58 protein-coding genes, 1 rRNA gene, 1 pseudogene and 1 riboswitch (1 of these 61 running past the window's edge) are annotated in these 57671 nt (G+C 47.6%); of the genes and pseudogenes, 3 read left to right on the forward strand and 57 right to left on the reverse strand.

The window, feature by feature from the left end; translation table 11 throughout:
• The 49 genes and pseudogenes from AC58UX_RS31215 to AC58UX_RS31455 all read right to left on the reverse strand — a co-directional run.
• Positions 1 to 584: ribosomal RNA gene (locus AC58UX_RS31215) — 16S ribosomal RNA — on the reverse strand; the annotation flags it as partial.
• A gap of 330 nt (positions 585 to 914) precedes the next feature.
• Entirely contained in the window at positions 915 to 2411 is a 1497-nt protein-coding gene (gene lysS, locus AC58UX_RS31220) for a lysine--tRNA ligase (protein ID WP_497259973.1), read from the reverse strand.
• An 89-nt stretch (positions 2412 to 2500) separates the two neighbouring features.
• Positions 2501 to 2977 carry a transcription elongation factor GreA gene (gene greA, locus AC58UX_RS31225; RefSeq protein WP_310502557.1) on the reverse strand — a complete coding sequence of 159 codons (477 nt, stop codon included), beginning with the start codon at positions 2975 to 2977 and terminating at the stop codon, positions 2501 to 2503.
• A 222-nt stretch (positions 2978 to 3199) separates the two neighbouring features.
• Complete coding sequence (dusB, locus tag AC58UX_RS31230) at positions 3200 to 4216, reverse strand: tRNA dihydrouridine synthase DusB (RefSeq protein WP_497259974.1); 1017 nt, start codon at positions 4214 to 4216, stop codon at positions 3200 to 3202.
• A 17-nt stretch (positions 4217 to 4233) separates the two neighbouring features.
• Positions 4234 to 4446, reverse strand: a complete 213-nt coding sequence (locus AC58UX_RS31235; protein ID WP_497259975.1) for a helix-turn-helix domain-containing protein — start codon at positions 4444 to 4446, stop codon at positions 4234 to 4236.
• Positions 4428 to 4943: a 2-amino-4-hydroxy-6-hydroxymethyldihydropteridine diphosphokinase gene (folK, locus tag AC58UX_RS31240; protein WP_497259976.1), complete on the reverse strand. Its 516-nt coding sequence runs from the start codon at positions 4941 to 4943 to the stop codon at positions 4428 to 4430. The genes AC58UX_RS31235 and folK overlap by 19 nt, the downstream gene beginning before the upstream one ends.
• The gene (folB, locus tag AC58UX_RS31245) at positions 4940 to 5308 is read right to left on the reverse strand and encodes a dihydroneopterin aldolase (RefSeq protein ID WP_497259977.1); all 369 of its coding nucleotides are present in this window, start codon (positions 5306 to 5308) and stop codon (positions 4940 to 4942) included. The genes folK and folB overlap by 4 nt, the downstream gene beginning before the upstream one ends.
• A gap of 40 nt (positions 5309 to 5348) precedes the next feature.
• Positions 5349 to 6173: a dihydropteroate synthase gene (gene folP, locus AC58UX_RS31250; protein WP_497259978.1), complete on the reverse strand. Its 825-nt coding sequence runs from the start codon at positions 6171 to 6173 to the stop codon at positions 5349 to 5351.
• Between the two features lie 27 nt (positions 6174 to 6200).
• Positions 6201 to 7058 carry an aminodeoxychorismate lyase gene (gene pabC, locus AC58UX_RS31255; RefSeq protein WP_497259979.1) on the reverse strand — a complete coding sequence of 286 codons (858 nt, stop codon included), beginning with the start codon at positions 7056 to 7058 and terminating at the stop codon, positions 6201 to 6203.
• Between the two features lie 3 nt (positions 7059 to 7061).
• Positions 7062 to 7643, reverse strand: coding sequence for an aminodeoxychorismate/anthranilate synthase component II (pabA, locus tag AC58UX_RS31260; RefSeq protein WP_497259980.1), 582 nt, complete (start codon positions 7641 to 7643; stop codon positions 7062 to 7064).
• A 32-nt stretch (positions 7644 to 7675) separates the two neighbouring features.
• The gene (locus AC58UX_RS31265) at positions 7676 to 9205 is read right to left on the reverse strand and encodes an anthranilate synthase component I family protein (protein WP_497259981.1); all 1530 of its coding nucleotides are present in this window, start codon (positions 9203 to 9205) and stop codon (positions 7676 to 7678) included.
• A 130-nt stretch (positions 9206 to 9335) separates the two neighbouring features.
• Positions 9336 to 10277: a cysteine synthase A gene (cysK, locus tag AC58UX_RS31270; protein ID WP_497259982.1), complete on the reverse strand. Its 942-nt coding sequence runs from the start codon at positions 10275 to 10277 to the stop codon at positions 9336 to 9338.
• 113 nt (positions 10278 to 10390) lie between these two features.
• Positions 10391 to 11341 carry a peptidyl-prolyl cis-trans isomerase gene (locus AC58UX_RS31275; RefSeq protein WP_497259983.1) on the reverse strand — a complete coding sequence of 317 codons (951 nt, stop codon included), beginning with the start codon at positions 11339 to 11341 and terminating at the stop codon, positions 10391 to 10393.
• Between the two features lie 73 nt (positions 11342 to 11414).
• Entirely contained in the window at positions 11415 to 12281 is an 867-nt protein-coding gene (hslO, locus tag AC58UX_RS31280) for an Hsp33 family molecular chaperone HslO (RefSeq protein ID WP_497259984.1), read from the reverse strand.
• 23 nt (positions 12282 to 12304) lie between these two features.
• Positions 12305 to 13069 carry a type III pantothenate kinase gene (locus AC58UX_RS31285; protein ID WP_497259985.1) on the reverse strand — a complete coding sequence of 255 codons (765 nt, stop codon included), beginning with the start codon at positions 13067 to 13069 and terminating at the stop codon, positions 12305 to 12307.
• On the reverse strand, positions 13066 to 13935 hold the full coding sequence (gene nadC / locus AC58UX_RS31290; RefSeq protein WP_497259986.1) for a carboxylating nicotinate-nucleotide diphosphorylase: 870 nt from the start codon (positions 13933 to 13935) through the stop codon (positions 13066 to 13068). The genes AC58UX_RS31285 and nadC overlap by 4 nt, the downstream gene beginning before the upstream one ends.
• 1 nt (position 13936) lies before the next feature.
• Positions 13937 to 15547: an L-aspartate oxidase gene (gene nadB, locus AC58UX_RS31295; protein ID WP_497259987.1), complete on the reverse strand. Its 1611-nt coding sequence runs from the start codon at positions 15545 to 15547 to the stop codon at positions 13937 to 13939.
• Between the two features lie 151 nt (positions 15548 to 15698).
• On the reverse strand, positions 15699 to 16637 hold the full coding sequence (gene nadA / locus AC58UX_RS31300) for a quinolinate synthase NadA (RefSeq protein WP_314800734.1): 939 nt from the start codon (positions 16635 to 16637) through the stop codon (positions 15699 to 15701).
• A 200-nt stretch (positions 16638 to 16837) separates the two neighbouring features.
• The gene (gene ftsH / locus AC58UX_RS31305) at positions 16838 to 18799 is read right to left on the reverse strand and encodes an ATP-dependent zinc metalloprotease FtsH (protein ID WP_497259988.1); all 1962 of its coding nucleotides are present in this window, start codon (positions 18797 to 18799) and stop codon (positions 16838 to 16840) included.
• 97 nt (positions 18800 to 18896) lie between these two features.
• Complete coding sequence (gene hpt / locus AC58UX_RS31310; RefSeq protein WP_497259989.1) at positions 18897 to 19436, reverse strand: hypoxanthine phosphoribosyltransferase; 540 nt, start codon at positions 19434 to 19436, stop codon at positions 18897 to 18899.
• A gap of 61 nt (positions 19437 to 19497) precedes the next feature.
• Complete coding sequence (gene tilS, locus AC58UX_RS31315) at positions 19498 to 20925, reverse strand: tRNA lysidine(34) synthetase TilS (RefSeq protein WP_497259990.1); 1428 nt, start codon at positions 20923 to 20925, stop codon at positions 19498 to 19500.
• A gap of 33 nt (positions 20926 to 20958) precedes the next feature.
• Positions 20959 to 21864 (reverse strand): protein kinase domain-containing protein, encoded by a 906-nt coding sequence (locus tag AC58UX_RS31320; RefSeq protein ID WP_497259991.1) that lies wholly within the window; start codon positions 21862 to 21864, stop codon positions 20959 to 20961.
• Entirely contained in the window at positions 21848 to 22570 is a 723-nt protein-coding gene (locus AC58UX_RS31325; RefSeq protein WP_497260022.1) for a vWA domain-containing protein, read from the reverse strand. Before AC58UX_RS31325 ends, AC58UX_RS31320 begins: the two co-directional genes overlap by 17 nt.
• 168 nt (positions 22571 to 22738) lie before the next feature.
• The gene (spoIIE, locus tag AC58UX_RS31330) at positions 22739 to 25204 is read right to left on the reverse strand and encodes a stage II sporulation protein E (RefSeq protein WP_497260023.1); all 2466 of its coding nucleotides are present in this window, start codon (positions 25202 to 25204) and stop codon (positions 22739 to 22741) included.
• Positions 25205 to 25560: 356 nt separating this feature from the next.
• Positions 25561 to 26157, reverse strand: a complete 597-nt coding sequence (locus AC58UX_RS31335; RefSeq protein ID WP_497259992.1) for a S1 domain-containing RNA-binding protein — start codon at positions 26155 to 26157, stop codon at positions 25561 to 25563.
• A 109-nt stretch (positions 26158 to 26266) separates the two neighbouring features.
• The gene (locus AC58UX_RS31340; protein ID WP_497259993.1) at positions 26267 to 26590 is read right to left on the reverse strand and encodes an FtsB family cell division protein; all 324 of its coding nucleotides are present in this window, start codon (positions 26588 to 26590) and stop codon (positions 26267 to 26269) included.
• Positions 26591 to 26605: 15 nt separating this feature from the next.
• Positions 26606 to 27181, reverse strand: coding sequence for a spore cortex biosynthesis protein YabQ (yabQ, locus tag AC58UX_RS31345; RefSeq protein WP_497259994.1), 576 nt, complete (start codon positions 27179 to 27181; stop codon positions 26606 to 26608).
• A complete protein-coding gene (yabP, locus tag AC58UX_RS31350; RefSeq protein WP_028557380.1) occupies positions 27178 to 27465 on the reverse strand; it encodes a sporulation protein YabP in 288 nt (95 codons plus the stop codon). The genes yabQ and yabP overlap by 4 nt, the downstream gene beginning before the upstream one ends.
• Before the next feature lie 133 nt (positions 27466 to 27598).
• Positions 27599 to 27862, reverse strand: coding sequence for an RNA-binding S4 domain-containing protein (locus tag AC58UX_RS31355; RefSeq protein WP_028557379.1), 264 nt, complete (start codon positions 27860 to 27862; stop codon positions 27599 to 27601).
• Positions 27862 to 28134, reverse strand: a complete 273-nt coding sequence (locus AC58UX_RS31360) for an HU family DNA-binding protein (protein ID WP_028557378.1) — start codon at positions 28132 to 28134, stop codon at positions 27862 to 27864. The genes AC58UX_RS31355 and AC58UX_RS31360 overlap by 1 nt, the downstream gene beginning before the upstream one ends.
• Positions 28135 to 28271: 137 nt before the next feature.
• Positions 28272 to 29780 carry a bifunctional methyltransferase/pyrophosphohydrolase YabN gene (gene yabN, locus AC58UX_RS31365; RefSeq protein ID WP_497259995.1) on the reverse strand — a complete coding sequence of 503 codons (1509 nt, stop codon included), beginning with the start codon at positions 29778 to 29780 and terminating at the stop codon, positions 28272 to 28274.
• 90 nt (positions 29781 to 29870) lie between these two features.
• Positions 29871 to 31607, reverse strand: coding sequence for a putative polysaccharide biosynthesis protein (locus AC58UX_RS31370; RefSeq protein ID WP_497259996.1), 1737 nt, complete (start codon positions 31605 to 31607; stop codon positions 29871 to 29873).
• Positions 31608 to 31732: 125 nt separating this feature from the next.
• Positions 31733 to 32275 carry a stage V sporulation protein T gene (spoVT, locus tag AC58UX_RS31375; RefSeq protein ID WP_497259997.1) on the reverse strand — a complete coding sequence of 181 codons (543 nt, stop codon included), beginning with the start codon at positions 32273 to 32275 and terminating at the stop codon, positions 31733 to 31735.
• Between the two features lie 244 nt (positions 32276 to 32519).
• The gene (locus tag AC58UX_RS31380) at positions 32520 to 33611 is read right to left on the reverse strand and encodes a peptidylprolyl isomerase (RefSeq protein WP_497259998.1); all 1092 of its coding nucleotides are present in this window, start codon (positions 33609 to 33611) and stop codon (positions 32520 to 32522) included.
• Entirely contained in the window at positions 33598 to 37119 is a 3522-nt protein-coding gene (gene mfd / locus AC58UX_RS31385; RefSeq protein WP_497259999.1) for a transcription-repair coupling factor, read from the reverse strand. The genes AC58UX_RS31380 and mfd overlap by 14 nt, the downstream gene beginning before the upstream one ends.
• Before the next feature lie 77 nt (positions 37120 to 37196).
• A complete protein-coding gene (gene fin, locus AC58UX_RS31390; protein WP_497260000.1) occupies positions 37197 to 37424 on the reverse strand; it encodes an anti-sigma-F factor Fin in 228 nt (75 codons plus the stop codon).
• A 133-nt stretch (positions 37425 to 37557) separates the two neighbouring features.
• Positions 37558 to 38118 carry an aminoacyl-tRNA hydrolase gene (gene pth / locus AC58UX_RS31395; RefSeq protein WP_497260001.1) on the reverse strand — a complete coding sequence of 187 codons (561 nt, stop codon included), beginning with the start codon at positions 38116 to 38118 and terminating at the stop codon, positions 37558 to 37560.
• Between the two features lie 81 nt (positions 38119 to 38199).
• Positions 38200 to 38538: a hypothetical protein gene (locus AC58UX_RS31400; RefSeq protein ID WP_497260002.1), complete on the reverse strand. Its 339-nt coding sequence runs from the start codon at positions 38536 to 38538 to the stop codon at positions 38200 to 38202.
• Positions 38539 to 38621: 83 nt separating this feature from the next.
• Positions 38622 to 40019, reverse strand: a complete 1398-nt coding sequence (gene glmU, locus AC58UX_RS31405; protein ID WP_497260003.1) for a bifunctional UDP-N-acetylglucosamine diphosphorylase/glucosamine-1-phosphate N-acetyltransferase GlmU — start codon at positions 40017 to 40019, stop codon at positions 38622 to 38624.
• Between the two features lie 138 nt (positions 40020 to 40157).
• Entirely contained in the window at positions 40158 to 40442 is a 285-nt protein-coding gene (gene spoVG / locus AC58UX_RS31410) for a septation regulator SpoVG (protein WP_028557369.1), read from the reverse strand.
• A 118-nt stretch (positions 40443 to 40560) separates the two neighbouring features.
• Positions 40561 to 40944: a RidA family protein gene (locus tag AC58UX_RS31415; protein WP_497260004.1), complete on the reverse strand. Its 384-nt coding sequence runs from the start codon at positions 40942 to 40944 to the stop codon at positions 40561 to 40563.
• A 17-nt stretch (positions 40945 to 40961) separates the two neighbouring features.
• A complete protein-coding gene (purR, locus tag AC58UX_RS31420; RefSeq protein ID WP_171629527.1) occupies positions 40962 to 41786 on the reverse strand; it encodes a pur operon repressor in 825 nt (274 codons plus the stop codon).
• Between the two features lie 197 nt (positions 41787 to 41983).
• On the reverse strand, positions 41984 to 42838 hold the full coding sequence (gene ispE, locus AC58UX_RS31425; protein ID WP_497260005.1) for a 4-(cytidine 5'-diphospho)-2-C-methyl-D-erythritol kinase: 855 nt from the start codon (positions 42836 to 42838) through the stop codon (positions 41984 to 41986).
• A gap of 217 nt (positions 42839 to 43055) precedes the next feature.
• Positions 43056 to 43223 (reverse strand): annotated as a pseudogene (locus AC58UX_RS31430) (small, acid-soluble spore protein, alpha/beta type); the annotation flags it as partial.
• Between the two features lie 186 nt (positions 43224 to 43409).
• Positions 43410 to 43685, reverse strand: coding sequence for a biofilm formation stimulator Veg (veg, locus tag AC58UX_RS31435; protein WP_028557365.1), 276 nt, complete (start codon positions 43683 to 43685; stop codon positions 43410 to 43412).
• Positions 43686 to 44005: 320 nt separating this feature from the next.
• Positions 44006 to 44887, reverse strand: coding sequence for a sporulation peptidase YabG (gene yabG / locus AC58UX_RS31440; protein ID WP_497260006.1), 882 nt, complete (start codon positions 44885 to 44887; stop codon positions 44006 to 44008).
• A 55-nt stretch (positions 44888 to 44942) separates the two neighbouring features.
• The gene (gene rsmA, locus AC58UX_RS31445) at positions 44943 to 45851 is read right to left on the reverse strand and encodes a 16S rRNA (adenine(1518)-N(6)/adenine(1519)-N(6))-dimethyltransferase RsmA (protein ID WP_497260007.1); all 909 of its coding nucleotides are present in this window, start codon (positions 45849 to 45851) and stop codon (positions 44943 to 44945) included.
• A 59-nt stretch (positions 45852 to 45910) separates the two neighbouring features.
• Complete coding sequence (rnmV, locus tag AC58UX_RS31450) at positions 45911 to 46444, reverse strand: ribonuclease M5 (RefSeq protein ID WP_497260008.1); 534 nt, start codon at positions 46442 to 46444, stop codon at positions 45911 to 45913.
• 157 nt (positions 46445 to 46601) lie between these two features.
• Positions 46602 to 47741, reverse strand: coding sequence for a resuscitation-promoting factor (locus AC58UX_RS31455; RefSeq protein WP_497260009.1), 1140 nt, complete (start codon positions 47739 to 47741; stop codon positions 46602 to 46604).
• 282 nt (positions 47742 to 48023) lie between these two features.
• Positions 48024 to 48217: riboswitch (cyclic di-AMP (ydaO/yuaA leader) on the reverse strand.
• A 283-nt stretch (positions 48218 to 48500) separates the two neighbouring features.
• On the opposite strand from AC58UX_RS31455, the gene AC58UX_RS31460 reads away from it, so the two are divergent.
• Together AC58UX_RS31460 and AC58UX_RS31465 are read left to right on the forward strand one after the other, a co-directional pair.
• Positions 48501 to 49244: an ABC transporter ATP-binding protein gene (locus AC58UX_RS31460; protein ID WP_497260010.1), complete on the forward strand. Its 744-nt coding sequence runs from the start codon at positions 48501 to 48503 to the stop codon at positions 49242 to 49244.
• Positions 49241 to 50491 (forward strand): ABC transporter permease, encoded by a 1251-nt coding sequence (locus AC58UX_RS31465; protein WP_497260011.1) that lies wholly within the window; start codon positions 49241 to 49243, stop codon positions 50489 to 50491. Before AC58UX_RS31460 ends, AC58UX_RS31465 begins: the two co-directional genes overlap by 4 nt.
• Here AC58UX_RS31465 and AC58UX_RS31470 read toward each other — a convergent pair.
• Positions 50474 to 51241: a TatD family hydrolase gene (locus tag AC58UX_RS31470; RefSeq protein WP_497260012.1), complete on the reverse strand. Its 768-nt coding sequence runs from the start codon at positions 51239 to 51241 to the stop codon at positions 50474 to 50476. The two genes, AC58UX_RS31465 and AC58UX_RS31470, sit on opposite strands and share 18 nt — an antisense overlap.
• Positions 51242 to 51298: 57 nt before the next feature.
• Entirely contained in the window at positions 51299 to 52576 is a 1278-nt protein-coding gene (locus AC58UX_RS31475; protein WP_497260013.1) for an HD domain-containing protein, read from the reverse strand.
• A gap of 367 nt (positions 52577 to 52943) precedes the next feature.
• Here AC58UX_RS31475 and AC58UX_RS31480 point away from each other — a divergent pair, with 367 nt between their 5' ends.
• Positions 52944 to 53198, forward strand: coding sequence for an AbrB/MazE/SpoVT family DNA-binding domain-containing protein (locus tag AC58UX_RS31480; RefSeq protein WP_028557356.1), 255 nt, complete (start codon positions 52944 to 52946; stop codon positions 53196 to 53198).
• Positions 53199 to 53516: 318 nt separating this feature from the next.
• Here AC58UX_RS31480 and rsmI read toward each other — a convergent pair whose 3' ends face one another.
• The 6 genes from rsmI to AC58UX_RS31510 all read right to left on the reverse strand — a co-directional run.
• Positions 53517 to 54404, reverse strand: a complete 888-nt coding sequence (gene rsmI / locus AC58UX_RS31485; protein ID WP_497260014.1) for a 16S rRNA (cytidine(1402)-2'-O)-methyltransferase — start codon at positions 54402 to 54404, stop codon at positions 53517 to 53519.
• Positions 54405 to 54448: 44 nt separating this feature from the next.
• The gene (locus tag AC58UX_RS31490) at positions 54449 to 55210 is read right to left on the reverse strand and encodes a tRNA1(Val) (adenine(37)-N6)-methyltransferase (protein WP_497260015.1); all 762 of its coding nucleotides are present in this window, start codon (positions 55208 to 55210) and stop codon (positions 54449 to 54451) included.
• Between the two features lie 72 nt (positions 55211 to 55282).
• Positions 55283 to 55627 (reverse strand): DNA replication initiation control protein YabA, encoded by a 345-nt coding sequence (gene yabA / locus AC58UX_RS31495; RefSeq protein ID WP_497260024.1) that lies wholly within the window; start codon positions 55625 to 55627, stop codon positions 55283 to 55285.
• A gap of 60 nt (positions 55628 to 55687) precedes the next feature.
• A complete protein-coding gene (locus AC58UX_RS31500; protein ID WP_497260016.1) occupies positions 55688 to 56491 on the reverse strand; it encodes a PSP1 domain-containing protein in 804 nt (267 codons plus the stop codon).
• 1 nt (position 56492) lies between these two features.
• Positions 56493 to 57470 (reverse strand): DNA polymerase III subunit delta', encoded by a 978-nt coding sequence (gene holB, locus AC58UX_RS31505; RefSeq protein WP_497260025.1) that lies wholly within the window; start codon positions 57468 to 57470, stop codon positions 56493 to 56495.
• A gap of 17 nt (positions 57471 to 57487) precedes the next feature.
• On the reverse strand, positions 57488 to 57671 hold the end of the coding sequence (locus AC58UX_RS31510; RefSeq protein ID WP_497260017.1) for a YaaR family protein. 263 nt of this gene lie beyond the right edge of the window; only the last 184 of its 447 coding nucleotides appear in the window; its start codon lies off the right edge, out of view; the stop codon is at positions 57488 to 57490.

Here is a 57671-nt window from a genome sequence, read left to right on the forward strand (position 1 = left end):
CTGCGCGCGCTTTACGCCCAATAATTCCGGACAACGCTTGCCCCCTACGTATTACCGCGGCTGCTGGCACGTAGTTAGCCGGGGCTTTCTTCTCCTATACCGTCACACAAAAGGCAGTTACTCCTCTTGCTGTTCGTCTAGGGCAACAGAGCTTTACGATCCGAAAACCTTCATCACTCACGCGGCGTTGCTCCGTCAGACTTGCGTCCATTGCGGAAGATTCCCTACTGCTGCCTCCCGTAGGAGTCTGGGCCGTGTCTCAGTCCCAGTGTGGCCGTTCACCCTCTCAGGTCGGCTACGCATCGTCGCCTTGGTGAGCCGTTACCTCACCAACTAGCTAATGCGCCGCAGGCCCATCTTTAAGCCACAGATTGCTCCGTGTTTCATAATTCTCTCATGCGAGAAAATCAGTTATCCGGTCTTAGCTATCGTTTCCGATAGTTATCCCAGTCTTAAAGGCAGGTTGCCTACGTGTTACTCACCCGTCCGCCGCTAGCTTATCCCGAAGAATAAACCCGCTCGACTTGCATGTATTAGGCACGCCGCCAGCGTTCGTCCTGAGCCAGGATCAAACTCTCCATAATAGAAAAGCTGACTTGCTCATTTTGATGCTAGCGAGATTAATAATCTCATTTATAGTCGATTGCTCGACTTACTTACTCACTCGTTGTTCAGTTTTCAAAGATCAATCACTCTTGTCCTACCCGCTCTCTTTCGAAAGCCGGAAGACCAATATACCACACTGAGTTTTTATTTGCAACCCTTAATTTCAGGTTGTTTTTTATTGTGTTTCTTGTGTTTCTCGTGTTGTCCTCAGCGGCAACTTTTATAAGATACCACAGACGATACTCACTTTGCAAGTCCTAATTTCAAAAAAAATTAGAGGCACCGAATGGCGCCTCTAAACAGGGAAATTACTCACCTTGGCGTTCACGCATCAACGGGAATAATAAGACATCACGGATCGATGGCGCATTCGTCAATAGCATTACCAAACGGTCTATTCCTATACCTAAACCACCTGTTGGCGGCATACCATACTCCAGGGCACGAATGAAATCCTCATCCATTTCATGCGCCTCATCGTTGCCCAGATCTTTTTCACGCAGCTGAGCCTCAAAGCGCTCTCTTTGGTCAATTGGATCATTAAGCTCTGTAAAGGCATTAGCGTGCTCACGCGCAACAATAAAGAGCTCGAAGCGATCCGTAAAGCGCGGATCCTCTGGGTTCTTTTTAGCAAGCGGAGAAATCTCTAACGGGTGTCCATAGATGAAGGTAGGCTGAATCAACGTCTCTTCAACAAACGTCTCGAAGAACTGGTTCACAATGTGCCCAAATGTCATGTGCGGCTCAACGGAAACCTTGTGCTCTTTAGCCAAGCCGTGCGCTTGCTCATTCGTCATATGAACGCTAAAGTCTACACCTGTGACTTCTTTAATAGCATCCACCATGGACACACGTCTCCAACCCACAGCTAAATCAACCTCATGGTCGCCATAAGGGATCGTCGTCTGTCCAAGCACTTCTTGCGCGATATGAGCAACAAGCTCTTCAGTCAGCTTCATGATATCTTTGTAGTCGGCATACGCCTCGTACAACTCAATCATCGTGAACTCCGGATTGTGACGCGTAGAGATGCCCTCATTGCGGTATACGCGGCCGATTTCGTACACTTTCTCTAGTCCGCCAACAATAAGGCGTTTCAAGTGAAGCTCGATCGCAATACGCATATGAAGCTGCATATCCAGCGCGTTGTGATGCGTGTTAAAAGGACGTGCAGAAGCCCCACCTGCGATAGAATGCAGTGTTGGTGTCTCCACTTCCAAATATCCTAGGGAATCCAAGTAACGGCGCATCGATTGAATGATTTTGGAACGAAGAATAAACGTCTTCTGGACATCTTGATTCATAATCAAATCGACATAACGTTGACGATAGCGCAGTTCAACATCGCTAAGGCCATGGAATTTATCCGGCAGCGGAAGCAAGGACTTCGTCAATACCTCAAGTGATTTCACTTTAATAGAGGTTTCGCCGGTTTTCGTTTTGAAAACGACGCCTTCTATCCCTACCATATCGCCTAAATCGAGAATATCAAAAGCTTTGTAAATGTTCGCATCAAGCGCATCTTCACGCACGTAGATTTGAATTTTACCAGTGATGTCTTGCAAGTGCGCGAAGCTAGCCTTACCCATGCTTCTCTTTTGCATAATACGCCCAGCTATACGAACTACTGCGTTCGCTTCTTCTAGGTCTTCTTTGCTCGTCTCTTGATAAGCAGTAAGGATATCCCCTGCTGAATGCGTTCTTACAAATTTGCCGCCGAATGGATCGACTCCGAGACCGCGAAGCTCGTCCAATTTGTTGCGCCTGATAACGAGCAGTTCATTTAATTCTAGTTCCTGGCTCATGCTTTCATCTCCTACGAAATTAGTTTTTAGGGCTGTGAACGGAAAAAAGCTTCCTGAGGGAAGCTTTCCAAAAGGCTTGCGGCTGCACGCTACTTTTTAATATCAACAATTTGATACTGAATGACGCCAGCAGGAACGACAACGTCGACGTTGGTGCCCTTTTGCTTGCCAAGAATAGCTTTACCCACAGGGCTTTCATTGGAAATCTTATTCTGCAATGGATCAGACTCAGCTGAACCAACAATGTTGTACTCTACCAAGTCACCATATTCCAAGTCTTTCAGCGTAACAATCGAACCAACACTAACTGTGTTAATATCGACATCATCGTTATTAATAATCCGCGCATTGCGCAGCATTTTTTCTAAAGTAATGATTCTTCCTTCAATAAAGGCTTGCTCGTTCTTCGCATCTTCGTACTCGGAATTCTCACTAATATCGCCATAACCGATGGCAACCTTAATTCTTTCCGCGACTTCCCGGCGTTTCACGGATTTCAGATGCTCAAGCTCATCCTCTAATTTCCGTAGCCCTACTGGTGTAAGAATGACCTCTTTTTCAGCCATTGCCAACTGATCTCCCGTCATGTGAAAGATTTTCATATCGTTGAATCGATGCTTCCTGCTAGGAGTTGGGTCTTTATAGAGCTGATTCAAGTAGTATGAATTCACGTTTCATAAATAAGTGGATTACTCATTAGTCTTTCAATATATGCAGGAACACATTAATATTGACTGATTATATTGCAACGGTTTCAAAATGTCAATGTCAACCATTGCTGCATGTTTTTAATGCAGCACGGCTGATTCTTCCGCTGCACCAGACGCAGAAGTCGTCGCAAGATGCTCGACATAGTCGTGTAAGGTACGAACCATTTCATCCCGCTTCAAAGTTTCCATAATGACATCCTTCACCCGAGCTGCTCCCGTCAAACCTTTGAGATACCACGCCATGTGTTTACGCATTTCTTTAATCGCTACATGCTCACCTTTGAGTGCGATCAGACGATCCATGTGTAAAATCGCGATGCGAATTTTTTCTTCCGCCGAAGGCTCAGGCGGCAGCTCGCCATTCTCTAGATATTGCACAGTACGATACAGCATCCAAGGGTTGCCTAACGCTCCGCGTCCAATCATGACACCATCTACGCCCGTCTCATCCAGCATGCGCTTCGCATCCTCAGGCGTTACAACATCGCCGTTACCGATAACCGGAATCGAAAGAGCTTGTTTAACCTCGCGAATGATGTTCCAATCCGCTTTCCCCGTGTAAAGCTGCTCACGCGTACGTCCATGTACGCTGACCGCGCTACCGCCGCCTCTTTCGACAGCTTTCGCATTTTCGACAGCATAAATGTGTTCGGAATCCCAGCCAATCCGCATTTTTACTGTTACAGGTTTACTAACGGCTGCAACAACTGTAGCGATCATCGCTTCGATCTTATCCGGTTGGAGCAACCAACGCGCACCAGCATCACACTTTACGATTTTGGGTACAGGACACCCCATGTTGATATCAATAATGTCTGCATTGGTTTGTTGGTCAACAATTCTAGCCGCCTGAACCAACGTCTCGGTGTCGCCTCCAAAAATCTGGAGACTCAGCGGTTTCTCGCGATCATCCACATACAACATCTCCATGGAACGCGAGTTGCCATGAACAATTGCTTTATCACTTACCATCTCTGCGCAGACTAAGCCAGTACCAAATTCTTTGGCAATCAAGCGAAACGCTGGATTACATACGCCCGCCATTGGGGCTAACACTACTTTATTGGGAGCTTCGACATTTCCTATTTTCAGCACCGAAGATTCCACTCCTCTCATTTCACAACTACTGCAACTAATTCATCCGGTTCTATGTTAAGAACTTGCGAAATATTTTGAATCATTTTACTATCTGGCTTGCGTGTTCCTCGTTCAATCGCCCCTAAGATGGCAATCGATACGCCTAATAAATCCGCCAATTCATTCTGGGTATAGCCTTTTAGTTTACGAAAAGCGCGAATGCGCTGTGCTATTGAGCTTTTTTCCATAGGATGACGCCTTCCTTTCCTTCCAGTTTCTCCAAGTGTGCAGAGATAGATTCGAATTGAGCGTCCTGCCGCGCGTAGAGAACCTCAGAGAGGGGGACTAATACAAAAGCCCGCTCATGCATCCGCGGATGCGGAATGATCAAGTCGGGGGTCGTTAGCTGATGGTCACCATATAGGAGCAGATCCAAATCAATCGTTCGAGGTCCCCAACGCAAGTCACGCGTCCGACCCAGACGGTTCTCGATGGCAAGCAAAGTAACTAATAACGCTTCAGGCGATAAATCAGTATGAATTTGAACAACCATATTTAGAAAAGCAGATTGATCCACATAGCCTACAGGCTCGGTCTCGTAGATGGAGGATTGCCCCGTCACGGAGATGCCCGATTCCTCATTCAGCGCTGCAATTGCACCCTGCAAATAATGTTCGCGATTATCAATATTGGAGCCTAATGCGACGTAAGCAATGCTCGTGGGTTCTCGTTCTTCGGCTGTCATTCCAATGCCCGCTTTCGATTGATCTCTATAGTAACACCGTCAAAAATAACGGCAAAGGGCGGATGCGGCTTAATAACGCGAACCGTCACTTCATTGATACTAGTATAAGTATGCAAGAGCTCGGATGCAATATTTTCTGCTAGCGCCTCGATTAATTTGTACGTACGCCCTTCAACGATCTCTTTAATTAGGAAAAAGGCTTCGCCATAATGAACGGTTTCTGTTAAGTCATCGCTCTTTCCGGCTTTATCTAAAGGGAGCATCAGCTCTACATCGATGTAGAAGCGTTGGCCCAACGTATTTTCTTCAGGGAATACACCGTGATTACCGAAAAATTGCATACGCGATAGCGTAATTTTATCCATTATAGAACCTCCAGAGGTAAAACATGATAAACCTTATATGTTAAAGGCTGCTGCGAATGATCGCATCGGTCATAACGGCCAACCGTTTAATCGCTTGGACGTCATGGACCCTAACGATTCCGCATCCTTGTGCGATGCCAAGCGCGACGGTTGCTGCCGTTCCTTCAAGGCGCTCCTCAGGAGGGAGTCCTAATGTGAGTCCGATGACACTTTTTCGCGATGTGCCCAAGAGGACCGGATATCCAAGTGCTAAAATTGAGCGCAGATTGTTCATCAAGTAGAGATTTTGTTGATAAGACTTAGCGAAGCCAATGCCAGGATCGAGAATGATGCGTTCTGGCTTAACGCCTGCTTGGATCGCATCGTTCGTGTATTTTTGTAAATCTGTGCTGACATCAAAAAGAAAATCGACATATTCTGAGCTTGTCCGATTATGAGTGATAATAAACGGACAATCGAATTCCGCTGCCACCCCTGCCATTTTAGCATCAGCTTGACCGCCCCATACATCATTAATGATATGTGCTCCCGCTTCTAAAGCTTGCTTAGCTACTTCCGCTTTGTAGGTATCAATTGAAATGGGGACATTGATTTCTCTGCGAATCGCTTCGATAACCGGGATAACACGCTGCAATTCCTCATCAGTTGTGACAGTTGCTGCCCCCGGTCGCGTGGACTCACCGCCAATATCGATGATGTCTGCTCCTTCCGCTACCATTTGATGAGCTTTGCGAAGGGCAGTCTCGACTTGGTTATAGCTGCCGCCATCCGAAAAGGAATCTGGCGTTACGTTTAATATGCCCATAATGATCGTTCGATCACCGATGGGCAGTTCGTGTCCTCTATAGGATAACACGTTCATCATGGATTCACTTCCTGACTTAAAAATAGTCTAGACATAGCGCTGCATTAACTGGCTGGTTATAGGACCTCGAGATCCGCTGCCCACCGTGTAAGCTTGTCCACTCGGAGTGTACAAGGTGGTGACAGGAACGATCTCTTGAATGGAATTCACAAGAAAGACTTCATCTGCGTCTACGAGATCTTCCCAGCGGTATAGGCTATCCTGAGCCTGCAGCTGCAGTTGATGTGCGAGATCAATAACATACGCTCTCGTGATGCCTGGCAAGATTCCGGTATCGAGCGACGGTGTGTAGAGGGTGTCCTTTTTGACGAAAAAGAGATTGCTGACAATCCCTTCTGCCACATAACCATCTTCCGTTAACATAAGGCCCTCCGCCCCGGTTGCCCATGCATATTGTCCAAGCTCTCTTTTAGCTAAAATGTTGTTCATATAATGAAAGGACTTAAAGCGATATAAGCCCTCAGGTGTATTGCGTGGCAGCTTCAGCAGCTGCAGGGCTTTGCCTTGAAGGTAGGTCCGCTCATCCCTAGGAGGTAACTGCTTGATGTAGATGATTTCTGTTGGCTGCGCATAGTTATCTGACGGTAACCCGAGTGCTTCCACGCCTGCGGAAAGGGAATAGCGGATATACGCATCGTTGAGATTATTAGCTTGGAGTAAAAGTTCGATTTGGGACGCCAGTTTGTCCAGATTTGGCTCATAGACGATGCCCAGCTCACGACAGCCTTCCGTTAAACGTGCAATATGCTGTGCAAGCAGGAAAGGCTTCCGGTCATACGTCCGGAATGTTTCAAACAAACCGATGCCGTAAAGAAAACCGTGATCATATACAGAGACCACGGCTTGTGTTTCTTCAGTTAAAGCTCCATTAATGGAGATGATCATGTGTTATGCTCCTGTTTTCGCTGTGCGGCGAAGGAAGTTGCGCAGCATTTGATGCCCATGCTGGGTGATGATCGATTCTGGATGGAATTGTACCCCTTCGATCGGATACTCTTTATGACGCAAGGCCATGATTTCGCCTTCAGCGGTTTCGGCGCTGATTTCGAGGCAATCCGGCAAGGTTTCTTTTTTAACAATTAAAGAATGATAACGGGTCGCGATGAAAGGTGACGGAAGTCCTTCGAATAAGGTTTTCCCATCGTGGAACATTTCCGAGGTTTTGCCGTGCATCAAGCGCTCTGCGCGAATCACATCGCCGCCGAAGGCTTGTCCAATGGATTGGTGTCCAAGGCAAACGCCGAAAATCGGGATAATCCCTTTAAAATGGTCGATCAGTGATAAGCTAATACCCGCTTCATTCGGTGTGCAAGGCCCTGGAGATATTAAGATATGGTCTGGCGCTAGCGCCTCGACGCCTGCCAAGTCAATCTCGTCATTCCGACGAACGATGACTTCCTCTCCGATCTCTCCCAAATACTGCACAAGGTTGTACGTAAACGAATCATAATTATCAATCACTAAAATCATTCTAAGCTCCCCTTTCGTCAGCCCACTCGGGCTTAAGCTCGGCTCATGCTCCGCTCGCTATACTCAATTGCTTTCCACATCGCTTTGGCTTTGTTCAAGGATTCGATGTACTCACGCTCTGGAATGGAATCAATAACGATCCCCGCTCCGGCTTGAATGTGACCCATCCCCTCCACGGCTACTAACGTGCGTATAATAATATTAAATTCCATATTGCCATTATAGTCAATCCATCCCATCGATCCTGTGTATGGACCGCGACGTACGGGCTCTAATTCTTCGATGATTTCCATGCAGCGAATCTTCGGCGCACCTGTAATGGTACCGCCAGGGAAGGTCGCCGCAATGACATCGTAGGCGTCTTTGTCCGGGGCAAGTTCTCCAACAACTTCGGAGACGATGTGCATCACATGAGAATAGTACTCGATGACCATAAAGTCCTTCACATGGACGGAGCCATATCGCGAGATGCGGCCCAGGTCGTTGCGCTCGAGGTCGACCAGCATGACGTGCTCGGCGCGCTCTTTGTCATTGTCGATGAGCTCGCCGGCTAGGCGCAGATCATCCTGCTCGTCCTTGCCGCGCGGGCGCGTGCCGGCGATCGGACGCGTCCGCAGGATGCCGTCCTCGAGCTGCACAAGCAGCTCCGGCGAGCCGGAGACGAGCGCGAAGCCATCGAAGCGCAGCAAGCCCATGTAGGGCGAGGGATTGACGACGCGCAGCGCCTCGTAGATCTCCTCCGGCGTCGTGCGCAGCTGCCGGCTCTGTCTGACCGACAAGTTGACTTGGAACACGTCACCTTGGGCGATGTAGGCTTGGATGCGCTCCACCGCAGCCATGAACGCAGCTTTGTCGAAGGCAGGCTTGATGCCTGCGATGCTTTCGACGTCGATCTGCAGCTGCTCGCGCGCCATCGCGGGTTGATCGGCACCGCTCAGCGGTGTGCCGGACCAGTTGCCGGCGCGAATCGCGTGCCAGCGAACGAGCATGGCTTCGGCGCGAGCGTGCGCCCCAGCGTAGAGCTCGCCGAGGTCTGCGCCTGGCGTGAATGGCGTGTGCACCGCGATGAAGAGGCTCTTCTCGGTGTGATCCAAGGTCCACACCTGATCATACAGCGCGAAGCTGTAATCAGGGATCGGCAGATCATCCTGCGATTGCTCTGGCAGCTCTTCGATAGTGCGAATCACATCATAGCTCCAATAGCCTACGCAGCCGCCGACAAATTTGGGTGCTCCTTGGACTTTCGGACTATGGTAAGCGGACATCCATTGCTTGACGACGTCTAGCGGCTTGCCTTGAGCGCGAGACATTGCCCCGTTGGCATGACTTTTGATTTCTGCTTCCAAGCCTGTTCCGTGAATCGTCGAAAAGGGATGCAAACCAAAGTGCGTATATCTCCCGCCCTTCCCGCTCTCAAGCACGAAGGAATCGGGCGAAGCTTCTTTCCACGCGTCCTCCCACGAGGCAATCCGATCATCCGCGAGTCCTAATTTAATCACATACGGCAGCATTGTGTAAGTTGACGACCACGTTTGCCATTGTTCCACTGTTGTTAAAATCATACTTGCGCTCCTAACTGAACATTGAAAAATCCGTTATTTCGTTGTCCATTAGTATACTCCAACGCTATACAGAAAAAAAGCCCCAGCTGTAATAGCTGAAGGCTTGATCTCTTGTGCATGGAATTCGATCTTATTGCTCTTCGAATTGGTACAACGGCGTGGAAAGGTAACGCTCACCGTTACTTGGAACGACTGCAACAACACGTTTGCCTGCGCCTAGCTCTTTAGCAACCTTCAATGCTGCGAAAATCGCTGCACCGGAAGAAATACCGCCAAGGATACCTTCTTCTTTAGCTACACGGCGTGAAGTTTCGAACGCATCTTCGTTCTCAACCGTAATAATTTCATCGAAAATATTCGTGTTCAAAATATCCGGAACAAAGCCTGCACCGATACCTTGAATTTTATGAGGACCTGGCTTACCACCAGAAAGAACTGGCGATGCTGCAGGTTCAATTGCGTAAATTTTGATATTCGGGAAGTTTTCCTTAAGAACGCCGCCCGCACCAGTGATTGTACCACCTGTACCGATACCGGAAATGAAAGCATCCAATTTACCATCATGAGCATTGATCGCTTCCACGATCTCTGGTCCTGTTGTTTCACGGTGAACTTTCACGTTCGCAAGGTTTTTAAATTGTTGTGGAATGAAGTAAGAAGGATTCTCTGCTTGAAGCTCTTCCGCACGCTTGATTGCACCCTTCATACCTTCTGCCCCTGGTGTCAGAACCAGCTGTGCACCATAAGCGCGAAGCAGGTTACGTCTTTCCAAAGACATAGTTTCAGGCATAACAAGAATCGCTTTGTATCCTTTTGCAGCTGCGACTAGCGCAATCCCGATTCCTGTGTTACCGCTCGTCGGTTCTACAATCGTGTCGCCAGGCTTCAATTTGCCTTCTTGCTCAGCTACTTCGATCATGGAGATGGCAATACGATCTTTAACACTAGCACCTGGATTCTGGTACTCTAACTTCACGTAAACCTCTGCACTGCCTTCTGGAACAACACGATTCAAACGAACTAGCGGAGTATCGCCAATCAAATCCGTAATGCTCTGTACTAATCTTGCCATAATGTTTCCCCTCCAGATTGAATATCAAATGATTTCCGAGTTGATTAGTGGGTATTAATAAGTCTAATCTTATCAATGCGCTTACAGGTTGTCAACCAAATTTTCACATTCCCCTAACGTAGTGTCGGATCGACTACACTAACCTTCCATTTGTCGCGCAGCTCTGCAACAACGTCTTTCAATGGAGGGGCTTGCTGCAGCGCAAGCTCTCTGCGCACATTCTCTTTGACGAACACCTGATCTGGGTTCTTTTTATCCCGGCGACTCTTAAGTAAGACAACTGCAAACCCTTGTGATACCGCTATGGGCTTACTCACTTCGCCAACCTTCAACAATTTTGCAGTTTCCAAGATAGGCGCCTCTACAAAAGGATCGTCATCTTCGATCCAACCCAAATCACCGCCGGTGTCACGGGTTGCATCATCAATCGATCGATCTCTGGCTAGAGTAGCAAAGCTCTCCCCTTTGGCCAGTTCCGCAATAACTTTCGTAGCTTGCTCCTTCGTGGTTACAATAATCTGCTGAATGTTGTATTCCGTTTCTTGTTTAAACTCATCCGCATGTGTCTTTATGTAGGTATCAACCTGAGCATCTGTGATATGGATCGAGGACGTCGCTAGCTTCTCTAGCAACAGCTTGCTCGTTACATCCTCTTTAATTTCCTGCTCGGACAGGCCAAGTTGACTTTGCATGGAGTCATAAAATTGTTGTTCGCTTTCGTACCCTTGCTGCATCCTTTTCAACTCACGGTTGATTTCCGCACTCTCTACCTTTGTTCCCGACTCATTTCCCTCTAGGCGAATTACTTCACGATCCAGCATCAGACTCAGCTGCTCTGCGCCATAATGACGCGCAAGCGCTGATTCAAGCTCATCCATCGTAATTTCCCGATTCCCAATTTTGGCGATAACTCGTGTTGACTTATTCTCACCCTGCTGTTCTGGTTCCGGTGATTGTCTTGGTTCTGATTGGTTGATGGCATGACTGATCAGCAAGGATGCGAGCACGAGAATACATATCGCCATCGCGATGATGACTCCCCACAATCGCTTTACATTGCGCATCCTATTTCCCTCTTTTACTTCCATATTGCTGCTTGCACCTGTGATGACTAGCTATACCAAGCAGATCCCCAGCTTATAGATCAATCATCCGTTGTAAGTCTTCGCCTTCATAGCGATATGCTTCATTGCAGAAATGACAGACGACTTCGGCAACTCCCTCTTCATCCAGGATTTCTTGCAGTTCTTGTTTGCCCAACGAAATCAGTGTCGATTCCACTTTCTCGTGACTGCATTTGCAGCGGAACATGACGTCCATCTCATCGAGCTTACGGAAGGATGGCAGCACCGTTTGTAAAATTTCTTCTAGTTGCAATCCATTGCCTAACATATTCGTAAAGGATGGGATTTGTCCTAACATCGCTTCGATCTCATCAATCTCACTATTCGTTAAACCTGGGAGCAATTGAATCACAAAACCGCCTGCAGCTAAAATTGTATGATCCTTATTTACTAATACACCAAGCGCGACAGCAGAAGGTGTTTGTTCTGACTTCGCAAAATAATAAGTGAAATCCTCAGCCAATTCGCCTGAGATCAAAGGAACGCTACCTTTATAAGGCTCTTTCAACCCTAGATCTTTCGTTATGTATAAAAAACCGTCCGTCCCCACCGCAGCGGCAACATCTAATTTGCCATTCTCCTTAAGCGGCGGATCTACCAAAGGATTATCTACGTAACCACGCACTTCACCCTTCGCATTTGCATCAACGACGATTTGCCCGATTGGGCCATCCCCTTTGACTTGCACGATTAGATGTTCTTCTCCCTTGAGCATGGCAGCTAGAAGAAGTGCCGCGGCTGCGGTTCTCCCTAAAGCGGCTGTCGCTGTCGGCGTTGTTTGATGGCGCTGACTAAGCTCATCTGTTATGAGCGTCGTCTGAACAGCGAACGCACGCACACGCCCATCTAGCGCTGTTCCTCGAATTAAATAATCACTCATGTCTTATTCCTTCCTTATACAACCTAGGCATTTTTCTCATAGATCATTTGTAAGCCTTGTAAAGTAAGCAATGGGTTCACCACTTGAATCGTTCGAGACTCACTGGAAATGAGTTCTGCTAATCCGCCTGTTGCAATGACCGTTGGATTCCCTTTAAACTCTTCAATTACTCGCCCGACAATCCCATCAACCTGACCCACATAGCCATAAATAATTCCCGCTTGCATCGCAGCAACGGTATTGCGACCGACAACACTTTTCGGCTTAACTAGCTCAATACGCGGCAGCTTCGCCGCCTTTTGGTACAAGGCCTCAGTGGAGATTCCAATGCCTGGCGCAATGGCGCATCCCACCAGTTGACCCGATGCATCGATGTAATCGTAAGTTGTAGCTGTACCGAAATCTACAATGATACAAGGAGCCCCATATAGCTCCAGCGCCGCCACCGCATTCACGATGCGATCCGCGCCAACTTCCTTCGGATTGTCCACACGGATATTCAGCCCCGTTTTGATCCCTGGTCCTACGATAAATGGCGCTCTCTTCAAGTAGTGTAAGCAAAGGTTTTCCATAGCATTCATCAGCGGAGGCACGACAGATGAAATGATGACACCTTCTACTTGTGAAAAGGTAATGCCCGAGTGCTGGAATAGGCTGTGCAGCTGCATGCCGTACTCATCAACGGTAGCAGAGCGGTTCGTACTCACACGCCAATGGTGCAAGAGTGTACGTTCTTTGTAGAGGCCCAGCACAATGTTCGTATTCCCTACGTCAATAACGAGAATCATAGCGCTGTCTCCTTCCGCTCATTCAAATCTAATGAAATATCCAGCGCAGCTACCGAATACGTCAATCTGCCCACGGAAATTACGTCTACACCCGTCTCAGCCATAGCCTTTATCGTTTGCGGGGTTACTGAACCAGAACCCTCTACTACAATATGCGGCGCTTTGCTTTTAATTATCGAAACTGCTTCTTTCATTTTGGCCGGCACCATATTGTCCAGCATGATGATATCCGCACCTGCTTGGAGCGCTTCATGAAGCTGGTCAAAGTTCTCGACCTCCACCTCGATCTTCATCGTGTGAGGGATGTTCTGACGAGCCGCTTGAACAGCTTGCGTGATGCCGCCTGAGCCTTTGATATGGTTATCTTTGATCATTACCGCATCATAGAGGCCAAAACGATGATTGTAGCCGCCACCAACGCGTACAGCATACTTTTCAAGCAAACGGTGCCCAGGCGTAGTTTTCCGCGTATCAACAAGTCTAGTCGGCAAGCCTTCTAACGCCACCACAAATTCATGCGTTTTCGTGGCGATTCCCGACATGCGTTGCATTAGATTCAGACTCAAACGCTCACCTAAGAGGATGCTCCGTGTGTTGCCCTCCACTTCAGCTAGTATGGTCCCTTTAGTAACAGACGATCCTTCAGCCACTTTTGTTTCAAAACGAAGAGAAGCATCGATCACAGCAAAAACCTCTTGCGCGATACGAAGCCCACAAACGATTCCATCTTCTTTGACGTGGATAATCCCTTTGGATACTTGTTCCAAAGGGATTGTTGTCAGCGTCGTAACATCGCCAGTACCGATATCTTCTTCAAGCCATTGGCGAATTTGCTTTCTTACTAATTCTATATTAATGTCCAACATGCTAAATCCACTCCTCAATCCTATCTTCCCCGCGCTGGAAAACAATATGCTTCTTCCATACCAAGTCATCCCGTTCTGGGAAATCTTCTCGATAGTGCCCGCCGCGGCTTTCCTCACGGGTTAATGCTGCTGTCGTTGTCAGAAGAGCAACGTTCAGTAAGTTGGCAAACTCATATTCCTCGCGTTTCGTCATCAAAGAATCAAATATCGACAATTGTCTCGCTAACTCCTCATGCCCCTTTTGCAACCCTTTGGCATTGCGCTTAAGACCTGCATAGCGAAGCATGACCTTCTGAAGTTTGAGCTTCTTCTCAACAACGGCTTGATTCGGAATTTCCGTCCGCGGCGCTTCAGATGCCATTCGGATCTGAATATCTCCCTCGAGGTCAGGTAATTCTTGAATTCGCTCAATAATTCTGCGACCGAATACGATCGCTTCCGATAAAGAGTTACTCGCTAAGCGGTTAGCGCCATGTACCCCTGTAGAAGACACTTCACCGCAAGCAAACAAGCGGCGAATTTGTGTTTCCCCATGCAAGTCCGTCTTCACACCGCCCATCATATAATGCGCTGCTGGTGCAACTGGAATCCAATCCGTGCTCATATCAAGGCCATAATTTAAACAGAATTCATATATCGTCGGAAAACGATGTTTAATAAACTCTTCCGATTCGTGTGTGATGTCGATATAAACGAAGGTTGATCTGCAATTCTCCATCTCATCTACGATGGCTCGTGCAACCACATCTCTCGGCGCCAGCTCCAGCTGCGGATGGTACCGATCCATGAAGCGCTCTCCTTTGATGTTACGCAAATAAGCACCCTCGCCTCTCACCGCTTCGGAAATTAAAAACCGCGGTGCGCCTGGGTAACATAGCGCTGTCGGGTGGAATTGTATGAATTCCACATCCTGAATTTGCGCGCCAGCGCGATGAGCTATCGCAATCCCGTCTCCCGTGGCGATATCGGGATTCGTTGTGTAGCGGAACAGCTGTCCCGCGCCACCGGAGCAAAGGATCGTGGCGTTGCCGCGCACAAACACGCGCTGTCCGCCCGGCTTCTGAACGAGCGCGCCGTAGCATTCGCCGTCTTGTGTAATCAGGTCGATCACGAAGTGATCGTCCCATATTTCAATATTCGGATCTTGCTTCGTACGCTCCGACAATGCTCTAACAATTTCTGCGCCTGTCGCGTCGCCATTGGAATGCAAAATACGACGTTGACTATGTGCCCCTTCTTTGGTTAAAGCAAACTCCCCATTCTCTAGATCGAACTGGGTTCCCATACGGATCAAATCCTGCACGCCATCAGGTCCTTCATGCACCAAGACATCAACTGCATCTGATGAACAGAGTCCCGCTCCTGCGATGATCGTATCCTGACGGTGATACTCTGGCGAATCTTCATCCGAAATAACGGCCGCAATCCCACCTTGCGCATAGCGTGTATTGCTATCGAGGAGAGACTTCTTCGTAATCATAAGGACTTTTTTAGTCTCGCTGGCACGCAGCGCTGTGAATAGACCAGCAATACCTGCACCTATAACAATTACATCTGTATGTATATGAGGAATGGACTCTAAATCAACATCTACGAGATATCTAGGAATCATGACGTTTCACCTGTTTTCCACCATTAATACTCGTAAAGCAACGATAGCTCGTCCGTGATAAGCTCATTCATAGCCCATCTTCGGATAGATACTAGCCTTGCTTTACGAGGGAACCTATTCACCTATTCGCCAGACAAGAGAGTAGCGCATGCTACTTAACTTGTAACATGCGCTCTAAGGACAATCTTGCTTTATCTGCTACGTCTTCAGGTACATAAATCTCTGGCTGCATCGTTTCCAGACATTTCACGATTTTCTTCAAATTATTCACTTTCATATTCGGGCATACTAGATATTTGGTAGCAAAATGAAATTTCTTATTAGGGCTATCTAGGCGCAGCTGATAACCAGTTCCATCCTCAGTGCCAACAATGAACTCTTGGCAGTCGGACTCTTTGCAATATTTAATAATCGCCGTCGTGCTGCCTACAAAGTCTCCTAGCTTTACTACTTCTGGGCGACATTCAGGGTGAACAACGAACTGTGCGTTCGGATATTGGGCTTTCATTTCTTCCACATCTTTAACGGTTAGCATATCATGCGTATTGCAATAACCTTCCCAGATGATCACTTTTTTGCTTGTGAATTTTGATACATAGTCACCTAAATTTTTATCAGGTACCCAAATGATCTCATCGGAATCGACGGAATTGATGACATTAATCGCATTCGCAGAGGTACAGCAGATATCTGTTTCTGATTTCACATCGGCCGACGTATTGATGTAAGCAACAACCTTGGCCTTCGGATGCTGACGTTTAAGGGCACGCAGACCTTCAACATTCACCATATCCGCCATTGGGCAGCCAGCGCGTTCGTCTGGAATGATCACCGTTTTATTCGGTGCAAGAATCTTCGCACTTTCTCCCATGAAATGAACACCACAGAATACGATCACATCGGCATCGGTTTGCGCGGCCTTCTGAGCAAGCAAGAAGGAATCCCCTCGAAAATCCGCTACCTCTTGAACTTCGTCACGCTGATAATAATGAGCAAGAATAATAGCATTTCGTTCTTTCTTCAATTGTAACAGCCGTTCTTTAAGCTCACGGTTCTGTTCCGCTTTGCGTTCTAGTGCTAAGGCTTCCATGGTGCTTCCTCCCCTATCTGGGACGTAAGATGATCTCATCGTCTATCTAAAAGTAGTATGATCTAAAAACAATAAAATTAGAGATTTACAACTAATTTACACATTCTCACATCGCCTGTCAATGCGCAAATACGTTAAAAAAACTCGGAATTCCGCGCACACTTGACGTGTACAACGGATTTCCGAGTTCGCATTGCTACTTACTCTTCTGTTGGATCGGATTTCGTATCTTTAATCTCTTTGTCCTTGTCAAACTCCAGCTTGTTGCTTTCGCTAGCTTGGCTTTGACCTTGGATCGTGACTTTCACGTCTTCCTCATCGGAGCTAGTGTTCAGCTTGCCCTTTTCCAAAAGCTCGATGATTTCATCTTTATCCAACGTTTCTTTTTCAAGCAACGTTTTGGCAACGAGGTGCATCTGATCCGCGTGCTCCGTAAGAATCGTGCGTGCACGTTCGTAGCAAGAACGAATCAAGCTTTGCATCTCTTGATCGATCTCGTAAGCAATCGCATCACTATAATTTTGCTCGTGTCCGATATCGCGGCCCAAGAAAACTTGACCTTGGGAGCTGCCGAATTGCATCGGTCCAAGCTTATCGCTCATACCGTATTCCATGATCATGCGACGAACGATTCCCGTCGCTTTCTGGAAGTCACTGTACGCGCCAGTGCCAATTTCGCCGATGAACAATTCTTCGGCAACACGGCCACCTAGAAGTCCAGTTACTTTGTCCAGAAGCTCATTCTTCGTTTGCATCATGCGATCTTCGCCCTCTTTAGGGAGCATCATCACATATCCGCCAGCGCGTCCGCGCGGTACGATCGTAACCTTATGAACCATGTCCGCATTCTCTGCATGATAACCGATAATCGCGTGTCCAGCTTCGTGGTACGCTACGATACGCTTCTCAGTTTCAGAGATGATACGGCTTTTCTTCTGTGTACCTACAATAATACGGTCAAATGCTTCTTCGATCTCAGCCATCGAAATATCTCTACGATTACGACGTGCTGCGATCAAAGCTGCTTCATTCAATAAGTTTTCCAGATCAGCACCTGTAAAACCAGTTGTGTAACGTGAAAGTGAATCTAACTTCACATCTTTCGCAAGCGGCTTGTTACGTGCATGAACCTTCAATACAGCTTCACGGCCTTTGATATCCGGACGATCTACCGTAATTTGACGGTCGAAACGGCCAGGACGCAACAAGGCAGGGTCAAGAATATCAGGGCGGTTCGTTGCAGCTACGATGATAATACCTTCGTTTGCGCCAAATCCGTCCATCTCAACAAGCAATTGGTTGAGCGTTTGCTCGCGCTCGTCATGTCCGCCGCCTAAACCAGCGCCACGTTGACGACCAACCGCATCGATTTCATCGATAAATATAATACAAGGGGAGTTCTTCTTCGCATTCTCGAACAAGTCACGAACACGGGATGCGCCGACACCGACGAACATCTCAACGAAATCAGAACCGGAAATACTAAAGAAAGGAACGCCAGCTTCACCAGCAACTGCACGAGCAAGCAACGTTTTACCTGTTCCTGGAGGACCGTTCAAAAGAACACCCTTAGGAATTCTAGCACCAACAGCCGCGAACTTGCGAGGATCCTTCAGGAACTCAACAACCTCGATCAACTCTTGCTTCTCTTCATCTGCACCTGCCACGTCTTCGAAAGTGACACGCTTTTTCTCCTCGTTATACAGGCGCGCACGGCTCTTGCCGAAGTTCATCACTTTACCGCCGCCGCCTTGTGCTTGGTTCAATAAGAAGAAGAACAAAATGAAGATAATGACGAATGGAATAATGGACGTAAGAAAGCTAATCCAAACGCTGTCGCGTTCCATCGGCCCGTACTCTTCCGTTGGTACGCCGTTCGCTTCAATCATTTGTACTACTAACGGCTCGTAAGGAGCATGTGTTTCAAAGCTCTTCTTATCTGCGCCATTAGGCGGGTTAATATACTTACCTTTAATGGAGTAGGTATACCCATCGAACTTTAATACTACAGACTCTACATTTTTGTTTACAACTGCTTGTCGGAATTTATCGTAAGTGATTAACTCCTTCTGTTCATTCTGCGTACTGATGAAATGAACGATCCCCACGGTAACCAAAAATATAAGCAAATAAAAGCCGGTATTCCGGATAATTCGATTCATAACGAGCCTCCTCTCAAACGGCACACAATTATTATTTTACCACATTCCGGTAAAGCGCTACAACATTACTGCTCTACTGCACCTGCGGAACGTGACATTAGCTCGAATAGATCTCTGGTTTCAATATGCCGATAAATGGAAGGTTACGATACTTCTCTGCATAATCCAGACCATATCCGACCACGAACTCATCAGGCAGCACATAACCTGCATAATCAGGTTCAAGCTCTACCGTTCTTCGTGCCGGTTTATTAAACAGCGCAACAACCGAGATCGTCTTAGCATTGCGACGTTCTAGCACATCTATCAGATAACTAAGCGTTAGACCGCTATCGATAATATCTTCCACGATGATGATATGACGCCCTTCCACCGGTACATCAAGATCTTTGATAATCTTAACAACACCTGAGGATTTCGTAGATTGACCGTAGCTGGATACCGCCATAAAATCAATTTCCAAAGGTACTCTAATTTGCTTTACAAGGTCCGCCATGAAAATAAAAGCGCCCTTCAACACGCAAATCACCAATGGATTCTTGCCTTCGTAATCAGCGGAAAGCTGTTCCCCTAATTCTTTAATCTTGCCTTGAATTTGTTCTTCACTGTAAAGTACTTCTTGAATGTCGCTGTACAAGGATGAACCCCCTAGATTATATTATGAATCCTTATAAATTTACATTCTAGAAGAACGAAATTTACGTATGTTCCTGCAGCACTAGCTTCATATGAAGCACACTTTCTGTGTCTGGTCCGACCATAGCGTGTTTGGACCTACGAAATCCAGCAATCCAGAGAATGCGTCCGGAAGCATCGACCAGTAGTGGGATGGCCTCACGCCGTGTTGGCGGAATTTTGGCATCAATGAACATATCCTTTACTTTTTTGGACCCGTTTAAACCAAGTGGTTCCATTCGGTCACCCGATCTGCGGCTTCTAATAAAAAGAGGCATCTCGACCTGGTCTGAATCCAAAAAAACGTCGCCCACCGTATTTGAAGAAGTAACAGCTTTCTCATACGAGCTTAAGGATATCCATGAGTAGATCAATTTGGCGTTCATATCCGGCAGGTTCAGTTCACCAGCTGCTATCCCGATCTCATAAGCGTATGGCTTCGGATCTGGTGCAAAGGTCTGAAATTGAATAGATCCATATTCTCTCACAATATAAACCTGTTCATCCACCTGAAGGACTTGATTCGACATCTGATCTTTTACAATTAACTCACGCACACGCTCAATTCGCGTAAATACCAGCCGTTCCCTTTCCAAACAAAGACAGTTTAATATTAATTTAATCAAACGCCTTTGTAAAGCAACGTGAAGCTCGGCGAAATCACTCCGATTTAAGCGGCAGAAGCCAGGCTGCAATGACACGATTCGGCGAAAAGCCTTCTCCGTTTCGGCAGTCAAATAATCATCCTCAGCATGCATCACATCCGTCAATCGATTGAGTGTCTCTGGAAGTTGTTCATTATACTGTTTCAGCATCGGCATAAGATCCAGCCTTATCCGATTGCGGAAATACTTCCGCAGCTCATTGCTGCTGTCATTACAATAGGCAATTTCATGCTGAGCGCAATAATTCACAATATCTGATTTGTATATACGTAAAAAAGGACGAATCAGTTCCACTTTTTTTTCTCGTCTGCGTTCCGGCATGCCAACTAGTCCTGACGGGCCTGTTCCACGAAGGATTCTCATCATTAACGTTTCCGCTTGATCATCAGCATGATGGGCCAATGCGATGCGGTGCGCACGATATTTATCAGCGACCTGATGGAGAAATTCATACCTTTTCTCACGCGCCGCAGCTTGCCCGTTTAACGAAGCTTCCTCAATATAGGCAGGAACATCGATAACGCCAATTTCGCACGGCAGCTCAAGCCCCGCCGCAAGCTCTGCCACGAAATCAGCTTCCGCATCCGATTCCATCCCCCGGAACTGATGATTCACATGGGCGACTACAAGCGTCCATCTATAGGTATCTGCAAGACGAAACAGGACATGCAACAGCGCCACGGAATCAGGTCCCCCTGAAACTGCGACGATGATCACATCTCCTGCATCTGCAAGCTTCTCTTCCATCACTCTCTGTTCTACTCTGGCAACAAGATCTGTTTCCATCTCACATTCCTTTCTGCCATTCCTAACCGAATCCTACCAATACACATAAATCGTTGCTCCAAAAATAAAAATCGAACCGGCAAAGCATATTTTAAGCCATGGCATTTTCAAAGTTGACGGTGCGGCCTTCTTACCTGCAACGAGCTTTTTCCAAAACGTAATCGCTTCCTCTGAAGAGTTGAACTCGCCGCGCAACGCTTTATGGAGAAAAGGAGCCAACTGAGCAGCAACCGGATTTTCACGCATAATCGCCGTTAATTGGTCTAACTCACGGTTCTGCGGCAGTGTTTTGATAAAGACTGCGAAGCGCTTGCGGTGATCTAGCGTTTTTAATAGTAAAATGGCAAATGAAAATAGATCGTAGCTTTCCTCCGCAACCCGCTCCCCCATGTTCCAAAACCCGCGATCGTAGACTTCCGTTAGTTGTTTAATCGCTCGCCCCTTTGACGTGACGCCCCCGAAATCAATGAGGTCCACATCGCCATAGTTAGATACGATCATATTTTCAGCTTTCAGATCTCCGAACACATACCCGCTCTTATGAATCTCTGTAAGCTTCCGCAGCAGGTTCGTTCCTACCACATAAATCCAATCCTGACCACGTTTATGTATAAACTCGGAAAGGGTCACGCCCTCAATATATCGCATGACATAAAAGGATATACCCTTCCCTTGAACGATCATATCATCCGCATCAATCAAAAAATTCTTAAATGAATTCTCTTTCAGCGAAATCGCAAGCAAGGAATTGATCTCGGACTGATGGTCCACCGTCTCGTATCCTGCTTTAAGCGCAAATCTAGCATTTCCTCTTCGCACAAGAGCTACAATACCATTAGAGCCTGCACCTAATAAGCGTTCGACCACGTATACATGGCCATTCCACTTCCCTTTAATCTCTGCCCCTGGGCGAAAGGCCTCGTCATACCACGTAGTCACTCAGCATCCCTTCCTCAGTCGTCTTTGATGAGAAAGGTTTTTCTGTCACATACTGCAACGTTTGCAGCAGCGCCGGACCGGTTGGCGTCGTACCCTTCATGTTTATTTTATAGAACATCTTGTCGACATTTGCAAGCTGATTCGTCCAGCCATGATCCATTTCTAGCTCCTGATCATTTGATTTGGTAGATGGAAAATGGAAAACAGCCAGCTCGCTAACCCCGCTGCGGGCTCTTAGACTAAGCAAAAGATCATGAATCGCTTCACGTACCGCGGCAAGCTTCGGCTTCATACTGGCACTTGCATCTATTAAAAGGGCAACCCGTAGAGACGTCGTTTCACTCATCGTATCAATGACTTGTACGACTTCGGCACGCTTCTCTGGCGGCAATTGCTCAATTTGTGTAATCCCCAAAATACTCTGAAGCTCCTTGCCTACCGCATGCTGCAGGGTTGCGTTGACGGTTTTTCGGGTCATCATTTGCACCGTATGGGAAAGCTGCTCCGAATTCACGATCCGACTCATCCCGCCGCCTGCCGCTGCAATCTCGCGAATCTCCTCAGAACCTAGCACGCCTAGCTCCCCGTGATCAATCACACCAATGACATTCACAGCTACTCCCTCTGCATTCGCTTGAGCCGCTGCGATAACGGGACTTACGCCAACATTGGAGCAACCATCTGTAATTAATAAAATTTGTTTCATCATACACTTCTGCCTCCCTGGCCGATCAGATTCGCTCTCTAGTAGTTTCACATCCTAGTTTTTCCACTTCTAAGAGCATCTAATCATAGGGTGGGCAGAATTGTATCATAGCTCAAAAAGCTCAAAAAGCCGCGCCAGCAAATGAGCTGGCACGGCTTCCATTCATCGTTAACTAACCGTCTTCGGACGCTCCATTCGCGTAATGCCCGGCCAACGGAATGTCGCCCATTCGGGCTGACGCTTCTCAACACGGGCTACAACGACCGTCATATCATCCTGGATCTCCCCGTGATGATGGCGGAAAATACGCTCCAATAAGCAATCCGCAAAATCCTGCGGTAACGTGGTATCGATCTCTTGGATCATCCGCTTCATCCACATCTCCTTGTTCACAGCATGACCCGGGGCGTCATAGATGCCATCGGTCATCATCACCAGGATATCGCCGGATTGCAGCGGTATCGATACCAGGTCGACATCAATTTCATTCAAAATACCTACCGGCAAATTATTCGCCGAGATTGGGAACACCTCCGTGCCGCGCTTGATAAAGCTTGGCGTCGAGCCAATCTTCATAAACGTCGTATTGGCATTGTACATGTCGATCAAGGCCATATCCACCGTCGCGTACATCTCATCCGATGAGCGCAGCATTAACACCGAGTTCAGCGATTTGATCGCTAACTTCTCGTCCATCCCCGACTGCAGCAGCTGCTGCAGGATGTTCAGCGCCGTCTCGCTCTCCGCGCGCGCTCGCTCGCCATTGCCCATGCCGTCGCTCAGCGCAACGGCATACTTCCCATTGCCCAGCTCCACCGTGGAGTAGCTGTCGCCCGAGAAGAGGTCGCCGCCCTTGGCTGCGCCGGCGACCCCGGTTTCCACCTCGTATTCCTTGGCGGAGCCGAATACGACCGTGCTGTAGCCCTCGCCGCGCGTGTGCATCTCCTCACGCATCACGGCGACGTTCTCGCCGATGATTTCACTCAGGAGCGGCGCGATGATTTTTCGACATTCATCAAATCCTTTCGTATATTGATGGATAATTTCGATTTCAATATTTCCTTCGTCTAAGGAAATGACGTCAATGGTATGAATAGATAAGCCCAGCTCCTCCAGGGCATTACGGATTTGCTCTTCTTGAAGGAATAGCTCTTGTCCTTCCCGTTTAATCTCCTTCGCTAAGTCTTCCATGACCTGCGAAACGCCTGACAGTTGGTCGGCAACGAGATGCCGGCTATCGATGATCTGCTTTTTCCAGTGCATATCATTCTTGTAGAGGCTATATTGCTGCTTCATCACATCCAGTACTTGTTCGGTTCGGATACACGCTTTCTTCCACTCCGGCGGGATCTGTTTCTTCGTCATACTCTCCTTTGATTCAATTTGGGTCATCATATCCGTCATATACGTGTAGGTTTGATAGAACTTCTGATCCCAGCACTGGCTCTTCTTCCAACAGGACTCACACGTTTTCTGGCTTACGGCATTCATGAAATGCCCGACATCCTCTTCTTTTCGGCTCACCTCATCTTCTGTAGTTAATTGTTTAAAGCTGCGCGCCAATTGGCGAAACACCTCCGAAAACTGCTCTACGCGTCCCGCCGTTACATCACGGACACGCTTCGCATAATCCTGCTGTGACTTGAGATTCTCTTGTGTACCAGGTACATATTTAGCCAACATGAGAATGACACTTCGCGGTGTCAGAAGGAACAAGGCAACTGCCGCAAGAGATTCCCATGCCGAGTTAATCACATCTACACTAGAGCCCATATAAAATGAAAGTATCGATGAGCCCAGCAGCATCCCGAAGGCAACCATAAGGCGATTGCCCTCCTTCAGAAGTCCTGCCAGCATACCCGAAAAGGCAAGCAAACTCATCTGATAGATCGCATTGCTATTTGCGAGACTTAAAATGAGCCCTGTTACCACTCCGACTGATGCCCCGAACGGCGCTCCGCCTACCAAGGCAAATAAGAGAATTAAATACCGAGAAAGTACATGCTCTATCGTGACTGGGCCTACGATCCAACCGACGGTGCCGGTCATGACCGAAGCCAACAAGATGATTAAGCAAATAATCTCCTCATGTTTCAAATGATAGTTCTTACGGGTAAGTGTAAAGACAGGGATCGCTTGTACAAAAATGAGCGTCAGCACCAGGCTCAGCAAAGCCTCAACGGTAAGCATCATGAGTGAGTACCACGTTAGGTTAGAGACTACCAGCTCCGCAAAGAGCTGCACCAGAAAGGTAGAGCTGAAAACAAGCAGCGGCGCTAACGAGATGTCCGAGCGTTCATATTTCTCCAGCGCCTTCTGAATTAATATAAAGATAACGATTTCTGTCACTAAGTATCCGGTGTTTCCATTCACCGCCAATAAGCTTCCTGTAAAAGCGGCGATACCTACCCAATGCAAGATATCCTTTCTTGTAAAATAGATGACAGCGATAAATGCTAACGCAAATGGTGACAGCTGTTCTAGAATCATTGCGCGACCCAGCAAGAAGCCCATAACGATCAGCAGCAACGACCACTTCTTAGCAACAAAAGCTTGAACCCACCGATTCTCCACAGCTGCACTGTGAACGCCTACTTTTGCCTTCTGCCAAATTCCCGACCATCCGCTACCCATCACCGCGCCTAAGCTTCGTCTTTGCATATTCTCGAACACCATCCATTTCTTCCCTTATTTGTTACTCTAGTATAGAGACAATCTAGCAGAAAGTTTGTCAGAATGAGTTGATAGATTCAAAGAAATTTCCGACACGTCCCGAATTCCTTGTCAACAGGTCCCAGCCCTTGCCTACTCTAGGATCACTATATTGAAAACGTTTCCAAAAGTCTGAATACCTCGAACTTTCGCCCTGCGTATGGGGGAGATACCCGTAACTCCATGTCGATTGTTTTGCGTAAGTTTTGCGTGACTTGTCACTTGTAAATGAAAAAACCACATCCGCCTAAGCGAATGTGGTTCATTATTTGCATCTATTAGTCTCTTCTTCCGCCTCGGCCACCGCGTTTGGACTCGGTGTTCTTCTTCAAGGACGAAATCCGCTCTTCACTATCTTTAAGGAAACGAGATACTTTATCTTCGAACGAGAACGGTCTAGCACCGCCTTGCTGCTTGTTAAAGCCGCCGCGACCACCGCCGCCGCCACGATTGAAGCCACCGCCGCCACCTGGACGACCGCCACCACCACCTGGACCACCGCTCGGAGGACCACTGCGATCACCGCCACCGCTCGGACGACCACCTTGGTAACCGCCAGTAGGACGATCTCCACTAGGGCGACCTTGATAGCTGCTGCCACCTGTACGTTCAGGACGAGCTGGTCTTTCCTCAACTGGCTTGTCAATCGTTTGCTTGATCGACAGTCCGATCTTGCCATCCTTGTCCACGTTAATTACTTTGACCGTTACCTTGTCTTCTAGCTTCAAGTGGTCATTAACGTCCTTCACATAATTGTCCGCGATCTCCGAAATGTGAACAAGACCGGTAACTCCTTCAGCAAGCTCGACGAATGCTCCAAAGTGAGTAATCCCCGTCACTCTTCCCTCTAACTTGGTGCCAACTTCAATTGCCATAAAGTAAAATGTTCCTCCCTAAAATTGTTGAAAACACTGGCTACGCCGATTATAACCGATGCAGAAACCACGGTCAACACGGCATTCGCCACTTCTTCTTAACGTTTTTTTATTGCGACTTCGAGACACTTAGTGGCGTCTCTCCCGTTTTACTGTAATGAAAGTCCCGGCGAATGATTTGATCCAAATATTCGTCGTTATGAAGCCGTGCGATTTCCTTCGTCGTTTGGGCATTGACTCTCTGTGCCTCGACGAGTTGTTGCTCCATATTCGCTACGACAGTTTTCTTCTCGTGCAGCTTGGCGAACTGCCCCCAGATGTTAACAGCAGCCCAGCTCAGAAAACATAAGACAATGATAAAAAGAATACGCAGTCTTCGCTTCGAGCCTTCCCGACTGTTGCGCTTGGTTGAAACGGTTGCTTGAGCATGCATGAATAGGAATTCCTCCTACTTCGAGAATATCCTGCGATAAAGCGCAATGATACGTCCCTGTAGCTTCTTAAACCAGTCAGGGATTACCAAGTACTTATGCACAGGCTTAGTCATCCGGAGGAATAATCTCCACACAGGATATAGCAATTGTAGCACAATTCTGTAAAGGAATATAGCTACAGCAAGCAAAAAGCTTAAAATTATCACCGTTAGACGATATAAGCCAATAATCGGTTTAATGATGACAATTTCGACAGTCCTCGTAAGGAAGCGGTAAATCCACACAATAATTCGAATGATAACGAGCGTAAGGCGAACGACAATCGAGCTTAGGAGAGCGAAATAGAAGCAAATCCCGATCCCCATGCCGAGAAAAACAAAAACCCGAACTTGTCCTTCGTTACTGTAAATGAGCATCTTGAATACCAGGATTGTCGCCACAATCCAATAGATACTATCCACAATCGGAATGGCCCATCGCGGCAACCGCAGCTTGCCCGAAAGTACATGGAATACATCGAACAGAGCCCCTATGCAAACGCCACTCAGGAACATCATGAAAACCGTATAAAATTGAACATGAAGCGTCACTTAAACAGCTTACCAAGGAACCCTTTGGATTTCTCCTGGGTATTCCCGTCCACATAGGCTAATTCATGAATAATACCTTCAATGGCGACTAATCCTTGCTCCAAGCTCAAGTTCTTGATGTGCAAATTCTGCCCCTTAATCATCAAGTAGCCCATTTCCGTTTCTAGGAGGAATTCTTCGCTATCAAAACTTTCAACGTTCAAAACTCCCGATATTTCCAAGAGCTTGCGATTTAACATTTTTATTTCTTGCCTTTTATTGTTGTTTTTCACGGGTTCGATCATGGCCTGTACCCCTCCTTCACCTATCATTACGATATGGGAGGATGTCCATTTTTAGAACAGGAGTCCCTAAAATAAAGAATAGCCCAAGATCCCCTCTGCAGGGACCCTAGGCTATTCGTGGTGGCCAAAGTAATTATTCGGATTGGAATGCTTCTTCCTTCAGCAGCGTGTACATCTGCGCAGCGTCTTCCTTACGAGTTGACTCGGACAATAGCTCCACACGAATCGTTACTTTTTTCTGACCGAACTGAATGGACAGCTCATCTCCAACTTTCACATGCGTACTCGCTTTAGCGTCTCTACCGTTAATCCACACGCGCCCTTGATCGGACACATCCTTCGCAACCGTACGACGTTTGATCAGACGAGATACTTTGAGAAATTTATCGATTCGCATTATTTTACAGCGTCTTTAAGTTTGTTGCCCGCTTTGAAAGCAGGAACGTTGGATTCTGCGATTTCGATAGGGTTACCCGTTTGTGGGTTACGACCCGTACGGCCAGAACGTTTACGAGTTTCGAAAGTACCGAAACCGATCAATTGTACTTTATCTCCGGATGAAAGCGCATCTGTCACTTCACCTAGGAATCCGTTAAGGACAACTTCTACGTCTTTCTTAGTAAGTCCGCTTTTTTCAGCGATGTTGTTGATCAAGTCTGTTTTGTTCATGTGTTTTCTTTACCTCCCAAAATGTTTGAAGATCACGTCTTCTATGTACCAATTGTGGTTACATTTCATGATTTTACCTTGCAACAAGTCTAGTATTCTGCTTTTTTCGGCAAAATCCTTCTAGCTTTGAGCAAGTTTTAGAACTTTTTTGCTTCCTGCCAGTATTTTTCCATCTCTGATAACCCAGTTTGTTCAAAAGATACCCCCTTTAAACGTAGCTGCTCTTCCATATATGAAAATCTTTTCGTAAATTTCCGATTCGTTTGGGCTAGGGCATCTTCCGGATCTATTTTAAGAAATCTAGCAACATTTACGATAGAAAAGAGGACATCTCCCAGCTCGTCGCGACGCTCCTGAGCCCCGTCTTCCGCCCCTAATGCAATCGCTTCGCGCAGTTCAGCAAGCTCCTCATCCACTTTGGCCAGCACATCCTCCAGCTCTGTCCAGTCGAATCCAACCGTCGCTGCTTTCTTCTGCAGCTTCATCGCCTTCATTAAGCCAGGAAGCTCACGCGGAATGCCATCCAGAACAGATTGCTTCGTGGCATCAATGCCTTTCTTCCGCTTCTCCTCGGCCTTAATCGCATTCCAATTGACCAACGCCTCATCGGCATCCTCGGCCTCCGACTCACCAAACACGTGCGGATGACGGCGAATCAGCTTTTCATTCAACGTCGCGATCACATCATACACCGTGAAAGTCCCGATTTCTTCTTCCATTTGCGCATGCAGCATCACTTGTAAAAGCAGATCGCCAAGCTCCTCGCACATGTGCTCCGGATCATCCTCATCGATCGTTTCCAGCACTTCGTAGGCTTCTTCGATGAGATTTTTGCGTAGACTCTCATGTGTCTGTTCGCGGTCCCACGGGCAGCCTTCTGGGCTGCGTAAAGTTTGAACAATTTCATGCAGCTTGCCAAATGTCCGATAGTAGGGCTCCTCCTGCTCACTGCGAGGCACCCATACGAGCGATAGATTACCGTAGCCTTTGACATGATCCAGCTCATGCAGTGGCACTTTAATGATTTGTTCCTGGCCAGCTACCCCTAAAGAATGACCAACGACTACAGGGTATTCGTCCGGGTAAGCCTCCATGAGGCTTATTTTCAAATCTGAAGCCGTGTAGGTATCGTACACCTGCCCAATGACTGTATGCAGCTGCGGATTCAGCGCATAACGGCTAATGCTCGTCGCATCGAGCAATTGGAAGCCATCAATCGGATCAAAGCCAAAGCGCAGGAACGCCTGATCTAAGAAGCTCTCGCCGCCTGTGATTTGAAGTTCAATGCCCTCGGAAGGGCAGTTTTGTTTCAAAAGCTGAACCGTATACTCCGCCACCATCGGATGGCCGGGTACCGCGTACAGCACTTCAGCCTCATGGGTTTTCGCTGCAGTGATTAATTCTTCCGCGATGGACTCGTAGACGCCCTCGAACGATTCATTCGACATGTAGTTCGCGTCAAACGTCTCGTAAGGAATTTCGTTAGCATCCAGCAACTGCACCATCGGATGGTCCTTCGTCCGCAGGAATAGCTTCGCCTGCGACTTTGCTGCTAGTTGGAGTTTTTTCCATACGCCTAACGTTAATTGATCTTCGTCTCCGGTCCCGAGTCCAAGAACGGTAATGCGTGGGTTGTTTGTTGACATGGGATGACACCTCCTAATGGATGGTTATTTAAAATTGCCGAGTGGGGGCAATTTGTGAGCAGTGCGTGGTGGCGGCGAGTGAAACAGCCGCTACTTGGGTGGGACTGGGCCGCCAGAAGCCTTGCGCGGCCGCAGCTTCGCCAGGACCGGCGCCAGCTTCCGGTCCAGCTCCGGCATCAGCCGCAGCTCCTCGCGGCTGATGCTGCCGCTGCGCAGCAGCGCAAGCGCGTAGACGGCCGCGCCGACGGCTACGCCAATGATAGCGATGGCGCTAGCGCTCCATCGCTCAGGCACGTGCCATGCCGCCGTAGCAAGCATGGCCAGCGCTTGCAGCGCTGCGAGGCCGCCGCCCATCAGTCCCACGCCCAGCGCGGGACTGACGGCGTACGGCCGCAGCGCGAAGCGCACACTGGTGCTGCGGCGCAGCTGCACCAGATTCAGCCCCGCCGCAGCGGCGTAGGCGATCACCGCGCTGAGCGCGGCGCCGTCGATGCCCCAGCGGGGCATCAACACGACGTTGCCGAGTGCTTTCAGCACGATGGCAACGAGCAAGGCCTTGGCCGGCGTGCGGATCGCGCCGGCACCCTGGAGAACGCTGGCGCTGACAGCGTTCAACGTACTAAATAAGGCCGTGAAGGCCAACACGGCCATGGTCCAGCTCGCCTCGGTGCTCGTATAGAGCATCAGATTAATCGGCATCGCTAAGAAGGCGAGGCCGAACGAAGCCCCGAGCCCGATCAGCCACGCGAGCCGGACAGACATTTCAGCTCGAAAGCGGATCAAATCTATCTGCCCTCGCAGCTTAGCCTCCGCTATAGCTGGCACCAAGACGGCTGACATCGAAGACGCCACCATGACAACCAGCTGCACGAGGGGAAGCCCGCGGTTGTAAAGACCGAACTGGCGCATAGCCTCCAGCTCGCTGCCAAACGAAGCCTCTAGCAAGCGAGGCATCGTGAACGTATCCACAAGCGTGAGCAACGGCACAACAATAGCCCCCAGACACACAGGGATGGCATACAACGTAATCCGTTTTGCCCACTGCCAAGATGAGATTACTCGCCTAGTCTCTAGGCCAGCAGCTATCGCCCTCTTTGCTTCCTGCTCAAATCCTGGTTCTGGTTCTGATCCTTGCCCCGTCCCAGCCTCAAGCTTCTCTCCTCGTTGCTCTCTACGCCAAAACACAGCCATTACCACTAGACCCGCTCCTGCGCCTGTCACAGAGCCAAATGTGGCACCCGCTGCGATCCATGCCTCATCGTAAGCAAGCGCGACCATATACAACAGCAAAGCGACCATCGTAATCACACGAATGAGCTGCTCAATGACTTGCGACACCGCGGTCGGCACCATGTTTTGATACCCTTGAAAATATCCGCGCAGGACAGCTAGAACTGGCGATAAGAGCAGCGCAAAAGATACACTGCGGATCGCTGTCACGGTTTGCTTAATGCCAATCCAACCAGCAATCGTCTCCGCTCCCAGATACAACAGAAGAAACAAGAGAAATCCTGCACTCATGAGCAGGGCCGATGAGACAACCACAATCCGTTTCGCGCCAGGATGATCCCCTTCCATGACGCGTTCGGCTACAAATTTAGACACAGCAACTGGAAAGCCAGCTGTGGATGCAAATAAGATCAAAATATAGAGCGGATAGACCGCATTATAAATACCAAAAGCCACATCCCCGGCGACATTTTGCAAAGGAATCTTTTGCAGCGTCCCTAATAACTTGGAGAGCACAGCGGCAGCTCCAAGCAGGGCAGCGCCTTTTAACAGCTTATTCCCCTGTTTACCGTCTTTCTCATGGAGCCCCTTGTACATTCCGATTGACTCCTCTACATGAACATGATTGTATTATAGCGAAATCTGCCAGTTCAGACAAAAAAAGCTTCGCTCACAGATGGGCCACCATCTTCGTAAGGAAGCTTTCGCTTTAAACTATGTGTTCATTGTTCCATCTGCTTCGCTAGGAATCCAGCGGCAGTCTCAACCATTTTAACTTCCATATTGCCCATCTTCACATTCTCGTCCTTCGAAATCAGGATAACCGAACCAATGGGGTCGCCGCCTGCCACAATCGGTGCAGCTACAAAGGAAGTGAACGTTTCATTGGTATCTTTAATGATCTCAAACTGCCCTGAGTTGCTCTCAATAACAGCCTTACGGTTTTCCATACAAGACTCAATGATCGCCCCTACGGATTTCTCTAGATAATCTTTTTTAGATCCGCCAGCCATGGCAATAATATGATCTCGATCCGAAATCAAGGCAACGTGATTGGTGCTTTCAAACAGGGACTCCGCATATTCTTTCGCAAAATCGCCAAGCTCACCAATCGGTGAATATTTCTTCAGAATGACTTCTCCATCACGATCCACGAAAATTTCCAAAGGGTCACCTTCACGAATGCGTAGGGTGCGCCGTATTTCCTTGGGGATTACAACTCTCCCTAAATCATCTATCCGACGGACAATTCCAGTTGCTTTCATACCTCTAGATGCCTCACTTTCCGCTTTCGAATTAGATACGACACGAGCATGAAACCTTGTATGCTAGATCGGGATTTGGTGGGAACTTGAAATCTATCCATAGTATTCTTCACTTCCCATTCTTCTATGCAGACGCCTCGACTAAGCAATTTACTTTATTTAGCTCTGCATCCTGCTGCGCTTATCTTGTCCAAAAATGAGAAATAAAAACAGGATGCCCATATTCGGACATCCTGGTAAGTTCTTACTTTGCAGCTGGGCTTGCCGCAGGACTAGCTGCTGGACTAGCCGCTGGCGCTGGGCTTGTTTCTACTTTTGGAAGGTTATTCGTTTCGATCAATTTCGGATATTCTTTCTCTGCAAACTCAGACAAGGATTGCTCTGCAAGCTGAGATTTGATTTGCGTTTTAAGCGTATCATCCAATTGCTTCGTGCTTCTGGACTCTACTTTCATCACGTGGTAACCGAAAGTTGATTCTACTGGATCACTGATTTTATTCAACGGAAGCGTGCTAGCTGCATCCTTGAACTCAGTTACCCATTGGTTGATGTCGGCATCTTTGTATGTGCCGCCAGCATCTTTGGAACCTGGATCATCGGAATACTCTTTCGCAAGCGCTGCGAAATCGCCGCCAGCATCCAGCTTCGCTTTCACTTCTTTCGCTCTTTTCAGCGCTTCTTCCTTCGTACGAAGATCTGCTTGTGTTGCGGAATCTTTCAAGGAGATCAGAATGTGGCTAACGGTTGCAACATCAAACGCATGTGCTGCTGCTTGTTCTTTATACGCATCTTGAACCGCTTGGTCTGTAACTTTACTTTCCATGCTGCCCATCGTGTAGAAGCTTAATTTCATCAGGGATTCGATATCTTTCAACTCGATACCGTTATCTTTCAACTGCTTGTCCATTCCGCCTTCTTGCTTGCCGAAATAGTCTGTAATAGCTTTCATTTGCTCTGTTACTTGCTTGTCAGCATCCGCTTTCACTTTATCATCAGCTTTAGCGGCAAGAACGCGGAAAGTAACCATTTGCTTCAACATATCTTGTTGAAAAGCAGGGTCTGCTAGGTATTGAGCCAATTGCGGGGAGAACATTTTATTCACGTTGATGAAAGAATCGAACTCACCGCGTGTAATTTTCCCGCCTTCTTTGTACGTAGCAATAATATCGCTTGGATTACCTGTAGCAGCCGCTGAAGCGGAAGGCGAAGCTGTTGCAGCGCCTTCCTTTTTGCCTCCGCACGCGGTAAGAACAGAAAATGCAAGTACGACTGTCACCAATCCTATAATCCATTTTCTCGAAGAAAGTCTTTGTTTACTAGTGTTATTTGGCAACATCCTGTAATTCCCCTTTCGTTTTCAGAACTTCCTTATATTGTACCAAGAATTTCTCCAACAATTCGATGGAAGCTTCCGGCTTCAACCCTTTAAAGCGGATAACAATAAGTAGCTGCGGATCTGCGTTCAATTTGATACGACCATCAAAGCCTTTGGACAAGGCGAGGAGCTTCTGGCCATCCAGCCTGCTATTCTGGTCAATATGCACCTTGAGTAGGTAATCCTCCCCTTTTTGGCTAATCGTTTCAATCCGGTACTCGGAACCGTATGCTTTCAAACGAGCCACTGTCAGTAGGTTGAACACGGCCTGCGGCAGATCGCCGAAACGATCCACGAGCTCATCATGCAGATCCGCGGCTTCTTCCAACGTTCGAATGGCGGCCACTTTTTTATAAATTTCGATTTTCTGCATGCTGTCATAGATATAATCAGAAGGCAGATACGCATCCAATTGGATGTCGATCGTTGTATGCCACTCCGGCTCGGGAAGAGCCGCATCCCCATCTATTTCGAGCTTCAGCTTCGCTATTTCTTCGGCAAGCATTTGTGAATACAAATCAAAACCGACAGAAGCAATAAAGCCGTGCTGCTCAGCACCCAATAAGTTCCCTGCGCCACGTATGGATAAGTCCCTCATCGCAATTTTAAAGCCTGAACCAAGTTCTGTAAACTCTTTAATCGCCTGAAGCCTTTTCTCTGCTACTTCCGTAAGCACTTTATCACGCTGATACGTGAAATAAGCATAAGCGACACGGTTCGACCGGCCTACACGTCCACGCAGCTGATAGAGCTGGGAAAGCCCCATTTTATCCGCATCATGAACAATAAGTGTATTCACATTCGGGATATCTACGCCGGTTTCAATAATGCTCGTGCTGACGAGAACATCGTACTCGCCATCCAAGAAATCAAGAATCGTCTTCTCGAGCTCCTGCTCGCCCATTTGACCATGCGCTACAGTTACCCGTGCATCCGGAATCATCATGGAGATTTGATCAGCGATTTGGGTAATGCCTTGTACGCGATTGTAGAGATAGTACACTTGCCCTTCGCGTGCTAATTCACGCTCGATCGCCTCTCTAACGAGCGACGGCCCATATTCCACCACGTATGTCTGAACTGGAAAACGGTTCTCTGGCGGTGTTTCGATAACAGATAAATCACGAACGCCGAGCATGGACATATGCAGCGTTCTTGGAATTGGTGTCGCCGTTAGTGTCAGCACGTCCACGTTCGTCTTCAGACGCTTGAGTTTCTCTTTGTGGGACACGCCAAAACGCTGCTCCTCATCGACGATGAGCAATCCCAGATCCTTAAACTGAATGTCTTGCGACAAGAGGCGATGGGTCCCAATCACGACATCTACGACGCCCTTCTTGACCCCTTTCATAACCTCGGTTTGTTCTTTCTTGGAGCGGAAACGACTCAATACCTTCACATTGAAAGGGTAACCGGAGAAACGCTCACGGAATGTCTCATAGTGCTGCTGCGCCAAAATCGTCGTTGGCACAAGAACAGCAACCTGCTTCCCGTCAATCGCGGCCTTGAAGGCTGCTCGCACAGCAACCTCGGTTTTTCCATAGCCAACGTCTCCACATAGTAACCGATCCATAGGACGCGCTTTTTCCATATCAGTTTTGATTTCTTCAATGGCGCGAAGCTGATCCCGCGTTTCATCGTAAGGGAACATCGCTTCGAACTCGTTCTGGTAGGAACTATCCTTGCTGAACCCGTAGCCAGTCGCAGCTTGGCGCTCAGCGTATAGCTTAATCAGCTCATCGGCAATATCCTTGACGGATGCGCGAGCTTTGCTCTTCACACGTGCCCAGTCTGCGCCGCCGAGTTTATATACCTTCGGTTCTTTCTCTTCAGAACCGACATACTTTTGAATCAAATCAATCTGATCGATCGGAACAGACAGCTTATCGCCGCCGGCATACATAATGTGCAAATAATCCTTATGAATCCCGCTAACTTCTAAGGTGCCGATGCCAACATATTTCCCGATCCCGTGGTTCACGTGAACAACGTAGTCGCCGATCTTCAGCTCTTGATAGCTCTTGATCCGTTCCGCGTTCTCCAGCTTCTTCTCTACCTTGCGTGCCTTCCGCTGCTTCTGGGTGAAAATCTCACCCTCCGTAATGACAACGAGATGGATGGACGGCATTTCAAAGCCCGTTTGCAGATTGCCATCGACAATCTCAGGAACTTCAATCTGGTAGTCGCCTAGTACGCGACGCACACGCTCTGCACGGTCATCGCCATTGGCCAGAAGAATAACCTTGCTGCCATTTTTCTTCCAGCGCTCCATTTCCGCTTTGAGAAGATTCATCTGCCCATGGAAGTTTTGCATCACACGGCATACGAAGTTCACGATGTTTTGTGGCTGAATCCCCGCTACCTGACGAAGGAATAGCGACACATACAACGTCGGGAACGGTCTGCGGTGCAGCAGAGTTTCGTAAGATTTGGACAGCACAAAAGCCGGCAAGCTCTTCCCCTCAGTTAATGCATGCATCATCCACTCGGCTTCATCTCGTTCAAGCTGCTTCGCTGTTTCCAAAAGGCGGGCAGGCTCGTCGATAATGAGAATCGAATCTTTGGGCATGTAGTCCATGAGCGTCTGTCTTTCCGTATATAGGAGAGAAATATATTTATAAATGCCTGGGAATGTCTGACCCTCGCGCATCAGCTCGATATCGCGGCCAATTCCCTCTAACAGCTTATCTTTAGCTGAACGCTCCGTCATCTTCGCCAGCTGCGCTTGCAGCAGCTCGTACGCGTGCTGTGCCGCTGATTGTAACCGCTTTCTATCCGCTTGAATCTCGCGGCATGGAGGGATCGTCACCGTTGTTAATTTATCAATTGACCGTTGGTCACTTACATCGAAAGTCCGAATAGAGTCGACTTCAATATCAAATAGCTCAATCCGAATGGCATTCTCCGACGTTAATGGAAATAAATCGAGAATTCCGCCTCGCACACTCATTTCGCCTTTGGTTTCTACGCGTTCAACTCGCTCATAGCCTAGTCCCGATAAGCTGGCTAGCAGTTCGTCTAACTGAACCGTATCCCCGACATTAATCGTTACACGCGATTCCTCGAACACTTGTTTGAGTGGCAGCAAACGTCGCACGCCAGCAAATGGTGCAATAACGACGCCGCGGTATCCGCCGGCAAGCTTAGTGAGAACGTCAATACGCTGCGCTAGCATCTCTGGACTGGAAGCCGCTTCTTCTGTCGTTAGAAGCTCTTGAGATGGATAGAGCAGCACTTCATCAGGGGATAGACACTCCAAGAGGTCTTCCGCTATCTTTTGCGCAGCGAACATATTGTGCGTAACAACGAACATCGGTCGCTCAAGCTCGCGCGCGAGTGAGGCCAGCATCACTTGCCTGGAGGAGCCCGTTAAACCGGCAATGAGCTGCTCTTTCATGTCGGACTTAAGGCCTGTCACGATCGTTTGAAAGTCGGTATCCGCAGAAAAAGCTTGAATTAAAGCTTGCAAACAAGTACACTCCTCTCACAAAAAGAAGCCTCGGCACACTTGCCTCGGCTATTAACTCTTCATCTTCATCATCATGATTATTGCAACGGACTGGCTAGCAGGGATAATTCCGGATTGGCTTCTAGTGCCTCGTGACAATAGTCGCAAACGACCCTAACCGTAACATCTCCGTTCGTATTATACGATATTATATCTCTACGCTCATCAGGGGTCAAGAAATGGAAGCCCAACTGCTGCTCACTAATCGCATGCTGATTAATTTCCCCGACAAAGGTATGACAATGCCTGCAAATATACTTGATCATATGTATGCCTCCTTCGACAATTCGATTACATCCTAGTATGACCATTCTTCGGAGAAATTAGCCGAATCTGCCATGTCATTTCGGATAGGTTGCGTACATATCATCATTTATACTACAAAATAGCGCAAAGTGTTCATTTATTAAACTTCGCCATCGTTCGCTCGAAGGACTCCCCTAAGCTATACTCCATCGCATCGCAGGTTAAGTCCAGCACATCGGTAATCGACTTCATCTCTTCTTTGGAAAAGTTGGACAGCACATAATCCGCAATATTATAACCAGGCGCCGGACGATTCACACCAATTCGGATGCGATTGAAAACTTGTGTGCCCCCATGCTGAATAATGGACTTAATACCATTATGTCCACCAGGACTCCCTTGGTACCGAAGACGAATTTGGCCAAAGCTTGTGTCCATATCGTCATACACAATCACGACATCCTCCAACTTTGCTTTATAAAAATCGAGGAACGCTCGCATGGCTTCACCTGAAAGGTTCATGTAAGTCATCGGTTTAAGTAGGTATACCTTTGTCCCGTTCACATTACCTTCCGCTAGCAGCCCCTTCCCTTTATTCTGAAAAGAGGTGATCCCCCATTTGGCGGCAAAACGATCAATCGCCATGAATCCAATATTATGACGATTCAGCTCATACTGCTTTCCCGGATTTCCCAGTCCGATAAAACATTTCATATTTTTCAAAATCCCCCTAGCGATAAACTAAAAAACCTTTGCGGAACCCGCTTTTAAAGGTTATTGTTTACAATATACCTGTTACTGAATGCTATCCATCCCATAAAAGCTGTAGGTGATAAAAGAACGATGTATCTTCATGGACAACAGCTTACAGAAGATGATCATTTTCAAGATCATGTAGATGCGGACGTACCCGTCCAAGTATACTATCAAAATCTGCACAAGGATATAGGCTTCATTGAAATGTACAATCGTCATTTCGTTAAGATCAATCGTATCTTTTACAGCAGAAAGAAGCATACTTTTGTCTCGCGCCCCGGATATTAAGCGCTTACATTGCGAAGACAAAGAACCCCTTCGGTCTCGCTCAGCATGGTCGCTTTCGCCTTCACCAAGCTGAGTGGGGTAGCACCTCATTTCATTTCTAGCCTACCCTACCTCAAGAGGTTCCATTCCTATCGCTTACTCATTCCAAGGTGCAATCGTCACTTTGGATTCGATCAGCGACCTTTATTTTCTTTCTTCGCTTTCATGCGCGCTTTGATTTTCTCCGCGTAGCCCGCTTTATTCTCCTGACGCACACGAGCGATCGCCAAATCGCCTTCATTCACATCTTGTGTAATCGTAGAGCCAGCAACGATAAACGCGCCGTCCCCCACTTTCACAGGAGCAATCAAATTGACATTGCTGCCGATAAAGGCATCATTCCCGATTTCCGTTACGTTTTTATTGAAGCCATCATAATTCACCGTGATAGCACCGCAACCGATGTTCACGTTCGACCCAACAACCGCGTCACCTACATAGCTCAAATGCGAAACCTTCGTTCCTTCACCCAGCGTCGCGTTTTTAATTTCAACAAAGTCGCCGACCTTCACTTGCTTGCCAAGCTTAGCGCCAGGTCTTAAGTAAGCGAATGGCCCAACGGATGTTTCACTATCCACAAATGCGCCTTGAAGGACGGATTGCTTAATGGTCACATCATCTTGAATCGTGGAATCGATGATTTCGGTTTGCGGTCCAATCGTACATTGCTCACCGATCTGCGTTGTTCCACGCAAAATTGTGCCAGGCAATAGAACCGTATCCGCACCAATTGTAACATCCTTCTCAATGTACGTGTTCACTGGATCGATAATCGTAACCCCGTTCAACATATGCTGGCGGTTAATCCGCGCTTTGAACAGCTGCTCTGCTTCTGATAAAGCGACACGATCATTTACGCCAATCGATTCTGCTGGATCTGCCATGCAGTAGCCTTGAACAACTTCGCCTGCATTCGTCATAATGCCGATAACATCCGTCAGGTAATACTCATTCTGTACATTCTGGTTCGTAACTGACGCCAGCGCTTTGAACATTTTGCGATTATCAAAAATATAAGTACCCGTGTTAATCTCCTGAACAGCCGCTTCCTCTGGTGTGCAATCCTTCTGCTCGACGATCCGCGCAACGCGTCCATCTTCTCCGCGAATAATACGTCCGTAGCCGTGCGGCTCATCCAGCTTCGCTGTCAAAATCGTAGCCGCCGCTCCGGATTGTCGGTGCAATTCTATCGTCTCCTGAAGCGTAGCCGCTGTAATCAGAGGGGTATCCCCGCAAATCACGACGGTCATCCCTTCTTCTTCACCAAGCACACCCTGCGCCTGAAGCACCGCATGCCCCGTCCCCAACTGCTGCTCTTGCAGCGCATACTGCGCACGATCGCCTAAGTAGCCTTTCACGGCTTCTGCACCAAATCCAACGACTACGACCGTTTGTGTTACTTCTATATGTTGCAGCGTATCCATAACGTGACCCACCATCGGTTTACCAACAACCGGATGAAGCACCTTGTATAGCTTTGATTTCATTCGTTTACCTTGTCCTGCAGCCAATACAATTGCCATGAGTTTCAACGAACATCCCACTCCTTTATTTTTAAAATCATTGTTTTTATTTCTATTTATAATACGATGAGTTCTTCCCCCAATAATAGTAGCATCATTACATGCGAAAAGAAAAGAGAGCCCTAAGGGCTCTCTCAATAATCTGAATTATGCGCCTTCTTCAATTACTTCCTCTTCTACTGCTGCGCGATCATATTCAGCGAGTACTGCTGCTTGAATTTTCTCACGAGTCGTGGAAGAAATCGGATGAGCGATGTCGCGGAATTCACCGTCAGGTGTTCGCTTGCTCGGCATAGCAACGAACATTCCGTTATTGCCATCGATGACACGAATGTCGTGTACGACGAACTCGTTATCAATGGTAATAGAAGCAATCGCCTTCATCCTCCCCTCGGAGTTTACCCGGCGGAGTCTTACATCTGTAATTTGCACTTGTGTTCACCACCTTTTTCCATCTCTGAGACTTGGGTGATATATTCAACATCTCCATGCAAATTCCTTCTTATTATTTTGAAATTTTTGATAATTTAATGTGTTCTTAATGTTTCTGTTAATTTTCGACAGGAATCACAGCAATTAGCTCGATTTCGACATAAACATCACGAGGTAATCTCGCAACTTCAACGGTGGATCTAGCAGGTTTATGGTCACCGAAGTAGGAAGCATAGATCTCGTTAAGCTCGCCAAACTGGTTCATATCCTTCAGGAAGACAGTTGCCTTCACAACTTGCCCGAACGATGAACCCGCTGCTTCAAGCACGCCTTTTAAATTTTCAAAAACTTGAACAGCCTGTTCCTTGATACCGCCTTGTACAATCTGACCATCCAAACCTAACGGGATCTGCCCGGAAGTAAACAAAAGATTACCCAATTTAACCGCTTGCGAGTAAGGTCCAATAGCGGCAGGTGCCGCTGTTGTTGAAATGAATTCCATGCTTACCGAATCTCCTTTTATTTAGCGTCAAAATAGTTGCCTGGCTCTACCGTAATCTGCTTCGTCTTGGAGTCAACACCATATAGTCTAGCCAGTGACACATAATTATCCACCAACTGCTCCTCGGCCTCGCAGGATTCCATGAATACGCCTACACCTTGTACCGTCGCTTTAAACTCTGCCAATAAATCCATCATGCCATGAATGGTACCGCCAACATGCATAAAATCGTCAATGATCAGCACCTTGGATTCTTCCTTCAGTGCGCGTCTTGCCAGCGACATCGTCTGAATCCGCTTGTTGGAGCCTGACACGTAGTTAATGCTAACCGCCGAACCTTCAGTCACCCGGCTGTCTCTGCGTACGATAACAACAGGCAAATTCATATAGGTAGCTGTCGCATAAGCGAGCGGTATTCCTTTTGTTTCTACTGTCATAATAACGTCCACGTCGCGGCCTGCGAAAGCGGATGCAAAGGTTTTGCCAATTTCGTTCAAATACTGGGGCTGCCCCATGATATCCGACATATACAAATAGCCGCCCGGAAGAATCCGTTCTGGTTGTTGGAGTTGCAAGCAAAGGTTCTGGATAAACTTCAGGGAAATTTCTTTGGGCACCTTCGGTGAAAATTTCACGCCTCCAGCGGCCCCAGCAAGCGTATTCAGCTCACCTAGTCCTTCTTCTTCAAATACTTCTTTAATGATGGCAAGATCTTCGCTTATGGAAGATTTGGCAGAGTTGTAACGCTCGGCAAAAGTCGTTAAAGGGATTAACGAGTGGGGGCGAAACAACAAATATTGTGTCATTTCTACCAGCCTAGCGCTCCTTTTCAACTTTTTCATCGCACTACCCCCCAAAAATCCGAATATTATAATGAAAATATACCACTTTTATACGTATTTATTCAAGCTAAGCATGAAAATTATGTTAACACAAACCTCACACCAATGTGACGTATGCTCAAATGGACATGCCACCTTAACCATTATGCCCCAATAGGCAAAAAAAGAGCCCCCTCGCGGGGCTCAAATAAGGCACATTATGTCAACATGCGCACAGCATAAACATCCTTACAAAAGCCTCGCAGGCCGTTATAAATGCGCGGCACCTTGGCCTCCTTGGAAACAAGACCAAATACGGTCGGCCCGCTCCCTGACATCAACACGCCGTCTGCACCTAATCGCTGCATGCACTCCTTGAGATGTCTGACTTCAGGATAGAGATCCAGCGTCACTTCCTCCAGCACGTTGCCGAGGTTTTCGCACAGACGATCAAACTGCTTGTCCCGTATCGCGCTCAGCACACCCTCTGTTGAAGGATGATGCTTAATTTCGCGTGCATTCAGCTTGCCGTAAATCTCCGAAGTCGACACATTGATCGGCGGCTTCGCCAATACAACCCAGCATTGAGGCGGAGCCGCGATATGCTCCAGCTTCTCGCCGCGACCTGTCGCCAGAGCAGTCCCGCCAGTCACACAGAAAGGCACGTCAGAGCCGAGCTCTGCGCCAAGCACTTGAAGTTCCTCATTTGGAATATTGAGGTTCCAAAGGCGATTGAGACCTCTCAGCGTCGCTGCTGCATCGCTGCTCCCTCCAGCCAAGCCTGCAGCAACAGGGATGCGCTTGTCCAAGTGAATGTAAACGCCCTGCTTTACGTCGTAGCGGTCCTTAATAAGCCGCGCAGCCTGAAAGGCTAGATTCTTCTCATCCAGCGGAATATAGCCAGCCTGACTCGATATGATGATCGTGTCACGCGCCATCTCCTGCATTTCGATCCGATCCGCCAGATCCACCATCGTCATGACCATCTCAACTTCATGGTAGCCGTCTGGTCTTTTATGTAAAACATCAAGAGACAAATTAATTTTAGCCGGTGCTTTCTCAAAAATCTTCATCCGATCACCTTCTTTTGCTCGTTAGCCACCCCGATATTATAACAAAAGCATAAAAAAAAAGCTAAAGCAATTGCTTTAGCCAAAATAAACGATTTTAATACGGACGTTGTTGCGCCCCTTGCCCTGACTGCTGGTAGCCATAAGGGGGATAATTCGACGCCGGCTGACGGTTGGTATACGAGGCCGCCTGGGTGTTAGCCTGAGAGGAAACATGCTGCTGAGCCAGATGCTGCTCGGCAATTTGAATTGCCCGCTTCACCATATTCCCCGCATCCTTGGTGCGAATACCGGACCAGCCTTCACGCTGCACGACATCATAAAATCCAAGATCCTTCGCCAATTCATATTTGAAGCTTTCCGACATGACACTTCTTCTTCGACTCATTCCGAATCCTCCTTATCATTTTCGCAAATTGAACTCTGCAACCATCATAAGCAGTGATTGATGACGATTTCGATTAGTATGCCCTACCGCTGTTAGTCCATGCACCATCTCGAGGACCCTCAAACAAACATTTCTACAAAGCAAAAACAGACCACAAGGGTCTGTCCATATCGAAACGCTATTAAGCTAATGCTGTATGTAAGTAATGCGAACCTGGCCATCATCGTTGCATACCGTAACTTCGACGGACTCAGTGAGGATATCGGCGTAGCTGTATGACACTCGTTTGAAGGCATGGGATTCTTGATCTAATTTCACAATAAACACAGAAGGGTAGGTTTCTTCTAAAACACCAGAACGCTCGACAGTCTTACGACGGCCACCATTCGCTCTCAACATGATCTTCTGCCCAACATGGGGTTCCAAACTGCGTTTGATTTCCAATAGCGCATTTTTTGCCATTGTCAACTACCACCTCTTTCCTTGTCAATTATAACCCATACAACCCCTCATGTCAAATGAGGGCAAATATTATATCAGCACCCCAATCCCGTTGTCAACGGCATTTTTGCGCATTTTCCGATTTCTCCTTCTTTCAGGTTGTCACCAAAGTTCGCAAATTATTCACACTTTTCCAGTTAAGGAGAAACTTCTTGTTTTCAATACAAAAAAAAGAACACTTCTCTGCCACCCTCCTCCGCGGATTGAATGACAAGCAAGTGTTCTTCTATGTTATTTCCGCAGTCCATAATTCATCCCTCATTCAGAAGCGCTCAGACCAGCTATACAGACTCCTCTGTGTGTTGAATACCAGGAACACCCATCCGATAGCTGCCACGCGTCTCCACCCCACCTAAGCCTTCTAAGCCCGTCACCGTCAAATCCATAATATCCAACATCGAAATCGTTTCCCTTGTCGGAGTATAGGACAGCTTGGCTGCGATGCACAGCGGATCTAGAGCGTGAATGAGAATACGAGCAGGTGAACTTGCGAAATTAGCCCCAGCCCGTAGTAACGCTTCAAAATGCGACTGACAAGCGCCTGCCACAATGATTAAGGAATCACGATTCCTCTCATATTGCCTGGCCGCTCGCACCGCATTCACAAAGTTCTGCGAGTTTTTGTAGCTCGACAGATTGCTCGGGCTAACGCTTTGCCGATTTTTCAAAATGCCATCATGACCCGTGATAACGACAATATCCGGTTTATATTGAGGAAGCAGTCTTTGCAGCGCCTCCGCCATTTGCACCTCAGGAACGAAAAAACCCTCTGCCGGCACACGTAATTCGCCGTAGAGCTGCATACATTTGCGCAGATAGCTTGGATCGCCGTCCAGATGAAGCACCCTGCCCGGCACCTCAAAATAACTATTATGATTCGTTTGAGGCTTTTGTTTAAGGTTGATGGCTTGCTGATTCTTCTCCTGCAGCTGCACCTGGGATACCGCTAACCGACGCAACGACTCACGAAACTCAGGAGAACTCGATCGCGGATGATCCACGTCCTCCTTAAAACTCGTTTTTGTCAGGTCCGAAAGCGGCGCATCCGCTAGCAGCCTAAAATCAACACCTCGCAGAATCGCCTTGAGATGCTCAATTCGTTCAATTTTAAACACGACGTCTCCGCCATAGGAAATACGAGTTACATAATCTCCTTGCCTCATCGCACAAATCCCCTCCTAGGGGTATCCTATGGCAAGACTAGGCATTTGGTGCGGGTTATTTGCAGCCGTGCGCACGAAGCGCCGTTGACAAGCGCGCGAACTCTTCCATGCTAAGCGTTTCACCGCGACGCGAAGGCTCGATCTGTACGCTGTTCAGCAAAGCTTCCAGCTCAGGCTTGTTCTCTTTGGTAAAGAACCTCGCCGCGAGGTTGTTATAAAGCGTTTTGCGACGCTGAACGAAGGACGCCTGGACGACAGCGAAGAAGAAGTCCACGTCCGCCACCTCGACAGGCGGCGCTTGACGCACACGCAGTCGGATGACGGCGGAATCGACGTTCGGCTGCGGCACAAAGACGGTGCGAGGCACGATCGTGACGAGCTCCGGCTCGCAGTAGAACTGCACGGCAATGCTAAGGCTGCCGTAATCCTTGGTGCCTGGACGCGCCGCCATGCGGTCGGCCACTTCTTTTTGGATCATCACGACGATATTCTCCAGCGGAAGCTTCTCTTCGAGAAGCTTCATAATGATCGGCGTCGTGATGTAGTAAGGCAGGTTGGCGACAACGCTGACGCCATCCACGCCTTCAAAATGCTGCCGGAACAGCTCCGGCAGGTTGGTCTTCAAGATATCCCCATGAACGACAGTCGTATGGGGGTATGGCGCCAGCGTCTCGTCCAGGATGGGCAGTAGACGCTGATCGATCTCGACAGCCAGCACGCGTCCAGCGAGCTTGGCTAGCTGTTGTGTGAGCGCGCCGATGCCGGGGCCGATCTCAAGCGCAGCTTTCGTAGGGCCAAGCTCAGCGGCCATGACGATTTTGCTCAAAATATTTTGGTCAATCAAGAAGTTCTGGCCTAAGCTTTTCTTCAGCACAAGACCATTTTTCTTAATAATTTGCTTCGTTTTACTCGGTGTGGCTACATCCTCTGCGGTTACAATCACTTCTTGTCCGGATATTGTCATAGGATAGACCTCGTTATCTATAGGTTCTCGTTATTGTAAGTTCTCGTGAAATTCACGATTCAATTCAAATGCTCCAGCGCCGCCTCGAATTCCTCGCGCGAAATCTGAAACATCGCGCAGCGCTTATAAAATTGCTTGCCGTTGCAATACCCAATGCCCAGCGCGTTGCCAACTGCCAAGCGGCGAGCCGCCGCATCCGGATGGACGATGAGGCCAGCTGCGATCAAATCCTCCATCGTCAGCTGCGAGACCGCTGCGTTGTACTCTGTCCGCAGGCTCTGCAGCGCCTGGCGGATCGTCTCCGGCGTCGCGTTCTCGACGCCAATGTCACCCTTATACGCAGCTTGCTCCTGCGTGATGAAGGCGTGCTTGCAGCCAGGGACCTTGGCTGCCACGATCTTGCGAATCCGCTCACCTGCGTGATCCGGATCCGTAAAAATGATGACGCCTCTACGCTGCTGGGCCAACGCAATCCGCTTGAGTACGGCTTGTCCGATGGCGGAGCCGCCTGTTTCAATCGTATCCGCCTCCACAGCCCGCCTGATGGCAGCTGTATCGTCTTTGCCTTCCACAACGATCATCTCTTTTATCATCTGCGGTTCCCTTCCTTAATACCCTAATACCTTAATACCTTAATACCCTAATACCCTAGTACGCAGAAAAAGAAGAGGGGTCTCCTCTTCTTTCGCGCAGGCATATGCCAAGCTACGTGTATGATCTAGTGTTCCCGACCCACCTACCGTTTACACGCTAGTTTTGGGACGGTTTTGTTGGGCCAACGACATACACCGTGTACCCTTGTTTCGTTCCGAATTTATTCGCATAAGCATGATCTTCGTAGTATACATCGATCATTTGGCCTTTCACGCCACTGCCAATATCCTCGGCACGTCGGAAACCAATACCTTCAATGTAGACCCACCAACCGAGTGGAATCACCTTCGGGTCAACTGCAATCGTACGACCTTCAGTTACGGTAGTGCCTGTGTAGGTTTTACCATACCCTGATGCACCTGCAGCTTTACCTGTAGATGCTACATCCGCTGAATACGCAGTGAGCTTCACGTTTTTGAGAATTTGCTTGTAGCCGAAGGTTACACCGTTCTTGGATACCTCATCCACACTCGGTGAAGAGGCGGAGAGAACAACGACCGGATTTTTCGTGCCTACCGATACTACTTTTTTAACACTTTCTGTTTGTACTGCTTCACCCACAACTGCTTCCGCGACTAAAACTCCGTCCTCGAAAGTCTTTTCTTTCTTCTTCACCAGAACGCCTTCTTTACCTTCTTGGACAACTTGCTCTTTCCCTTTAAGTAAAGATGCGTCATTCTTTTTCTCTGTCTCAAATGCGATCGGTTCAGAGACTTCCTCCGTCTCTTTGGTCACACGGACGATCTTGATTTCATCGCCTGTGCCAAGTGCGGCCGTCGGTTCGGGAGTGATGCGATCGTTCTCCCCAAGTGCAATATTTAAACGTTGCAATGCACTTTCTACCGTTCTTGCAGTTGTGTAAACAGTGGTGGTCTTTCCATCAGCAGTCAATTGAATTGGTGAGGCATGCTCGATGACAATTTTGTCTCCACCCTTGAGCTTGGTCGTGAGTGCAGCTGAAATTTCATCGTGTTCACCAATCGTTATGGCTTGTTCATCCAGTAGGCGTTGCAGGACCCATTGCTTCGTGTGCACAACAGTTTCTTGTCCATTCACAACCACGGATACGCTCTTGGTAGCCGTTCCGTACAACAACACCAAAAACATGAAAGTCATTGCGATTGAGATTATAGCTAGGCTTAAAATCAAACGCAAGTTTTCATGCTTCCATCGCAATGCGAAGGACATGCTGGATGATCGTTTTACATGGGTCTCGCTAATTGAGATACTGCCCACTTCTTCGGTCCTCCTTCAAAGCCTCGCCGCCAGGTTACAGCATGATTAAATTTGACGCGACTAAGGTTTTTAGTTTAACTTAACACGCTCCATCATCAGCTTTGTTGCTTGCTGAATCTGGTTCGTCCCCCCCTTTTACCTATCAACATCCTATGAATTCCGGGTCATTTTATGTCATCTGATCTGTGTAAAACCCTTTTATGAGGACAAAAAGCCAGCAAGAAGAGGACTCTTCTCGCTGGCTTAGTTTGCATAGTGAAATACAAATAGCACGCACGACAATCGTTACCTCTCTTACGCTTACGAGGTTAGCTGACGGATTCGGACGTGAGAGTCGCCCTACGTAGACGCAAACTGCTTGTTTGACGTCCATGATTCACCCCTGTTACTCTCTGCTTACTTAACGGCATCGGAATGCTAATTAAGCTTGCAGTGGTTCCCCCGTTTCCACATTTGGAACTCAGCGAATGGAAAATTGGCAAATTGGATATTAAGTTATTATGAAAAGTATATTACGCTGTTAATCTCAACCTGTAAAGGGATTAACACCCGTTAAAAAGGGCTAAATCGCTTAAATTTCGTTTATTTATCACATATAACCCACTTATATCTACATGTATCTAACTTTAACGTACGTAAACTCGATTTTTCAGTATATAATGACCAAAACTAGGCTAAAAATGCAATTTTGTTTATAATGATTCTGGAAGTATTCATGCAATAAATACCAATAATTTGCTATTTAGGGAGGCAATTGAGATGGGTCCCATCTTACAGGTAAACGCTTTATTCGGTGGTTATTTACCCAATAAGCCCGTACTTCATGACCTTACCTTTTCGATCCGCCAAGGTGAAATGATGGGGTTAATCGGACTCAATGGGGCAGGTAAAAGTACGACCATCAAAAATATTCTCGGGCTGCTTCAACCGCAAAAAGGGTCCATTCGCATTAACGGCTTAACACTAGCCGAAAATCCAATCCCCTACCGAGCGACATATGCTTATGTACCTGAAAGTCCGGAGTTGTACGAAGAGCTTACGATCCGCGAACACCTGGAGCTAACAGCGATGGCCTACGGCATTTCCAAGGAGGATTACGAGATACGCTCCAAGTCTCTATTAGAGCAGTTCCAAATGAAGGACAAGCTGAATAGCTTTGCCAGTCATTTATCCAAAGGGATGAAGCAAAAGGTCATGATCATGAACGCGTTCTTGATCGAGCCCAATCTATATATCATCGATGAGCCGTTTCTCGGACTCGACCCGTTAGCGATTCGCTCCTTGCTCGAACTCATGGTAAAAATGAAGCAAAAAGGCGCATCATTTCTCATTTCTTCACACATTTTGTCTACGATTGAAAAATATTGCGATAACTATGTCATTCTCCACAAGGGGCATATGGTGGCACAGGGAGATTTAGTCGAATTACGCGCACAAACCGAGCTGCCTCAAGCTTCATTAGATGACATCTTCTATAAGCTCGTCCAAGGAGAAATGGTATGAGTCACGTGACCGATACTACATCTGCATTTAACACACATGCATTATGGAAGCAGCGTTTCAACCATTATATGAAGGAATCAATGGGGTATTGGCAGTACGCTGCACGCAGTAACTTTATCGGCTTTTTGTTGTTTCTTGTCATCGTTTTTTCCTATTATTATGCAAAAAAGTTACAGCATCTTCCGACAGATTATCCCTACCTTTGGATCGTTCTGCTCGTGCTCGTTCCACTCATCACTTCGAGCCCCATACGAACACTGACCCGCAGCGCAGATCGGATGTTTCTATTGCGAATTGAACATGAAATGGGCACCTATTTTCGCAGCAGCTTCCTGTACAGCTTTTCACTTCAGGGTTCGTGGTTATTCCTTGCTTGGGTCACACTGCTGCCGCTTTATAATCACTGTTTAGGCAGCGATGCACAACCGTTTTTACTCATGCTAGCTCTATTACTTCTATTAAAAATAGCAAACCTGCTAGCGAGCTGGCAGGAAGGACGATTTGCCGCAGAACGAACAAGAATCATCTCGGTCAGCTTTCGCTGGGCAGCATCGCTTGCGCTCATTGCGATCCAATTTCACTACAGCAGCTTATGGGCCAGTCTAGCAGCGCTAGTTCTCGTATTCGTTTGGCTGCTTGCCTTCCGTTCCACTGCTAAATATGTGATCGGATGGGACTACCTGATTGCCAGAGAGAAACAACAGCAAGCTAGACTCTACGCCTTCTTTAATTGGTTCGTAGATGTCCCTCAGCTACCAACGCGAATAGCCCGCCGAGGTTGGATCAGCGGGCTTACTCGAATGATTCCCTTTCGACAGGATTCGGCGTTTCTCTACTTATATATGAAGACATTGCTACGCACTGAGCTATTCGCCATTGTTCTTCGTTTAACGATCATTGGCGTTCTAGCCATTGCCGTATCCGATTCCGTTACAGCCAAGAGCGTTATTCTTTTCCTCGCGCTTGTCATTTCGATGGTTCAGCTCACGTCTCTGGAGCGTGCGCACCGCTATACGTTCTGGCTCGATATGTATCCTCTGGAATCTCAGGCCAAGGCAGGTTCCTTAGCCTATATCATCTGGTTAACCCTGACAGTTGAGCTTGTCATTCTGACGATTCCTTTTATGATCGGAACGCCAGTTCTATATCTCCTAGTTCCACTGCTTGGCCTAGCCTTCATTTCTTTCGCGTGCGGGGTCGTTCTACGCCGGAAGTTCAAGAAAAACGCGTTACTTGAGGCCGAGTAACCGAATTGCATTGTTCGTTGTAATTTCAGCTAACTCTTCCAGCGTCATTCCCCGAATTTCCGCGGCAGTCTCTGCCACTAAGCGAACATAGCTGGTTTCATTGCGCTTACCGCGGAAAGGATGGGGCGTTAAATACGGAGCATCCGTTTCGATTAAGAGACGGTCCAATGGCACCTGTGCCAACACCTCTTTCGGTTGCACGGCATTTTTAAATGTAACTGGGCCTCCAAAGGAAATATGGAAGTTCATATCCAGACACTGCTTAGCCGTTTCCCAGCTTCCCGAGAAGCAATGCATGATGCCTCCAACCTCGGATGCTTTCTCTTCTTTTAGAATCGTCAAAATATCTTGATGTGCATCTCGATTATGAATCACGATCGGCATCCCCAGCTTACGCGCAAGGCGAATCTGCTCCCGAAATACCCGCTGCTGAACGTCCTTCGGCGACTTGTCCCAGTAATAATCCAGACCAATCTCCCCGATTGCGACTACCTTCTCATGTTGACACAAGGACTCGATCCACTCCAAATCACCAGGCATCATATCAATCGCATCAACAGGGTGCCAGCCAACTGTGGTGTAGATAAAATCGTATTTCTCCGCAAGCTCAATCGAGCTTGGAATCGTTTCACGGTTAAAGCCGACATTGACGATTCTCGTAACGCCGGCATCTAGCGCCCGCTGAATAACTTCTTCTTGATCCTCTTTAAATTGTTCTGCATTCAAGTGTGTATGTGAATCTGTGAGCATGATTGTTCTCCCTTATGTAAGTGAATATGTGTTCGTAAAAATTTTGACATGACTGGCTTAATCTTGCTCGCCTAACATTCCCCAGATGTCCGGATAATCCTCGGCACTCAATCTCTCAAGCAGCTCCTCTGGATAATACACATGATGTTTCCCCATTTGAAAACCGCTAATCGATTGCACAATTTCCGACCGATGTGTGATTTCCGTTAAGTTCTCTTTATGATCCAACAAGAGGATCGGTAAATTATCATCATTTTCACCAGCTCTGTACACATCATAAGATTGATTCGAAGGGAAATCAATTTCCATATAGTACGTTGGGTCAAAGCCAACCTCTCTCATTACCATTTCCATACGCTGAATCAACTTCTCCTGATCGCCATCGAAGGTGCTATATTTGTACAATTTTCGATCCAAGAACCGCTTGCACATATCCCCCAACATCTCATCCTTCTCTTGACTCCAAAAGGTCAGCATCGTTTGCATCACGGACTCATCGAGCAGCAAATAATCTTCCAAGGAGATTTTGTTCTGAATCAAATGAAGAATCGGCTCCACCATAAATCCGAACGTATAGCCTTCTTCATATAAATGCTTGGCGCGCGCAAATATTTTATGCAAAAGAATTTCCGCGCTTCGCGTAACCGGATGGAAATACACCTGCCAATACATCTGATAGCGTGACATGAGATAGTCCTCAACTGCGTGCATGCCGCTCTCTTTCACAACGATATGCCCTTTATAAGGTCTGATGACACGAAGAATTCGTTCCAGATCAAATGTGCCGTAATTAACGCCTGTAAAATAAGCATCGCGCAACAAATAATCCATACGATCCGCATCTAATTGACTAGACACCAGACTGACCACAATTTCTTCGCTATACGATTTGCAAATGACACCAGCCACCTTTTTCGGAAAATCAGGCGAGACCCGGCTCAGCACTTCATTCACCTCTGTATCTCCAAGCACAATCCGGCAGGACCAGTCCTCGTGTCTTGTGCCGAACGCCTTTTCGATGGAATGTGAGAACGGTCCATGTCCCAAATCATGCAGCAAGGCAGCACACAAACAGAGCAGACGCTCCTCCTTCGGCCAATCCTCATAGTGATTGCGTTCGAATTGCGAAATTATTTTCCGAGTAACCTCGTAAACGCCAAGCGAGTGGGAAAAACGACTATGCTCAGCGCCATGAAAAGTTAAATACGATGTGCCTAGCTGCCGTATGCGACGCAATCGTTGGAACTCTCGGGTATTTATTAAATCCCAAATTGTATCATCCTGCACATAAATGTATTTATGAACGGGATCTTTGAACACTTTCTCTTCCTTCATACACTTTCGACCTCCCTAACTAATAATAAACATTTCGACATTTTCGACATACAACCCTTTAAAATGTCGTTTAGTGTCGAATTTCAAATTCCAATTTGTCGACTCCTCAAGCGTTGTTTTTCCAGTACTTCTCAACCCGTTTAAGTTTGAAAAGTACGTAATATACTCCTTACAACCCCTTATTCCTAGCGTCATTTCCGATTTTTACCCTGTCACAAAATTTATGAATCCAGGCATTTATCAGCTCTTTTCAAGCGAAAATATGGTTGACTATTTTGGGAATCGTTGGTATCATTAGACGTAAGTAAATGTCGAAACATGACGATCTTGATAAAAATTTGATAAAATCGAAAGGGGTTTTATATATATGATGAAATCTACCGGAATTGTTAGAAAAGTGGACGAACTAGGACGCGTTGTTATTCCAATCGAGCTGCGCCGCACGTTGGGTATTGGCGAGAAAGACGCTTTGGAAATATATGTAGACGGCGAGCGCATCATGTTGAAGAAATATGAGCCTGCTTGTATCTTCTGTGGCAATGCGGAGAACGTATCTTATTTCAAAGGAAAAATTGTTTGCCATATTTGTTTAGCAGAAATGCCAACACCTGTGACAAAATAAGAAAAGTAGTATATAATAGAAGTAGCACTTATCCTATTGGTAATTCTAACCTTTTTCATATCTCCTTTCATCTCTAACTTTGTTGGCTTCGGTCACGGGTTAGAGATCTTTTTTTGTCTGCGCCTCAGCATATCCATGGATCCGGCCCCGTAAGGGGCCTTTTCCTTCCACATTAGAAAGTATAAGTTTTTGGTTCCCGAAAACACCTTGCTAATTGGCGATAAAAACAACCTTTAAAACGCGGTCGCACATCCTCGAAGAACTTCTCTCATTTCCAATTTCCAAATAACCAATCCAACTGCGCTCACGCTGCATCCCTTAACGCTCCAACAGCGCATTATACACATCACGCTTTGATAACCCTCGATCCGTCGCGACCAGCTTCAGCGCTTCCTTGCGATCGATCCCACGCTCCTCGTAGTGGGCGACATGCTCGCCGAGCGTCTTCGCCTCCCACCAACCGTCCGCTGCTTCCTGCACGGCCGCGTCGGATGCGCCTTCGGCGATCACGCAGTACTCGCCCTGCGGCGGGTACTGCTCTAAGTGCGCGAGGCACTCCTCAATCGTGCCTCGCACAAACTCCTCGTACCGCTTCGTCAGCTCGCGGGCGAGACAAACCCTGCGCTCCGCCCCCCACACTTCCGCCATGCGCAGAAGTGTTTTCTCCACGCGGTGCGGCGATTCATAGAACAGCAGTGTGTCTTGCACATGCTGCAGCCCTTCAAGCAACTTCGTCTGGTCTTTTTTCTCCCTTGGGAGAAATCCGACGAAGGAGAATCGCTCTGTCGGCAAGCCTGATGCAATCAGCGCCGACAGGGCCGCATTCGCGCCGGGGATGGGCACCACCGGCACGCCTTCCTCTACGGCCATCCGCACCAGGTCATAACCTGGGTCGGAGATGGCCGGAAGGCCGGCATCGCTGACTAGCGCGATGCTCTGCCCTTCAAGCAGCAAGCGGACCAGCTCCGGGCCGCTTGCTTGCTTGTTGTGTTCGTGATAGCTGACCAGTCGCGTCGCGACTTCGAAGTGGGTCAGCAGCTTGCGTGTTTGCCGCGTGTCTTCGGCGGCAATCAGGCTCACTTCCTTCAGCGTGCGAATCGCGCGGAAGGTCATATCTTCTAGGTTGCCGATCGGCGTGGCAACCAGGTATAGCGTGCCTGCACCGCTATGATCCTCGCGGTAGCTTTTCTGTATCGTCAAACTCACAGTAAATCCCTCATCACTTTAAATTAATCCTACAGTTATGCTGCTTACGAGAACTCAAGCGAGCTCCGGCCACCATAATAAATATCTTTGAGCTCTTGGCAATATTCCTCGTTCTCCGTGTATACAATCAGAGGCGGCAGCGTACGGATTTCCGGTTTACCATCCTTCATCCCCTCAATCAGCACCATCATCGCTTCTTCTCCCGCACGCGCATGTACATAACGAATTCGCTTCGGTTCGATGCGATACTGCCGCATGAGGCAGATGATGTCCACTACACGTGTAGCGCGATGCACCATGGCAACTTTTCCGCCTGCTTTGACTAACTTTGCACAAGCTGCAATCACATCCTCCAGCGTGCAATGAATTTCATGACGCGCCGCTGCAAAATGCACATTGCTATTCTGCTCTCCATTGGGCACAGGCAGATAAGGCGGGTTCACCGTGACAGCATCAAATTGTCCATGTCCCAAGGTTTTGTGAATCGTTTTCAAATCACCCTGGAGCATATGCAGTCGTTCGGATAGATCGTTAATTTCGGCGTTGCGCACAGCCATATCTGCCAAACGCTCCTGAATTTCTACACCCCAGATTTCTGCCCGGGTACGTGTGGATAAAAGTAGGGGAACGACGCCATTACCTGTACATAGGTCTACGACTCTCCCTTTAGGTGGAACACTGCTGAACCTTCCCAAGAGAACTGCATCCATCGAAAAGCTGAACACTTCATCACTTTGTATAATTTTCAAATCATAGGTTAATAAATCATCAATTCGTTCAGTTAGTTGTAGCGGGACTTGCTTCATACATCTTTCCTCTCTCTATCTTGCTTAGTATTGAAAAAAACCGTAAGGGATACACCCCTACGGCCAAGCATCTTATTTATTTAAAAAGGATAAGCAAAACAAACAATCTCCCTCGGTCCGAAGGTGTCCATAATACACATTGCAAATATGAAATCCTTCATTGTATAAGCGGGTTAAATTATCATATCCGGCTCCTGGTAGCTGCACCGGTTCCTCAGCAGTATCTCTCTTCGGCTCCTCGACCACGGTTTCCTCTTGGCGAATAAGCTTACGCAGCTGCTGATTCTCTATGCTTAATCTCTTATTTTCTTCGATGAGGGTAATAATATGTTTCTTCAAGGCACCTAATTCAGCATACGTGGTACCCATTCGTTCTTCAATCCCATCTATTTGTCCAAAAATATCTTGTTTATCCACGCTTTCACCTCTAGTGCCATGCATGCTTACTGGCCAGCGCCTCCTTGGATCCTCGATCTTCTACTCTTGTTCAACAACATCATCGAATGGTAGATCCAGTGCTTTCCCAAGATCAAACAATTGAACCTTTGCCGTACGTTCTTTAATATTCAGACCCAGTACTTTCCCACTGCCAAATGAGGTGATCACTAGACGACCAACCGTCGGCAGCGAATCTTTGGCACTTTCATAGTTATCATGTTCATATTTCAAGCAGCACATTAATCTTCCGCATAACCCCGATATTTTAGTCGGATTCAGGGACAGATTCTGATCTTTGGCCATTTTAATCGACACTGGCTCGAAATCACCTAAGAAGGAAGAACAACATAGAATTCGCCCACACGGACCTATGCCGCCCAACATCTTCGCTTCATCGCGCACGCCAATTTGACGCAGCTCAATTCTTGTCCGAAAAATACTCGCCAAGTCCTTCACAAGCTCACGGAAATCGACACGTCCTTCAGCCGTAAAATAAAAAATAATTTTATTGCGGTCAAAGGTATACTCTACGTCCACAAGCTTCATCTTAAGACTATGGTCTTTAATTTTATCGTGACACGTTTGGAAAGCGTCCTTGGCTGCTTTTTTATTCTCTTCAACCAACTCTGCATCCGTATCATCCGCAATGCGAATAACCTTTTTTAGCGGGAGAACGACATCATTCTCTTTCACTGTCTTTTTGCCCACTACAACCTTGCCGTATTCGACACCGCGAGCGGTCTCAACAATTACGGCGCTTTCACTTTCGATCGGTAAATCAATGGGATCAAAATAATATATTTTACCCGCTTTCTTAAAGCGGACGCCAACCACTGAGTACATCTTACACCCCCTGCATCTCCACGAGCATTTTCTCTATAACCAGCTGAGAATTGGCGTTGGAACGCAGTCGTTTTTGTAAATCTACGGCTTGCTCCATCATACGCACCCAGACTGAGACATCTCGACTTAACGCGAGGGAGCTCATCCAGTCTAGCTGGTCATTATATACAAGCTTGTCTCTGCGCTCAAGACGCAACTGCACCATATCTTTAAACCAGAGGATCAATAGATCGAACAACGTCGGTACATGATCCGCAAGTTCTGTTTTCACAATTCGCTGTTGTACTGTAATCATAGAAGTAGGGAAACGTGTGAGCGTCTCCTTCGCTAATTGTAACATTACGGTTCTCATTTCTGCAAACCAATTTGCTGCAATTAAATCTCTAGCCGCTTGCAAGCCTGCCGTTACATGCGCTGCAGGCCCTACTAACGCCGCTGGAAGTCCTTCTTCCAGTAGAGCTAGCATCATTTGTTCACGTGCCATTGGCGTAAATTGGATCCACTGTGCCCGCGATTGAATCGTTGGCAGCAATGCGTTCCCGTTCTCTGTAATCAGAATCGCTACAACTCGAGAGTTCGGCTCCTCTAGAAATTTCAACAAGCTATTCGCAGCTTGTACCGTCATCTTCTCAGCCTGATTGAGTACATATATTTTCGTTCCGGACGCCGTTGCCCGGTAGGCAAACTCCTTTTGAAGCTCCCGAATCTGCTCAATCTTGATTGAAGCGCCTTCAGGGGCGACCATATGGAGGTCTGGATGATTGCCATGCTCGACCTTCCGGCATTCTAAACATTCGCCGCATGCATCGTCCGTCCCGTTCTGACAATAGATCGCCTTGGCGAGAGCTATAGCCATCTCGGAACGGCCCGTCCCTATAGGACCGCTAAAAATATACGCATGCGAAAGTCGATCTTGACGCAGCCCGTTCTGCAGAAGCCGTTTCGCTGCTGCTTGTCCCGGTATCGCTTGGAAGGACATTGATTTTCGCTCCATCCCTAAAATAACAAGTTAATCAGCATGCCTCGGATTTCTCCGATTTTATGCAAAATCTCGATCCGCCCCTGCTCGCTCTCCAATAATTCATCGGCTAACGAGAGGAGCTCTCGATCGATTTCTTCTAAAAGCTTATATCGCTTCGAACGGCCGCGACGATCCCAGCCCTTCGTATCTCTTAAATTA

This window comes from Paenibacillus sp. J22P90 (assembly GCF_059692195.1).

Excerpts from the sequence above, each read along its gene's own strand:
- fin (WP_497260000.1), bottom strand. The coding sequence starts at position 37,424 with ATGATCAAGTATATTTGCAGGCATTGTCATACCTTTGTCGGGGAAATT.
- veg (WP_028557365.1), bottom strand. The coding sequence starts at position 43,685 with ATGGCAAAAAATGCGCTATTGGAAATCAAACGCAGTTTGGAACCCCAT.
- AC58UX_RS31325 (WP_497260022.1), bottom strand. The coding sequence starts at position 22,570 with ATGAAACAAATTTTATTAATTACAGATGGTTGCTCCAATGTTGGCGTA.
- tilS (WP_497259990.1), bottom strand. The coding sequence starts at position 20,925 with ATGGAAACAGATCTTGTTGCCAGAGTAGAACAGAGAGTGATGGAAGAG.
- rnmV (WP_497260008.1), bottom strand. The coding sequence starts at position 46,444 with ATGATAAAAGAGATGATCGTTGTGGAAGGCAAAGACGATACAGCTGCC.
- lysS (WP_497259973.1), bottom strand. The coding sequence starts at position 2,411 with ATGAGCCAGGAACTAGAATTAAATGAACTGCTCGTTATCAGGCGCAAC.
- ftsH (WP_497259988.1), bottom strand. The coding sequence starts at position 18,799 with ATGAATCGAATTATCCGGAATACCGGCTTTTATTTGCTTATATTTTTG.
- AC58UX_RS31465 (WP_497260011.1), top strand. The coding sequence starts at position 49,241 with ATGAGTCACGTGACCGATACTACATCTGCATTTAACACACATGCATTA.
- cysK (WP_497259982.1), bottom strand. The coding sequence starts at position 10,277 with ATGGCAAGATTAGTACAGAGCATTACGGATTTGATTGGCGATACTCCG.
- spoIIE (WP_497260023.1), bottom strand. The coding sequence starts at position 25,204 with ATGGGTAGCGGATGGTCGGGAATTTGGCAGAAGGCAAAAGTAGGCGTT.
- AC58UX_RS31370 (WP_497259996.1), bottom strand. The coding sequence starts at position 31,607 with ATGTACAAGGGGCTCCATGAGAAAGACGGTAAACAGGGGAATAAGCTG.
- purR (WP_171629527.1), bottom strand. The coding sequence starts at position 41,786 with ATGAAAAAGTTGAAAAGGAGCGCTAGGCTGGTAGAAATGACACAATAT.
- folB (WP_497259977.1), bottom strand. The coding sequence starts at position 5,308 with ATGGATAAAATTACGCTATCGCGTATGCAATTTTTCGGTAATCACGGT.
- nadC (WP_497259986.1), bottom strand. The coding sequence starts at position 13,935 with ATGTTGGACATTAATATAGAATTAGTAAGAAAGCAAATTCGCCAATGG.
- AC58UX_RS31415 (WP_497260004.1), bottom strand. The coding sequence starts at position 40,944 with ATGGAATTCATTTCAACAACAGCGGCACCTGCCGCTATTGGACCTTAC.
- AC58UX_RS31470 (WP_497260012.1), bottom strand. The coding sequence starts at position 51,241 with ATGCTCACAGATTCACATACACACTTGAATGCAGAACAATTTAAAGAG.
- hslO (WP_497259984.1), bottom strand. The coding sequence starts at position 12,281 with ATGAGTGATTATTTAATTCGAGGAACAGCGCTAGATGGGCGTGTGCGT.
- AC58UX_RS31340 (WP_497259993.1), bottom strand. The coding sequence starts at position 26,590 with ATGCATGCTCAAGCAACCGTTTCAACCAAGCGCAACAGTCGGGAAGGC.
- AC58UX_RS31460 (WP_497260010.1), top strand. The coding sequence starts at position 48,501 with ATGGGTCCCATCTTACAGGTAAACGCTTTATTCGGTGGTTATTTACCC.
- holB (WP_497260025.1), bottom strand. The coding sequence starts at position 57,470 with ATGTCCTTCCAAGCGATACCGGGACAAGCAGCAGCGAAACGGCTTCTG.
- greA (WP_310502557.1), bottom strand. The coding sequence starts at position 2,977 with ATGGCTGAAAAAGAGGTCATTCTTACACCAGTAGGGCTACGGAAATTA.
- rsmA (WP_497260007.1), bottom strand. The coding sequence starts at position 45,851 with ATGACAATATCCGGACAAGAAGTGATTGTAACCGCAGAGGATGTAGCC.
- nadA (WP_314800734.1), bottom strand. The coding sequence starts at position 16,637 with ATGGAAGCCTTAGCACTAGAACGCAAAGCGGAACAGAACCGTGAGCTT.
- pabC (WP_497259979.1), bottom strand. The coding sequence starts at position 7,058 with ATGATCATCTCCATTAATGGAGCTTTAACTGAAGAAACACAAGCCGTG.
- AC58UX_RS31490 (WP_497260015.1), bottom strand. The coding sequence starts at position 55,210 with ATGAAGCAAGTCCCGCTACAACTAACTGAACGAATTGATGATTTATTA.
- pth (WP_497260001.1), bottom strand. The coding sequence starts at position 38,118 with ATGAAATGTTTTATCGGACTGGGAAATCCGGGAAAGCAGTATGAGCTG.
- AC58UX_RS31400 (WP_497260002.1), bottom strand. The coding sequence starts at position 38,538 with ATGAGGTGCTACCCCACTCAGCTTGGTGAAGGCGAAAGCGACCATGCT.
- AC58UX_RS31235 (WP_497259975.1), bottom strand. The coding sequence starts at position 4,446 with ATGGAAAAAAGCTCAATAGCACAGCGCATTCGCGCTTTTCGTAAACTA.
- spoVT (WP_497259997.1), bottom strand. The coding sequence starts at position 32,275 with ATGAAAGCAACTGGAATTGTCCGTCGGATAGATGATTTAGGGAGAGTT.
- AC58UX_RS31285 (WP_497259985.1), bottom strand. The coding sequence starts at position 13,069 with ATGATTCTCGTTATTGACGTAGGGAATACGAACATTGTGCTGGGCCTC.
- AC58UX_RS31475 (WP_497260013.1), bottom strand. The coding sequence starts at position 52,576 with ATGAAGGAAGAGAAAGTGTTCAAAGATCCCGTTCATAAATACATTTAT.
- AC58UX_RS31265 (WP_497259981.1), bottom strand. The coding sequence starts at position 9,205 with ATGATTTTAACAACAGTGGAACAATGGCAAACGTGGTCGTCAACTTAC.
- AC58UX_RS31380 (WP_497259998.1), bottom strand. The coding sequence starts at position 33,611 with ATGTTGCCAAATAACACTAGTAAACAAAGACTTTCTTCGAGAAAATGG.
- AC58UX_RS31275 (WP_497259983.1), bottom strand. The coding sequence starts at position 11,341 with ATGCGCAATGTAAAGCGATTGTGGGGAGTCATCATCGCGATGGCGATA.
- AC58UX_RS31360 (WP_028557378.1), bottom strand. The coding sequence starts at position 28,134 with ATGAACAAAACAGACTTGATCAACAACATCGCTGAAAAAAGCGGACTT.
- AC58UX_RS31355 (WP_028557379.1), bottom strand. The coding sequence starts at position 27,862 with ATGCGAATCGATAAATTTCTCAAAGTATCTCGTCTGATCAAACGTCGT.
- AC58UX_RS31335 (WP_497259992.1), bottom strand. The coding sequence starts at position 26,157 with ATGGCAATTGAAGTTGGCACCAAGTTAGAGGGAAGAGTGACGGGGATT.
- nadB (WP_497259987.1), bottom strand. The coding sequence starts at position 15,547 with ATGATTCCTAGATATCTCGTAGATGTTGATTTAGAGTCCATTCCTCAT.
- folP (WP_497259978.1), bottom strand. The coding sequence starts at position 6,173 with ATGATGAACGTGTTATCCTATAGAGGACACGAACTGCCCATCGGTGAT.
- yabN (WP_497259995.1), bottom strand. The coding sequence starts at position 29,780 with ATGTCAACAAACAACCCACGCATTACCGTTCTTGGACTCGGGACCGGA.
- AC58UX_RS31500 (WP_497260016.1), bottom strand. The coding sequence starts at position 56,491 with ATGTACTCAGTGGTTGGCGTCCGCTTTAAGAAAGCGGGTAAAATATAT.
- ispE (WP_497260005.1), bottom strand. The coding sequence starts at position 42,838 with ATGAAGATTTTTGAGAAAGCACCGGCTAAAATTAATTTGTCTCTTGAT.
- pabA (WP_497259980.1), bottom strand. The coding sequence starts at position 7,643 with ATGATTTTAGTGATTGATAATTATGATTCGTTTACGTACAACCTTGTG.
- folK (WP_497259976.1), bottom strand. The coding sequence starts at position 4,943 with ATGACAGCCGAAGAACGAGAACCCACGAGCATTGCTTACGTCGCATTA.
- yabG (WP_497260006.1), bottom strand. The coding sequence starts at position 44,887 with ATGAGGCAAGGAGATTATGTAACTCGTATTTCCTATGGCGGAGACGTC.
- AC58UX_RS31480 (WP_028557356.1), top strand. The coding sequence starts at position 52,944 with ATGATGAAATCTACCGGAATTGTTAGAAAAGTGGACGAACTAGGACGC.
- yabP (WP_028557380.1), bottom strand. The coding sequence starts at position 27,465 with ATGATCGAACCCGTGAAAAACAACAATAAAAGGCAAGAAATAAAAATG.